Consider the following 56394-nt stretch of genomic DNA (forward strand, 5'->3'; position numbering starts at 1 on the left):
GAGGGTGCGCGGCCGCCGTACGGGCGCCGTGACCAGGGCGCTCGTCCGTCGTACGGAGACGCCGGGGCTCGCCCTGCGTACGGCGATGGTGCCCGGGGTGGCTCTGCGGGACGAGACTCTCGGGACCAGGCCGGTGCGCCGTACGCGCGCCGGGACGACCGTGCTGACGGAGCGGGCTACCGCCCGCGCGAGGAGCGGTCCGAGCGGGCGTCCTACCCGCGTCGGGACGACCGCGGGCACGGCCCGTCGTCGGCTGGTCGGCCCGAGTCCGGTGGTGCCGGCTACCGCCCGCGCGACGACCGGTCCGGACGTCCGTCGTCCGGGCGCCCCGAGCGTGCCGGCGGGTCGACCGCGCCGCGTCGTGAGAGTGGCGGAGAGGCGACCTCCTACCGCCCGCGCGACGACCGTGGGGGCCGTCCGACCCAGCCGCACCGTGAGGATCGCGGCCCGCGGACGGGATGGACGCGCCGGGAGGACGGCGCTGATCTCGGGCGCCGGGACCAGGGCCGCGACGGCTCCGACGGTCGAGCTGCGGGCCGTCGCCCGACCGACCGGCCGCCGTTCGTCCGCCGGGATGCCGACCAGCATCGGCCGCACGCGCGTGGTGGTGCACGCGGTGGTACGGGCGGCGCGTCGGCGACCGGTGCCCCAGGACGGGCGTCGTACGCCGGAGGACGCGCGTCGCGTGACGACGCGCGGGGGCCCCAGGAGGCGCGCGCGACGCGACCGCCCCAGGACCAGCGTGTGGCCGGCCCCGAGATTCCCGAGGACGTCGTGTTCGGCGACCTGGATCGGGCGGTCCGAGGGCGTCTGCGCACACTCAGCAAGGACAACGCCGACGGTGTCGGGCGACACCTGGTGATGGTCGGGCGGCTGCTCGACCGGGATCCGGAGCTCGCGTACGAGCACGCGCAGGCTGCGGTGCGTCGAGCCGGCCGTGTCGACGTGGTGCGCGAGGCGGCGGGTCTCGCGGCTTATCGGACCGGTCGGTACGCCGAGGCGCTGCGGGAGCTGCGGACGGTGCGCCGGCTCAACGGCTCGTCGGAGCACCTGCCGGTCATGGCGGACTGCGAGAGGGGTCTGGGGCGTCCTGAGCGCGCCCTCGCGCTCGCGCAGGAGCCCGAGGCGGCCACGCTCGACGCCGAGGCGCAGATCGAGCTCGCGATGGTCGTCAGCGGGGCTCGTCTCGATCTCGGTCAGGCGGAGGCTGCAGTCGCGGCGCTGTCGACGCCCGCGGTGCGTGCGTCGCGCGGGGTGCTCGCCGTCCGGGTGGCCCAGGCACGGGCTGCGGCGCTCGAGGCGTCCGGCCGTGCGGACGACGCCGCCGCCGAGCTCGCGGGCTACAGCCCGGTCGAGCTCGCGACCGCGGCCGGCGACGTCGAGGAGGAGGACGAGGTCGTCGTCTTCGACCTCGACGAGGCGGACGAGGACGAGTCGGACGAGGACGAGTCGGACGAGGACGAGGAGGGCGACGAGGCGGAGACCGTCGACGCCCAGGACGACGCCGTCACGGACGTCGACTCTGGCGTCGACGGTCCGGGCGCCGGTGCGTCCGAGGAGACCGAGATCGACACCCCCGAGGCGTCGGCCGGGGCGGGGGCCGTGGACGTCGACCCCGAGGACGTCGAGGGGCACGCCGGGCGCCCGCAGGAGGGCGAGGCGTGACGGCCGGGCTGGCGGGGTCGACGACCCCGCTCGCGGACCGCTTCGACCTGGCGCTCGTCGACCTGGACGGTGTCGCGTACCGCGGTCACGAGCCGATCGACGGGGCGGCGGACGGGCTCACGACGGCTCGGGACCGTGGCATGCGTCTGGTGTTCGTGACGAACAACGCGTCGCGCGAGCCGGAGTCGGTCGCCGACCAGCTCACCGAGCTGGGCATCCCGACGAGGCCGAACGAGGTCATGACCGCCGCGCAGGCCGCTGCTCAGCTGCTCCGTACGCGGCTCGCGCGTGGGGCGAAGGTGCTGGTCGTCGGGGGCGCCGGTCTCGTGACTGCCGTGCAGCAGGCCGGGTTCACGGTCGTGGACTCCGCCGACGACGAGCCGGAGGCGGTGGCTCAGGGGTTCGCGCCGGACCTCGGGTGGGTGCAGCTGGCCGAGGCCGCCTACGCCGTCCAGCGCGGCGCGTGGCACGTCGCGTCGAACCTCGACCTGAGCCTGCCGACCGCGCGGGGCTTCGCGCCGGGCAACGGGTCGCTCGTCGGGGCGGTGCGGGCCGCGACGGGCGTCGTCCCGGACAGCGCCGGCAAGCCCACGCCGACGATGTACCACATGGCTGTCGAGCGCGCGGGTGCGCGTGAGGCGCTCGTCATCGGTGACCGTCTGGACACTGACCTGGCGGGGGCCAGGTCGGGCGGCTACCTCGGCCTGCACGTCCTCACGGGCGTCAGCTCGGCGCGCGACGACGTGCTCGCCGTGCCGGGCGAGCGTCCGCACTTCATCGGCGCGGACCTGCGGTCCCTGCTCGTCTCTCACCCCGAGCCGGCGCAGGCGGCCGAGGGATGGTGGTCGGTGCGTGACGCAGCCGCGCGGGTCACCGGCGGCCGTCTCGAGCTGGGTCGTGCGGGCGACGACCTGGAGGACCGCCTCGACCTGGTGCGGGCAGCGTGCGCCGCCGCGTGGGCGTTCGTCGACGAGGGCGGGGTGCTCGACCCGGGCAGCGTGCCGGAGCTGGACGTGCTCGGGGCCGGAGGCTGACGGTCGCGGCCCGGCCGCGTCCGCACCCCGCGCGACTCGCCGGTGGGCTTGTGGACGGCGACCGTCGCACCGTGGGCGACGCCGGGTAGCGTGGGCGCGTCCCGGCGGTCGCGGTGACGATGCTCCTGCGGAACGGTCCGGTCGCCCGGCGCTCCTCGGGAGCGTCGCGCGCGACGGCCCGCACCGGGGACGACGAGAGACGAGGAGCCACCGTGAGCACGACGTCCGGCACGGACACCGACGCGGGTCCAGACGACGTGGCCGCCCGGCCCACGCCGGCCTCGGTCCGTCGTGACGCGTCCACGGACGGCACGGCGGGTGCGCCGTCGGCCGGGCCGACGGGTGACGCGCACGTCGACGAGGCACTCACCCGCCTGGACGGGCTCGACGACGCACCCCTCAGGGAGCACGTCGCCGCCTTCGACGCCGTGCACGGCGCCCTGCAGGACCGGCTCGCCGACGCGGAGGGCGCGGGCGCGTGACCACACGGCTGGACAGCGAGCTGGTGCACCGGGGCCTCGCCCGGTCGCGTCGTCAGGCCGGCGAGCTCATCGCGGCGGGTCGGGTGTCGGTCGACGGCAGTCCCGCACGACGCAGCGCGGTGCAGGTGTCGGCCGAGCACGAGCTCCTCGTGGCGGTCGACGCGAGCGATCCCGGGTTCGCCTCCCGCGCAGGGCACAAGCTCGCGGGGGCGCTCGACGCGCTCGGTGACGCGGGACCGGGCGTGCGGGGGCGCGTCTGCCTCGACGCCGGAGCGAGCACCGGCGGCTTCACGGACGTGCTGCTGCGTCGTGGCGCGGGCCGGGTCGTCGCGGTCGACGTCGGTCACGGTCAGCTGCTGCCCGAGCTCGCGGCCGACGCCCGTGTCGAGTCGCGTGAAGGTGTCAACGTGCGCGACCTGGTCCGAGGAGCCGTGGACCCGGCACCTGGTCTCGTCGTCGCAGACCTGTCGTTCATCTCCCTGACGCTCGTCCTGCCCGCCCTGGTGGACGTGGCCGCGCCCGGCGCGGACCTGCTGGTGATGGTCAAGCCGCAGTTCGAGGTGGGTCGGGAGCGCCTGGGGTCGGGGGGTGTCGTGCGGGATCCTGCCTTGCGCGCGGGTGCGGTCGTCCACGTCGCGCGTGCGGCGCGGGGGCTGGGCATGGACGTCCGGGCGGTGCTGCCGAGCGTGCTGCCCGGACCGAGCGGGAACGTCGAGTACTTCCTGTGGCTGCGGGGCGACGACCGGCGCGAACCCGGTGCGCGTGGCGAGGACGCTCCGGCCGGGTCGGACCGGTCGGGGGACGCGTGGCTCACGGCGGTCGAGGCGGCGGTGACCTCGGTGGTCGTGGACGGCGCGCACGTCGCGGTCCCCGTCGTGGCGGGGGCCACGGGCCACGACGTGGGCGCGTCCGACCCGGAGCGCCAGGGCGGTGACGCGTGACGCGGCGAGCGCTGGTCGTGACGCACCGTGGCCGCGAGGAGGCGGTCGCGGCCACGAAGGAGGCGGTGGAGGAGCTGGAGGCGGCAGGCGTCGAGCCGTTCCTCGCCCCGGAGGACGCGACACGTGAGGACATGCCGGCGTTCGAGCTCGGGATCGTGCTCGGTGGCGACGGGACGATCCTGCGCGCCGCCGAGCTGACCCGCGGCACGTCGGTGCCGCTGCTCGGCGTCAACCTCGGGCACGTGGGCTTCCTCGCCGAGGCCGAGCGGGACGACATCGGCGACGCCGTGCGACGGCTCACCTCCGGGGACTACACGGTCGAGGAGCGCGGCACCCTCGACGTGCGTGTCCTGACGCCCGAGGGCGAGGTGAGCACGGGGTGGGCGCTGAACGAGGCGGCGCTGGAGAAGGTCGACCGGTCGCGCATGCTCGAGGTGATGCTCGAGGTCGACGGCCACCCGCTGTCGTCGTTCGGGTGCGACGGCGTCGTCGCGGCGACGGCCACCGGCTCGACGGCGCACGCGTTCTCGGCGGGCGGGCCCGTGGTGTGGCCCGACGTCGACGGGATGATCCTCGTGCCGCTGTCGGCGCACGCACTGTTCGCGCGCCCGCTCGTGGTCGGGCCTCGCAGCCGGCTGGCGCTCGAGGTTCTCGACCGGTCACCGGCCGCCGGGATCGTCACCTGCGACGGTCGGCGCCGGCTGGAGGTCCCCCGTGGGGCCCGGGTCGAGGTGACGCGCAGCGACGTGCCGGTGCGACTCGCACGGCTCACTCCTGCGCCGTTCACGACCCGCCTGGTGCACAAGTTCGGCCTGCCGGTGGAGGGGTGGCGCGGACGCCCCCGACGGAACGGCGGATCTGCGACGGAGGACGCACGGTGATCGAGGAGATCCGGATCCAGAACCTCGGCGTCATCGGCCGCGCACACGTCCAGCTCGGACCGGGGCTGACCGTGCTGACGGGAGAGACGGGCGCCGGCAAGACGATGGTGCTGACGGCCCTGTCGCTGCTGCTCGGCGGCAAGGCGGACCCGGCGACCGTTCGCACCCAGGCGCAGGCGGCGGCGGTCGAGGGGCGTGTCGTGCTGCCGGCGGACGCCCCTGCGCTGGTCCGGGCGGAGGAGGCGGGGGCCGAGCTCGACGACGACGGCAGCCTCCTGCTGGTCAGGACGGTCGGTGCGGGCGGTGACGGCGGCAGCGGCCGGTCGCGCGCGTTCGTCGGTGGACGCTCGGTGCCGCAGGCGGTGCTCGGTGAGCTCGCGCAGGCGCTCGTGACCGTGCACGGCCAGGCCGACCAGGCGCGGCTGCGTTCGCCTGCGCACCAGAGGGAGGCGCTCGACGCGTTCGTCGGTCCGCAGCACCGGGAGACGCTCGGCCGGTACCGCACCGCCTGGGCGGAGCGCGCGCGGGTCGACACCGAGCTGACCGAGCTCGTCGAGCGCGCACAGGACCGCTCGCGTGAGGCCGAGCTGCTGCGGCTCGGGCTCGGCGAGGTGGAGCGGGTGGACCCGCAGCCGGGGGAGGACGTCGCGCTCGCCGAGGAGGCGGAGCGGCTCGCGCACGCCGAGGACCTGCGCGCCGCGGCGTCGGGTGCGCACGCGGCCCTGACGGGCGACGAGGACGGCGGGACGGACGCGGTGTCCGCGGCCGCCGTCGTGGAGCACGCCCGCCGTCTGCTCGACCAGGCGGGCACGCACGACCCGACGCTCGCGGCCCTCGCGACACGCGTCGCCGAGGCCGGGTACCTGCTCGCCGACGCGTCGACCGAGCTCGGCGCCTACCTCGAGGACCTGCAGGCGGACCCGCGGCGGCTCGAGGTCGTGCACCAGCGACGCGCCGAGCTCGGCACGCTGACGCGCAGCTACGGCGCGGACGTCGCACAGGTCCTCGAGTGGGCCGCCGCGTCGGGTCTGCGCCTGCTGGAGCTCGAGGGCGGCGACCAGCGCATCGAGGAGCTTCGTGCGACGCGGGACGGGCTCGACGCGTCGATCGCCGAGCTGGCGCGCACGCTCACCCTCGGGCGCGCGGAGGCCGCGCAGCGTCTCGCAGACGTCGTCTCGCAGGAGCTCACCGGGCTGGCGATGGCCGGTGCGCAGCTCCAGGTCGTGGTGGAGCCCGCGGACGCGCCCGGCCCGCACGGCGCAGACCGGGTCGAGATGCTGCTCGTGCCGCACGCCGGCGCGCCGGCCCGGCCGCTGGGGAAGGGTGCTTCAGGCGGCGAGCTGTCGCGCGTGATGCTGGCGCTCGAGGTCGCGCTCGCGACGGCGCCGCACGACGACGAGGCTCGCCCGGGCACGTTCGTGTTCGACGAGGTCGACGCCGGCGTCGGTGGCAGGGCGGCGATCGAGATCGGCCGGCGGCTCGCCGAGCTCGCCCGGGGCAGCCAGGTCCTCGTGGTGACGCACCTCGCGCAGGTCGCGGCGTTCGGCGACCGGCATCTCGTCGTGACGAAGTCCACGTCGGACGGCGTCGACGTCGTCACGGAGTCGGACGTCCGTCCGGTCGAGGGCGAGGACCGCGTGCGGGAGCTGGCCCGGATGCTGTCCGGGCAGGACGACTCGCAGGCGGCGCGCACGCACGCCGCGGAACTGCTCGAGCTCTCGTCCGTGGGACGATGAGCGGCGATGAGAGCTTCCCTGCGTAGACGCACGCCCCTGCCCGAATCCGGAGTCGTCGCCGGACCCGCCCGCGTCGACCCCCGGACCAAGGCACTGACGAAGCGGCTCCGCGCCGGTGACGTCGCGGTGATCGACCACCTGGACCTCGACCGCGTGTCGGCGGAGGCGCTGGTCGCCTGCCAGCCCGCGGCGGTGCTCAACGCGGCACGGTCCACGTCCGGTCGCTACCCGAACCTGGGCCCCGAGATCCTCGTCGCGGCGGGCATCCCGCTGGTCGACGACCTCGGGCCGGACGTCATGGCGATCACCGAGGGGCACCGGCTGCGCGTCGTCGGGGCGTCCGTCTACGACGGCGAGACCCTCGTGTCCGAGGGGGTCGAGCAGACTCCCGCGACGGTCGCCGCGACGATGGAGGAGGCCCGGGCGGGCCTGTCCGTGCAGCTCGAGTCGTTCGCCGCGAACACGATGGACTACCTGCGCCGTGAGCGGGAGCTGCTGCTGGACGGCGTCGGGGTGCCCGACATCTCGACGCCGATCGAGGGCCGGCAGGTTCTCATCGTCGTCCGCGGCTACCACTACAAGGAGGACCTCGTCACGCTGCGCCCGTACATCCGCGAGTACCGGCCGGTGCTCATCGGGGTCGACGGCGGCGCGGACGCGATCCTCGACGCGGGCTGGAAGCCCGACATGATCGTCGGCGACATGGACTCGGTGTCCGACCGGTCGCTCATGTGCGGCGCGGAGGTCGTCGTGCACGCCTACCGCGACGGTCGCGCGCCCGGGCTCGCCCGTGTGGAGCAGCTCGGCGTCAAGCACGTCGTGTTCCCCGCGACGGGCACCAGCGAGGACGTCGCGATGCTCCTGGCCGACGACAAGGGCGCGGAGCTCATCGTCGCGGTCGGCACGCACGCGACGCTCGTCGAGTTCCTCGACAAGGGCCGTTCCGGCATGGCGAGCACGTTCCTCACCCGCCTCCGGGTGGGTGGCAAGCTGATCGACGCCAAGGGCGTCTCACGCCTGTACAAGCACCGGATCTCGAACCTGCAGCTCGTCCTGCTGGTGCTCGCCGGGCTCCTCGCGCTCGGTGTCGCGCTCGCGTCGACCGCCGCCGGCCAGACGCTGCTCGGGCTCGTGGGCGCACGCGTCGACGACATGACGTCCTGGGTGCGCGAGCTGTTCGGGGCCGCGCCGTGAGCCCGCACGCCTGCCCCCGACCCACGCCCTCGTTCCTGGCGCCGCCGCGCGGCGCAACCCCCGACGGAGACCTCGCACCGTGATCGACTTCAGGTACCACATCGTCTCGCTCATCTCCGTGTTCCTGGCGCTCGCCGTCGGCATCGCGCTCGGCGCCGGTCCGCTCAAGGAGACGATCGGGGACACCCTCACCGGTCAGGTCGAGCAGCTGCGTGCCGAGAAGGACACGCTGCGGACCCAGCTCGACGAGTCCGCCGGAGACCTCGCCGACACGACCGCGTACGTGGACGCGGCCGCGCCGCAGCTGCTCGCCGGGGCGCTCACGGACCGCCGCGTCGCCGTCATCGCGCTCGGCCCGGTGGACGACGACCGCCGCAAGGCCGTCGACGACCGGCTCGCCCAGGCGGGCGCCAGCGTCACCGCGCACGTGACCCTCACCGAGTCGTGGACGGACCCCGACGTCGCGAGCTACCGCCAGGCGCTCGTCGGCAACATCCTCACGCTGCTCGACCCGGTGCCCGGCGAGGACGAGGGCGCGCAGACGGACCTGACGTACGCCCTCATCGAGGGCCTCACCGGCGCCGACCCGGCGTCGCCGGACACGCTCACGCTGGACGCGTCGAGCGTGCTCGAGGTGCTCAGCGGCGGCGACTCGCCTCTCGTGACGCTGCAGGACCCGGTCGAGACGCCGGCCGACGCCGTCGTGGTGCTCGCTCCCGCCGAGCAGCAGGGCTCGGACGACGCGTCGCCCACGACGGCGGCCGACCAGAAGGACCTCGTGGACGCGCAGCTCGGCGTGCTCACCGCCGCCCAGAAGCTGACCGAGGGGGCGGTGCTCGCGGACGGGGCGCTCGACGAGGGCAGCCTCACCGAGGCGGTCCTCGCCGACGACGAGCTCGCCTCGACGCTGACCACGGTGTCGGAGTCCGAGGAGGTCCCGGGGCAGGTGTCGGTGCCGCTCGCGCTCGCCGCCCGCATCGGCGGGGTGAACGGGCACTACGGCTTCGGCGACGGGCTGACGGTGATGCCCGAGCCCGTGACGCTCACTCCCGTCGACCGCACCCCGCAGAGCGCGCTCGTGCCGCCGACGGGCGAGACCCAGGGATGAGCATGCACCCGTTCCGCAAGGTCGCTGCCGCGGTCGCGGGCAGCGTCACGACCGCGGTCGTGCGCGGCGCGCTCGACGCGCAGGCACCGGGCGGCCCGGCGCGCTGGACGCGGACGAACCACCGTGGCGAGCCCGTGAGCATGCTCGAGGGACCCGCGGTCGCGGCGGGCCTGCTCGTCGGGTCGGTCGTGGGTGCTCCGTCGGGCCGCGCGGCGGCGGCCGTCGGGGTCGCGACCGCCGCGGGTGCGGCGTTCGGGATCGTCGACGACCTCGCGGAGGACACGGAGGCCAAGCGCAAGGGGCTCCGGGGGCACCTCGGTGCGATGGCCCGGGGCGAGGTGACGACCGGCGGCCTCAAGGTGCTCGGCATCGGCGCGGGCGCACTGGTGGCGGCGGCGCTGGCGCTGCCGGGCAGGGACGACGCCGGCCGGCGCACACCGCTCGCGGGCCACCTGCTCGACGTCGTGACCTCCGGCGCGCTCATCGCGGCGAGCGCGAACCTCCTGAACCTGCTCGACCTCCGACCTGGCCGTGCGCTCAAGGCGGCGACGCTCGTCGCGGCACCGCTCGCGCTCGGCAACGGTGCGGGAGCCGGCGGGGCGTCGTCGGTGCTCGGTGCCGCCGGGGCCGCGTTCGACCAGGACCTGCACGAGACGGACATGCTCGGGGACGGCGGCGCGAACGCGCTCGGCGCGACCCTCGGGGCGGCGCTCGTGCTGAGCGCGCCGCGGCGGGTCCGGCTCGTGGCGCTGGGTGTCGTCGCTGGCCTCACGATCGCGAGCGAGAAGGTCAGCTTCACGCGGGTGATCGAGCGCACTCCGGTGCTGCGGGAGCTCGACGCCCTCGGCCGGCGGCCCGCGCACGAGGCGCCCGGCCCGGGCGGCTCGTCCACCGGCGGCTCGTCCACCGGCGGCTCGGCGGCCGGTGGTTCGGCGGCTGGTGGTTCGGCGGCGGGCGCATCGTCGACCGGCGCGGCGTGAGCCCAGCGGTCCGCCGCCTCGTCGGCGGCCTCGGCGGTGCCGCCGCGATGATCGCGGCGATCACGGTGCTGAGCCGGCTCCTCGGGTTCGCGAGGTACCTGGTGCAGGCGCACGCGTTCCACGGCGGGGGCAGCATCGGCGGCGCCTACAACACGGCGAACATGATGCCGAACATCCTGTTCGAGGCGGCGGCCGGCGGTGCGCTCGCGGGTGCGCTCGTGCCGCTGCTCGCGCTCCCGGTCTCCCGGGGGCTGCGCAAGGACGTCGACGGCATCGCCTCGGCGGCGCTCGGGTGGACGCTCCTCGTGCTGGTGCCGCTCGGCGCCGTCCTGGCGGCGGCGAGCGGGTTCATCGCCGACGTCTGGCCGGGCGACCTGGACGCCGCCTACCGGGACCTGCTCCGGTTCTTCATCCTGGTCTTCGCGATCCAGATCCCGCTGTACGGGGTCGCGGTGCTGCTGTACGCCGTCCTGCAGGCGCACAAGCGGTTCTTCTGGCCCGCGTTCGCCCCGGTGCTGTCGTCGGTCGTGGTGATCGCGACGTACGCGGTCTACGGGGCCCTCGCGGCCGGTGAGCGGGACGACCCGGCGGCCGTCGGGTCCGGGCCGCTGTCGCTGCTCGCGTGGGGGACCACGCTCGGGGTGGCCGCGATGTGCCTGCCGATGTTCGTGCCGGTACACCGGCTCGGGGTCCGCCTTCGGCCGACGCTCCGGTTCGCGCCGGGCATCGGCCGACGGCTGCGCGCACTGGCGTTCGCCGGTGTGGGGTCGGTCGTCGCGCAGCAGCTCGCGACGCTCGTCGTGCTCCTCGTGTCGCCGTGGAAGGGTGACGACGGCACGTTCAGCCTGTACCTGTGGTCGCAGCAGGTGTACCTCCTGCCGTACGCCGTGCTCGTCGTGCCGCTCGCGACGTCGACGTTCCCGCGGCTGGCCGCGCGAGCGGCGGCCGGGCGGCACGTCGAGTTCGCCACCATGGCCTCCGTGACGACCCGAGCCGTCGTCGTGTCGGCCGGCGTCGGCGCAGCCGCCGTGGCCGCTGCGGCTCCCGCGATCGCCGACGTGTTCGGCACGTTCGGGGACGACCCCGAGACCGCTGCTGCGATGACGCCGGCGATCACGCTGCTCCTGCCCGGTCTCCTCGGGTTCGCCGTGATGTTCCACGCGTCGCGCGCGTTGTACGCGCTCGAGCGCGGCCGGCTCGCCATCACCGCGAACGTGGCGGGCTGGGGGACGGCGGCGGTCGCGTCCGTCGTGCTCGCCGCGCTGCTGGTGCCCGACGGCCACGACTCGACGGGGACGCTCGTCGCCCTCGCGCTCGCGAGCTCGACGGGGATGCTCGTCGGCGGCATCGGTGCGCTCGCCGGGCTGCACCGTGCGGCCGGGCCTGAGGCACTGCGGGGCCTGGCGCGCACCGTCGTGGTGGTCGTCGCGGGCGGTGCGGCGGGGGCCGCGCTGGGGCGCTGGGTCGTCGACACCATCGGCTCGTTCGTCGGAGGAGACGTCGGGTCGGCGATCGCCGCGGCGGTCGGAGGAGCCCTGGTCTCGGTCGTGGTGGTCGCCGCGGGGATCGGCCTGCTCGACCGTGGCACGGTGACGGGCTTCTTGCGGGTCGAGCGGCAGCCGGCCCCGTCGTCGGAGCCTGCGGCGACGGTCCCCGACCCCACGGACTGAGCCGCGCCGGCACCCGCGGGCGACGCCGACGTGTCGGGACTCACCGTGCCGACCTCTCGGGCGCACGGCCGGAGCAGGGTAGGCTGGAATCCCGTGACAGAGCGCGCGCATCGACTCTCCGGGCGGTCGGACTCCTCGACCCGGCACATCTTCGTCACCGGAGGCGTCGCCTCCTCACTCGGCAAGGGACTGACGGCGAGCAGCCTCGGTCGACTCCTTCGCTCCCGTGGCCTCAAGGTCACGATGCAGAAGCTCGACCCGTACCTCAACGTGGACCCGGGCACGATGAACCCGTTCCAGCACGGTGAGGTGTTCGTCACCGAGGACGGCGCGGAGACCGACCTCGACGTCGGCCACTACGAGCGCTTCCTCGACGTCGACCTGGTCGGCTCGGCCAACGTGACGACCGGGCAGGTGTACTCCCAGGTCATCGCGAAGGAGCGGCGAGGCGAGTACCTCGGCGACACCGTCCAGGTGATCCCGCACATCACGGACGAGATCAAGTCGCGGATGCGGTCGCAGGCGAGCGACGACGTCGACGTCATCATCACGGAGATCGGCGGCACGGTCGGCGACATCGAGTCGCAGCCGTTCCTCGAGGCGGCCCGCCAGGTCCGCCACGACCTCGGCCGGAACAACGTGTTCTTCCTGCACGTCTCGCTCCTGCCGTACATCGGCCCGTCCGGCGAGCTCAAGACGAAGCCCACGCAGCACTCCGTCGCCGCGCTGCGCAGCATCGGCATCCAGCCCGACGCGATCGTGCTCCGCGCGGACCGGGACGTCCCGGAGGGTACCAAGCGGAAGATCGCGCTGTTCTGCGACGTCGACGTCGAGGGCGTCGTCACCGCGAAGGACGCCCCGAGCATCTACGACATCCCGCGCGTGCTGCACTCCGAGGGGCTCGACGCGTACGTCGTGCAGCGCCTCGGCCTGCCGTTCCGGGACGTCGACTGGTCCGGCTGGGACGAGCTCCTGCACCGGGTGCACCAGCCGGCGCACCAGGTCGAGGTGGCGCTCGTCGGCAAGTACATCGACCTGCCGGACGCGTACCTGTCGGTCACGGAGGCGCTCCGTGCGGGCGGCTTCCACCACGACACGAGGGTCGTCATCCGCTGGGTCACGTCCGACGACTGCCAGACGGCCGAGGGGGCTCGCCTCGCGCTCGAGGGCGTGGACGCGGTCCTCGTGCCCGGCGGCTTCGGGGTGCGGGGCATCGAGGGCAAGCTCGGCGCCCTGCGTTGGGCGCGCGAGAACAAGGTGCCGACGCTCGGCATCTGCCTCGGTCTGCAGTGCATGGTCATCGAGTACTCGCGGACGATCCTCGGCCTCGAAGGGGCGTCGTCGTCCGAGTTCGACGACGACCCCGCGCACCCGGTGATCGCGACGATGGCCGAGCAGCTGGCGATCGTGGGCGGTGCGGGCGACCTCGGCGGGACGATGCGGCTCGGCTCCTACGAGGCCAAGCTGACGCCCGGCTCGGTGGTCGCCGAGGCGTACGGCTCGGAGACGGTCACCGAGCGGCACCGCCACCGGTACGAGGTGAACAACTCCTACCGGGACAAGCTCGAGGCGGCCGGCCTGGTCATCTCCGGCGTCTCGCCGGACACGTCGCTCGTGGAGTTCGTCGAGCTGCCGCGCGACGTGCACCCGTACTTCGTCGCGACGCAGGCGCACCCCGAGTTCAAGTCGCGCCCGACGCGTGCGCACCCGCTGTTCTCGGGCCTGATCGGCGCCGCGCTCGCGCAGCGCACCGACGAGGTCTGATGGCCGAGCACGTCGTCGCCGACTCGGCGGCGCCACGTCCGGTCGTGTCGCACGAGGTCCTGCACCACGGGAAGGTGTGGGACCTGGCGACGGACGTCGTCGACCTCGGTGACTCGCAGGTGGTCCGTGAGTACGTCGACCACCCGGGGGCCGTCGCGGTCGTCGCGCTCGACGAGGCCGACCGGGTGCTGCTCGTGTCGCAGTACCGGCACCCCGTCCGCCACGAGCTGTGGGAGCTGCCCGCGGGGCTGCTCGACGTGGAGGGCGAGGAGCTCGTCGTCGCCGCCGCGCGTGAGCTCGCCGAGGAGGCCGACCTGGTCGCCGGCTCGTGGTGGACGCTCGTGGACTTCTTCACGTCGCCCGGCGGTTCCGACGAGCGGATCGTCGTCTTCCTCGCGCGTGACCTCTCGGCCGTCCCCGACGCCGACCGGTACACGCGGGTCGACGAGGAGGCGGACATGGCCCTCGCCTGGCTGCCGCTCGACGAGGCCGTGGACGCGGTCCTGGCGGGGCGGCTGCACAGTCCCACGGCGATCACCGGGGTCCTGGCCGCCGCCGCGGCCCGAGCGCGGCAGTGGTCGACGCTGGAGGAGGTCGTCCCGGCTCCGCCGGGGTGACCGGCCCTGAGCACACCTGACCGCCCGCCTGGCGGCCTCGCGACGCCCGGGCCCGTGCAGGGACCGGGCGTCGCGCTGTCAGCGGCTCGTCGACCTGCGGTACTGCATGTTGGCCAGCGGCACGAAGATGAGCAGGAACACGCCCGTCCAGATGAGCGTGTAGACCTCGGCGTGCTGCAGCGGCCAGGCGTCCGGGGTCGGGACGCCTGCCGGGATGTTGCCGAAGAGCTCGCGTGACGCCTGCGTCACCGCCGACACCGGGTTCCACTCGGCGAACGTCTGCAGCGGCGCGGGCAGCGTCTCGAGCGGCACGAACGTGTTCGCGACGAACGTCAGCGGGAAGATCACGATGAACGTGGCGTTGTTGAACACCTCGACGCTCGGCACGAGCATCCCGAGCCAGGCCATGACCCACGAGATCGCGTACGCGAACACCAGCAGCAGCAGGAACCCGAGCGCGGCCTCGGCGGGGGAGCTGTGGATGCCCCACCCGACGAGCAGGCCGGTGAGCGCCATGACGACGAGGACGATGACGTTGTTCACGACGTCCGAGAGCGTCCGACCGGTGAGGACCGCGGACGGGGCCATGGGCAGGGACCGGAAGCGGTCGATGATGCCCTTCTTGACGTCGTCCGCGAGGCCGGCGCCGGTGATCGTGGCGCCGAAGATGACGGTCTGGGCGAAGATCCCCGCCATGAGGAACTCGCGGTAGGCGTCGGGGTCCGCGCCGCCGGGGACGTTGATCGCGCCGCCGAACACGTACGCGAACAGCAGCACGAACATGATCGGCGACAGCGTGGTGAAGACCAGGAGGTCGGGGACCCTCTTGATCTTGATGATGTTGCGCTTGGCGACGACGTACGCGTCGGTGAACACGGTCGCGGACATCACACACCCGCCTTCTCGCTGACGGGCTCGTCCTCGGACACGTGGCCCGTGAGGGAGAGGAAGACGTCGTCCAGCGTCGGCCGTCGTAGCCCGACGTCGTCGAGCATCAGGCCCGCGCCGTCCAGCACCCGCAGCGCCTCCGTGAGGGTCTGGGCGCCCCCCTGCACGGGGAACAGGAGCGCTCGGCGGTTGGCCTCGACCGTGGCGGGGCCGACGGCCAGCGGCTCCAGGAGGGTCCGCGCCTCGTCGAGCCGGGAGGCGTCGCGCACGGTGAGCTCGAGACGTTCGCCGCCGACCTGCTGCTTGAGCTGGTCGGAGGTGCCGTGCGCGATGATCCGCCCGTGGTCGATGACGACGATGTCGTCGGCGAGCAGGTCGGCCTCCTCGAGGTACTGCGTGGTGAGCAGCAGGGTCGTGCCCCCGGCGACCAGGGTCTGGATGACGTCCCACATCTCCGTGCGCCCGCGTGGGTCGAGGCCCGTCGTGGGCTCGTCGAGGAAGATCACGGGTGGGTCGGCGACGAGGGCGCCGGCGAGGTCGAGCCGGCGTCGCATGCCGCCGGAGTACGTCTTCGACGGCCTGTCGGCGGCGTCCTCGAGCCGGAACGACGCGAGCAGCTCGCGCGCCCGCTCGCTCGACCGTCTGCGACCGAGGTGGTAGAGGCGGCCGATCATCTCGAGGTTCTCGTAGCCCGTCAGGTACTCGTCGACGGCCGCGTACTGACCGGAGAGGCCGATCTTGCGGCGCACGGCGCGGGGGGCGGCGAGCACGTCGATGCCGGCGACCTCCGCGGAGCCGGCGTCGGGCTGGAGCAGGGTGGTGAGGATCCGGACGATGGTCGTCTTGCCCGCACCGTTGGGTCCCAGGAGCCCGAGGACGGTGCCGGTAGGAACCGTGAGGTCCACGCCGTCGAGGGCGGTGACGTCCTTGTACTTCTTGACGAGGCCTTGCGCGACGATCGCAGGAGTCATACCGCGAGCGTAGGTGTGACCTCCGACACATCTCCACGGACGCGGAGGGATCCGGCGAACGACACCACACCTGCGGTCAGGAGCGCCGCCCCCACGAGGTGCAGGTTGACGAGCGCGATCGGCAGACCCGTGAACAGCTGGACGTACCCGACGAGACCCTGGCCGAGCGTCACGCCGAGCAGCACCCAGCCGGTGGTCCGCGCCCGGCCCGGGACGCCGGCCCGCAGGACCCGGACGAGCACGGCGACGAGGACCACGACGAACGCCCAGACCGCCGCGGAGTGCACGCGCGCGACCGTGTACGGGTCGAGGGCGAACCGGTAGCCGATCTCGTCGTCCCCCGAGTGCGGGCCGGCTCCGGTGGTCACGACCCCCAGCCCCAGGACGACGACCGTGAGCGCGGCGAGCACCCACATCAGGCCACGCGTCGTCCCGTCGACGAGCGAGACGGGCGGTGCGTCGCCCTCCCGGGTCCGCACCACCAGCCACATCGACACCGCCACGAGGGCCATCGAGATGAGCAGGTGGCTCGCGACGATCGCCGGGTGCAGGTCGACCAGCACGGTGATGCCGCCGACGACCGCCTGCACGAGCACCCCGACCAGCGGGGCCAGGCCGAGCCAGCGGTACGACCGCACGCGCGAACGGTCGGTGAAGACCAGCAGGGCGACGACGACGCCGACGGCCACGAGGAGGCCGCTGACGGTCCGGTTGCCGAACTCGATGAACGGGTGGATCGACGTCGCGTCGTGGAACCGGGGAGTGAACTCGCCGGGCTCGCACTGCGGCCACGTCGAGCAGCCGAGGCCGGAGCCGGTGAGGCGGACCGCGCCGCCGGTGCCGACGATGACGATCTGCCCGACGAGGTTGGCGAGGACGGCCGGCCACACCCAGCGCGGCCGCCACCGGTCGAGCAGCGACGGTGCGGGGTCGAGCGTGGTCGGCGAGGTCACGGTGACCAGCCTACGGTCGGCCGTCGGACGTCCACGCCGCGTCGACGGCGAGGCTCGTCACACCCGCGTCGCCCGCTCAGTGCCAGCGGAAGAGGCGCCCGGCACCCCAGCCGAGGGCGGCCGTCCAGGCGACCAGGACGACGACCGACCAGGGCGGCAGGACCCCGTGCAGGAGCGTCTCGCGCATCGCCTCGCCGAGCGCGCCGGACGGCAGCAGGAGCGCGACGTGCTCGAGCGGTCCGGGCAGGCGCGACGCCGGGATGATCACGCCGCCCGCCACGGCGAGCACGATGAGCGCGAGGTTCGCGACGGCGAGCACCGCCTCGGCGCGCAGCGTGCCCGCGACGAGGAGCGCGAGCGACGTGAAGGCACCGGTGCCGAGCACGACGGCGACGAGCGCGAGGCCGAGGCCGGCCGGGTCGGGCCGCCAGCCGAGCAGCACCGCGGTCAGCCCGATGACGACGATCTGCACGACCTCGACCCCGAGGACACCGAGGACCTTGCCGGCGAGCAGCCCGCCGCGACCCAACGGTGTGGTGGACAGCAGCCGCAGCACGCCGTTGCGCCGGTCGAACGACGAGGCGATGGCCTGCGACGTGAACGACGAGGTCATGACGGCGAGGGCGAGGATGCCCGGGGTCAGGAAGTCGATGCGGGACTCGCCGGCTGTGTCGAGGTCGACGAACGTGCCCCGGGTCAGGCCGACGAGCACGAGCACCGGCACGATGATCGTGACCAGCAGCTGCTCGCCGTTGCGCAGGATGGCGCGCGTCTCAAACGACGTCTGGGCGAGCACGCGCCGCCAGGTGGGAGCGGCGCCCGGGTGGGTCGTCGTGGCGGTCATCGCAGGTCCCGTCCCGTCAGGTCGAGGAAGACGTCCTCGAGCGTGCGGCGGCCGACCGTGATCCGCGTGGCCAGCTCGTCGTGCTCCGCGAGCCACCCGGTGAGGGCGGCGAGCGTGCGCGGCGTGACCGTGCCGGTGACCGCGTAGGTGCCCGCGACGTGCTCGTCGACGGTCAGCCCGTCGCCCAGCGCCCGGGCCAGCGCGGCGGTGTCGAGACCGGGGGAGGCCTGCAGCTGCAGCGTGCGGTCGTCGGCCGCCGCGAGGAGCGCACCGACCGACCCCTGGGCGACGACGCGGCCGTGGTCGACCACGACGACGTGGTCCGCGAGGTCCTCGGCCTCGTCCATGAGGTGCGTGGTGAGGAGCACGGCGACGCCCTCGTCGCGCAGCTCGCGCACGAGGTCCCAGACGGCCCGGCGCGACTGGGGGTCCATCCCCGCGCTCGGCTCGTCCAGGAACACGATCTCGGGGCGCCCGACGACCGCGGCCGCGAGCGCGAGACGCTGACGCTGGCCCCCGGAGAGCCGCCGGACGGTCGTGCGTCCGAACGACCCGAGGCCGAGCCGCTCGGTGAGCTCGCCGAGGTCGCGCGGGGAGGCGTACATGCGGGCGACGTGGGCGAGCATGTCCAGCGCCCGCACGCCGGTGGGCAGCCCGCCGTCCTGGAGCATCACGCCGACCCGCGGCCGCAGGTCGCGCGCGGAGGTCGCCGGGTCGAGGCCGAGGACGCGGACGCTGCCCTCGTCGGGCGTGCGGAGACCCTCGCAGCACTCGACGGTCGTCGTCTTGCCCGCGCCGTTCGGGCCGAGCACCGCGGTCACCTGGCCGGCACGGGCGACGAGGTCGAGGCCGTCGACGACGGCGCGGTCGCCGTACCGCTTGACGAGCCCGGTGATCTCGAGCGCGGGGGAGTCGGGCACGGAAGGGAAGTCTAGGGCCGCGTCGACGTCGGCCCCGGCCGCGCGGGCACGGTGTGACGGTCGTCATGCACGGCGTGGTGAGGGGGACCTTGCTTGCGGGGATGGATTTCGGCAACAAGGATGTTGCCGATATCGAGGCCCTTCTCAGGGCCGGAGCGCGCCGCTGCCCGACGAGACGTCGTCGGTGGCGCACGGGACGACGAACCGGAGGTGTCATGAGCGCGACGCTGCCCACGACGGCACCGACCCCGGCGTCCGCCCTGCCACCTGCGGTCGACGTCCCCGAGACCGACGCCGGGACCCGTCAGCACGTCCTCCAGCTCGTGGCCAGCAGAGGGCCCGTGTCCGCCGCGGAGCTCGCCGCGCAGCTCGACCTGACCCCGGCGGGGATCCGTCGTCACCTCGCGATCCTCGAGCACACCGACCAGATCGCCGTCCACGAGACCACGGGCACCGCACCGGCACGCCGCGGTCGACCGGCCCGTCGGTACGTCGTCACGGGCCGTGGCCAGGCCGCCCTGTCCCACCGGTACTCCGAGCTCGCGACCCAGGCGCTGCGCTTCCTCGCGGAGACGGCCGGCCGCGACGCCGTCGAGTCCTTCGCCGAGCAGCGCGTCCGGGACCTCGAGACCCGGCTGGCCGCGAGCATGTCGGGCACCGACGGCGTCGACGCGCGGGCCCGGGTGCTCGCCGACGCGCTCACCGACGAGGGGTACGCCGCGAGCGCCCGCCCGGCGCCGAGCGGCCTCGCCGTGCAGCTGTGCCAGGGACACTGCCCCGTGCAGGACGTCGCGCACGAGTTCCCCCAGCTCTGCGAGGCCGAGGCCCGGGCGTTCTCGCGCCTGCTCGGCGTCCACGTGCAGCGCCTCGCCACCCTCGCGGGCGGCGGTCACGTCTGCACCACGAACATCCCGACGACGCTTCCCCCCACGAACCTCCCAGCCCCCGTGCTCGCCATGGAAGGACCGACAGCATGAGCGCACCCACCGAGAACGCGGCCCAGCCGCAGCTCACCCAGGACGAGGCCATCGCCTCGATCGGCAACTACAGCTTCGGCTGGCACGACCCGGACGTCGCCGGGGCGACCGCGAAGCGCGGTCTGTCCGAGGCCGTCGTCCGGGAGATCTCCGCGCTCAAGAACGAGCCCGAGTGGATGCTCAAGACGCGGCTGAAGTCGCTGCGCCTGTTCGACAAGAAGCCGATGCCCTGGTGGGGCGCGGACCTGTCGGGCATCGACTTCGACAACATCAAGTACTTCGTGCGCTCGACGGAGAAGCAGGCGTCCAGCTGGGAGGACCTGCCCGACGACATCAAGAACACGTACGACCGGCTGGGCATCCCGGAGGCGGAGAAGCAGCGCCTCGTCGCGGGCGTCGCCGCGCAGTACGAGTCCGAGGTCGTCTACCACCAGATCCAGGAGTCGCTCGAGGAGCAGGGCGTCATCTTCCTCGACACCGACACGGGCCTGCGCGAGCACCCGGAGATCTTCGAGCAGTACTTCGGCTCCGTGATCCCCCCGGGCGACAACAAGTTCGCGTCGCTGAACACGGCCGTGTGGTCGGGCGGCTCGTTCGTCTACGTCCCGCCGGGCGTGCACGTCGAGATCCCGCTGCAGGCCTACTTCCGGATCAACACCGAGAACATGGGCCAGTTCGAGCGGACGCTGATCATCGCCGACGAGGGCTCGTACGTGCACTACGTCGAGGGCTGCACCGCGCCGGTGTACTCGTCCGACTCCCTGCACTCCGCGGTCGTCGAGATCATCGTCAAGAAGAACGCCCGCGTCCGGTACACGACCATCCAGAACTGGTCGAACAACGTCTACAACCTCGTGACGAAGCGGGCGACCGCCGCCGAGGGCGCGACGATGGAGTGGGTCGACGGCAACATCGGCTCCAAGGTCACCATGAAGTACCCGGCGATCTACCTCATGGGCGAGCACGCGCGCGGCGAGACGCTGTCCATCGCGTTCGCCGGCGAGGGCCAGCACCAGGACGCCGGCTCGAAGATGGTGCACGCCGCGCCGCACACGTCGTCGTCGATCGTGTCGAAGTCCGTCGCGCGCGGCGGTGGCCGCACGTCGTACCGCGGGCTCGTCCAGATCCTCGAGGGCGCCTCGCACTCCGCGAGCAACGTCCTGTGCGACGCGCTGCTCGTCGACCAGATCTCCCGCTCGGATACCTACCCGTACGTCGACGTCCGCGAGGACGACGTGTCGATGGGCCACGAGGCCACGGTGTCCCGCGTGAGCGAGGACCAGCTGTTCTACCTGATGTCCCGAGGCATGCCCGAGACCGAGGCCATGGCCATGATCGTGCGCGGGTTCGTCGAGCCCATCGCCCGTGAGCTGCCCATGGAGTACGCCCTCGAGCTGAACCGCCTCATCGAGCTGCAGATGGAAGGGGCCGTCGGCTGATGACGACCACCACGAACGACGCGGGTCTCTCGACAGATCACTCCCGCGCCACCGCCGACGGCGCCCACACGCACGGCGTCGGCGGCACCCCCGAGTCGTCGCGCGCGTCGCGACCGACGTCCTTCGACGTCGCCGACTTCCCCGTGCCCACCGGGCGCGAGGAGGAGTGGCGGTTCTCGCCGGTCGACCGGATCGCGCCGCTGTTCGCCGCGGACACCGCCGGTGTGCTGGCGGGTCACGGTGTCCTGACGACGGTCGTCGAGGCGCCCGAGGTCAAGGTCGAGATCGTCGAGCGTGACGACGCCCGCCTCGGCCGCGCCGGCAAGCCGGGCGACCGGACCGCCGCGACCGCGTGGGCGTCGTTCCCGCGGGCGACGGTCGTGACGATCCCGCGCGAGGCCGTCGCGTCGAGCGTGACGTCGATCCGCGTCGAGGGCGTCGAGGGGGCGGGCACGCACGACGCTCCGCTCGACCCGTCCGCGTCGCACCTGCTCGTGCACGCCGAGGCCCTGTCGCAGGGTGTCGTGCTCATCGACCACGTCGGGCACGCGTCGCTGACCGAGACCGTCGAGATCGTTGCGGACGCGGGTGCGCACCTCACCGTCGTGTCCGTCCAGGACTGGGCGCAGGGGTCGGTGCACACGTCGTCGCACCGCCTGCGCATCGACCGCGACGCGACCGTCAAGCACATCGTCGTCACGCTCGGCGGCGACGTCGTGCGCGTGACGCCCGACGCCGAGTTCGTCGGCGAGGGCGCCTCGGTGAAGATGCTCGGGCTCTACTTCGCGGACGCCGGCCAGCACCAGGAGCAGCGCCTGTTCGTCGACCACGCGGTGCCGAACTGCATCTCGCGCGTCACGTACAAGGGCGCGCTGCAGGGCGAGGGCGCGCACACCGTGTGGGTCGGCGACGTGCTCATCCGTGCGGCGGCCGAGGGCACCGACACGTACGAGCTCAACCGCAACCTCGTCCTCACGGACGGTGCGCGGGCCGACTCGGTGCCGAACCTCGAGATCGAGACCGGCGTCATCGAGGGCGCGGGTCACGCGAGCGCGACCGGTCGCTTCGACGACGAGCAGCTGTTCTACCTGCGCGCCCGCGGCATCCCGGAGACGGACGCCCGTCGGCTCGTCGTGCGTGGCTTCTTCGCCGAGCTGATCCACGAGATCGGGGTGCCGGACGTCGAGGAGCGCCTGCTCGCCGCGATCGAGAAGGAGCTCGAGGCGTCCATGAGCGCGCTCGACGCCGTCTCTGCCGGTGCCGCAGGCGGTGCCGGTACGGAGCAGGCATGACCGCACAGCTCGCCTGCTACGACGAGGACGTGCCGGTCGCCGGCACGTTCCGCGTCGAGCTCGAGGCGGAGTCCGGCACCGTCGAGGTCGCGATCGTCCGCGACGAGGCCGGTGAGCTGCACGCGATCAGCGACATCTGCTCGCACGGTGCGGTCTCGCTGTCCGACGGCGAGGTCGAGGACTGCACGATCGAGTGCTGGCTGCACGGGTCGCGGTTCGACCTGCGCACCGGCAAGCCGACCGGGCCTCCCGCCGTCCGCCCCGTCCCCGTCTACCCCTTGACCGTCGACGGCCAGCGCGTGCTGGTCGACGTCGACGCCCCTCTCTGAGCTAGGAGCACCCCCGCATGGCCACCCTGGAGATCCGCGACCTGCACGTCAGCGTCGAGACCAAGGAGGGCGCCAAGCCCATCCTGCGCGGTGTCGACCTCACCGTGAGCAGCGGCGAGACGCACGCCATCATGGGCCCGAACGGGTCCGGCAAGTCGACGCTCGCGTACTCGCTCGCGGGCCACCCGAAGTACCAGATCACCTCGGGCACCGTGACGCTCGACGGCGAGGACGTCCTCGCGCTGTCGGTCGACGAGCGTGCCCGCGCCGGCCTGTTCCTCGCCATGCAGTACCCGGTCGAGGTCCCGGGCGTGTCGGTGTCGAACTTCCTGCGCACCGCCAAGACGGCGATCGACGGCCAGGCGCCGCCGCTGCGCACCTGGGTCAAGGACGTCCGCACCGCGATGGACGACCTGCGCATGGACCCGACGTTCGCCGAGCGCTCCGTCAACGAGGGCTTCTCCGGCGGCGAGAAGAAGCGCCACGAGATCCTCCAGATGGAGCTCCTCAAGCCGAAGTTCGCCATCCTCGACGAGACGGACTCCGGCCTCGACGTCGACGCGCTGCGCGTCGTGTCCGAGGGCGTCAACCGCGTCCGGCAGAACCCCGAGGTGGGCGTGCTGCTCATCACGCACTACACGCGCATCCTGCGCTACATCAAGCCCGACTTCGTGCACGTCTTCGTCGACGGCAAGGTCGCCGAGGAGGGCGGGCCCGAGCTGGCCGACCGCCTCGAGAACGAGGGCTACGACCGCTTCCTGTCCAGCGCCGTCTGACGGTCCGCGACAGCACCACTGCCGGTGCCGCCCCCTCCCGGGGCGGTGCCGGCGGCACCACCGGCACCACCAGGAGGGCGGACCCGTGACCAGCACGCTCGACGAGACGCGTGACGCGGCGCGCACTGCAGGGCTGCTCGACGACGTCGAGCTCGCCGCCGTCCGCGCCGACTTCCCGCTGCTGTCCCGCACGCTGCGGGGTGGCCGGCCCCTCGTCTACCTCGACTCGGGCGCGACGTCGCAGAAGCCCGAGGTCGTCCTCGACGCCGAGCAGGACTTCTACGTCCAGCGCAACGCAGCGGTGCACCGCGGCGCGCACCAGCTCGCCGAGGAGGCCACCGAGGCGTTCGAGGACGCCCGCGACAGGGTCGCGTCGTTCGTCGGTGTGTCGCCCGGCGAGCTCGTCTGGACGTCGAACGCGACGGCGGGGATCAACCTCGTCGCGTACGCGATGTCGAACGCGTCGCTGGGACGCGGCGGGTCTGCTGCCGAGCGCTTCGCGCTGCGGGCGGGCGACGAGATCGTCGTGACCGAGGCCGAGCACCACGCGAACCTCGTGCCGTGGCAGGAGCTCGCCGCCCGCACGGGCGCGACGCTGCGCTGGCTCGGGCTGGACGACGACGGCCGCATCCGGGCCGACGAGCTCGACACGGTCGTCACCGACCGCACCAAGGTGCTGGCGTTCACGCACGCGTCGAACGTCACGGGAGCCATCACGCCCGTCGCGCGGTTCGTCGCGCGTGCGCGGGAGGTCGGCGCGCTCACGGTGCTCGACGCCTGCCAGTCGGTCCCGCACCTGCCCGTCGACCTGCACGCGCTCGGCGTCGACTTCGCCGCGTTCTCCGGCCACAAGATGCTCGGTCCGACGGGCGTCGGCGCGCTGTACGGGCGGCGCGAGCTGCTCGAGGCGATGCCGCCCGTGACCACCGGCGGCTCGATGGTCGAGGTCGTCACCATGGAGACGACCACGTACGCCCCGCCGCCGCAGCGGTTCGAGGCCGGCACGCAGATGGTGTCGCAGGCCGTCGGCATGGGGGCCGCCGCGTCGTACCTCGCCGAGCTCGGGATGGACGCCGTCGCTGCGCACGAGGCCCACCTCACGGGCCTGCTGCTCGACGCGGTCGCCTCGGTGCCGGGCGTCCGGGTGATCGGCCCGACCGACACGGCCGACCGGCTCGCGACCGTCGCGTTCGTCGTCGACGGCGTGCACGCGCACGACGTCGGGCAGGTCCTCGACGACGCGGGCGTCGCCGTGCGCGTCGGCCACCACTGCGCACAGCCGCTGCACCGCCGGTTCGGTGTCGCGGCGACGGCCCGGGCGACCGCGGCCGTGTACACGACCGACGAGGAGATCGCCGTGTTCCGGGAAGCACTCGCGGGGGTCCGGGCGTTCTTCGGACTGACGGACGGGAGTGGCGCATGAGCACGGGCTCGATGGAGCAGCTGTACCAGCAGGTCATCCTCGACCACGCGAAGTTCCCGCACGGTCGGGGCCTCGGGGTCGCCGCTGCCGACCTGCGCACGGGGGAGTCGCACCAGGTGAACCCCACCTGCGGCGACGAGGTGACCCTGCAGGTGGACCTCGACGACGCGGGAGTGGTCCGTGACGTGCGCTGGGAGGGCCAGGGGTGCTCGATCTCCCAGGCTTCGGTCTCGGTCCTGCACGACCTCGTGGTCGACCACGACCTGAACGCCGTCGACGACCTCGCCGACACGTTCCGCGCGCTCATGCAGTCGCGCGGCGCCGGCCTCGACGACGACGCCGAGGAGAAGCTCGGCGACGCCGCCGCCTTCACCGGCGTCGGCAAGTACTCGGCGCGCGTCAAGTGCGCCCTGCTCGGCTGGGTCGCCCTGACCGACGCCCTGATCAAGACCGGTGCGACGCGCACCCCGGAGGACTCATGAGCACCGAGACCAGCCCCACGACCGTCGCCGACGTCGAGGAGGCGCTGCGCGACGTCATCGACCCCGAGCTCGGCATCAACGTCGTCGACCTCGGCCTCGTCTACGGGGTCGTCATCGACCAGACCAACACCGCCGTCATCGACATGACGCTCACGTCGGCGGCCTGCCCGCTGACCGACGTCATCGAGGACCAGTCGGCGCAGGCCCTCGACGGGATCGTCGACGGGTTCCGCATCAACTGGGTGTGGATGCCGCCGTGGGGCCCGGAGAAGATCACCACCGACGGCCGCGAGCAGATGCGGGCGCTCGGCTTCAACATCTGAGCAAGGCCAATCCGGAGACCCTGGTCAGCGTGCTGATCGGGGTCTTCGGCTGTCCTGACCTGCATGTTTGATCGTTGCGATTCGTTGGGAAGCCTTCCGGACAGTTCGGACGTAGTTGTTTCTCTCGCGGAGCGAAGATGGCGCGCGGCTCATCTGTGGGAGACGCTGCGCCTATCCCTCGTCGACCAGCGCAGCACGCCAAGCGTCGAGGTCCCTCAGTTCGTCGATCAAGGAAGTCCTGATGATGGTGCCGGTCTTAGTTGGCTGGAGACCCCAATTGGGGGTGCCCGTCAGTGCTCGTCCCTCTGGCGCTGACGGGCTTGGGCCATTGCGGCCACGATCACGGTGAGTGCCTCGTAGAACAGCACAAACCACACCAGAAGCGCGGCTGCACCGTGCACGCCTTCGCCAGACGCGACCCCCCAGCAGGCCACGAGGATTGCGGCCAGGACGAGTGCGGTGATGATCGCAATCGCGACAGGTGCTGGCGGTAGGAAGACCCGCAGCCACGGTCGCTCGTCGAGGCGCAGGCGCATCGAGAGGTGTCGGTTTCCCCGTACCTGACGGCGAATGAACTCTCGATCGATGAACGTAACGACGAGCAGCACGGGGATCACCGTTGCGATCACGCCCGCACCATCTGGGGTGATGTACGTGAGCCCGTCCACGCAGCGACCATATGGCGCCCGCCCGAGCGGCGTGTCGGAGCCGCGCCGTACCGTCCGCGCCATGCACTGCGTGCACTACCTCCGGACCAGCTCCGAGCCCGTCGGCATGACGCCCGTTGTCACCGCTGAGGTTCGCCACCGTGACCGGCGAGACCTACGACGGGACGGCCTTCACGGTGCCCGTAGCCGTGGTGTCGCGAGCACCCGCGCCGCCGTCGGCTGCGCAGTGGTTGTGCGTGCGGCAGACGACGGTCAGACCTAAGCGTTACTTGCTCGCGTGGGAACCAGCGGACAGGGCGCGGGCGACGTGAGCGTGGGCTTACTCCGGCACTTCCCGCAGAGAGGAGTCGATACGGTGCACCGTCTCGCCGGTCTTGGTGTCGACGATCAGAAACCCATCCCCGTCCGGGATGAGCTTCCAGAATCCCAGCCCGACCATGTTGAACACGGGCAGAGGTTTCCCAGCGCGCGTCCGTGTCCCCACCCAGTAGGTACCCGAGTGCGTGATCGATGTATTCAACTGCTCGATCCGCTCCTCGACCTCGTCGCGCGCAACCTCGACAGGGTCAACATCGGGCGCTTTGCTTTCGAGCTTCGCGATGAGGTCCTGCAGGGCGCCGATGGCGCCGATCACGGCGGCAAAGCCGGGGTCGACCTCTGCGTCGCCGAACTTGAGTCGAGGCACAAACCCGAGCACAGTGACGAGGCCGAAGAGCGCCGCGACAACGAGCAGCGTGGTCGCACCCGCGCCGTTCTCGGTTCGGAACACTGCGAGAACGCCGAACGTGCCGAGTGTCAGTGCCGCGAGCCCGGTCGTCGCACGCCACATTCGGTGCATGCCTTGCGGGAGAGCTAGTCGGGCCGCCGTCGAGTCCATCACGGATCGGACGCTAGACCCACGCGCGTGACCAGCGTGGGACTTCGGCTGATCTCGGCCGCTCGCCCCTCCCGAGTGTGGGACGGTGATCCTCCCGTTGCGATACTGGGTGCCGGGGAGAGCGTTCCGCGCAGTCAGGCCGCCCCGACCTGTCCAAGCCGCTGCGGGCCGCACGTGCTCACGGCGGGTGTGATTCGGCTCTGCCGGCAGACACGCGGGGCCCTCGTCGGACGCCCGGATCCGTTCGCCGAACTCGACAAAACGGAGACGGGTCGCCCTTCGCCGTGCTCGTCCACGCGCAGCGTCGAGCGTGGGACGGATCAGTCGGACAGGCGACAAGGTTGAGGTCGCGCGTTCGCCGAACCGATGCGCGCTCGCGCGAAGAGGTAGTCCCTATCGCTGCACCGAGGCTTCGGGCTAGCTGGCCGTGCCCTGGAGATCCGTGGGCGGTCCGTCGAGCTTCGTGAGGATGCCCTTTGTGTCTCGTTCCCACCACGCCCCAGCGTTGTCTCGAAAGGTGATCTGGACGGGGATCGAGCCCTCAGAGTTCACCAGCGTGAACGCGAGCGGTGCTTCGTAGTCGCGGCCCGGGGGCAAGACCCACGTGCGCGACCGCTTGGGATCACCACTTGTGTTCGTGTCAGAGAACGCCCGTTCCCATGGTGCGTACAAGGTCACGTTCCACACAGGTTCTTCGCTCGCGTTCCTCGCAATGGCCGTTGCCCCCAATCGGCCGGGTCGCCCACCGGGGCTGATCGACCCCGCGTCCATCCAGGCGGCGACCCTCTGCGCCTGCGCCCGAGTCGCTCTGAGCTCGGTTGCGGCGTCACGGTCACGCTGTCGACGACGATCTCGGGTGTTCCGTACCTCCGCGAGCGCTCCGAGCACGAGCGCCACCACGACGGCGGCCAGCGTGGCCCATGCGGTCACGTTCTCTTGCAAGGTTGCTCCGGCGTGACTGCTCATGCTCGGCAGCGTGGCACGAGTGCTCCGATCGCGTCCCGGATGTGACGGGGGGCGTCGTCGGGCACCACTTTCCGACATCTGTCGGACGAACCTACCTGCGATTCCGCCCGAAGCGGCCCGATCCAGCGATTCCTTCACCCGCAAACACCCCTCGGCAAGCCGCCCTGTCCGGGTGCGTTTCCGCGGGTCAGGGTCCCCTCTGGAGAGAGATCAGAAAGTCGCGGGTTCCCAAGCCGGACATCCAGAACAACCTGAACCCCTTGACCTGCGGAAACGCGCTGTTCGCAGGTCAGTCATGCGGTTCGTCGAGCAGGGGAGTCGCCTTCGCCGTGCGACCGCACTGGGCCGGAGAGGTCGGTCCGTCGGCGGGTGCACGCGTGGGTGCCCGAAGATGCTGGGCCGGACCGTCTCGTCGTGGTGTCGTGTTGCCGTGACGAGCGAAGGCCCCGTGCCTCGCGTCCCGGTCGCCGATCGTCCGCCGGGGCGATCGCCGAGCGTGGCGGCCCGTCCGTCGGCGACGAGCGGGCGCGTCCTCGGGATCGACCACCTCGACGCCGGTGGGCTGCGACGGATCCAGCGCACCGCGGGGAACGCCGCCGCAACATCACTTCTCGGCGGGGCCGGCCCGACGGTCCAGAGGCTGCAGGTCGACATGACGGCCGGCGGCTCGGTGGGCGACGCCCCGGCGGCCAACCCGCGCGAGGCGGTGCGGCTCGCGCTCGACCGGATGCACGTGCTCTGGGGCATCAACGACGACGACTACCGGACGGTGTACCCCGTCGTGTCCGCCCTCCCCCCTGGGGCGCCGGTCACCGATCCCGCGGTCCGCGCGACCGTGTCGGCCGCGCTCACCCGTACGCAGGCACCCGTGCTCGTCCCGGAGGTCGCGCGGGCGCAGTTCGGGGCGCCGCTCGGCGCCGGGGTCGGCACGGGCCAGCCCAACCAGCCGGCGGACGTCACGATCGTCCAGGACCTGCTCGACAGGGCGGGTCTGCTGGCGGGGTCGGCCTCGGCGACGGAGCGAGCGGTCGTCGCCGGGGGAGGCACGCTCGACGCGGGCGTGCTGCCGCAGACGTTCGCCGGCATCGGCGCGCTGAAGATGCGCATGGTCGCGGGCCACGGCGCTCCACGGTGGGAGCCGCTCATCAGGGCGGACGAGGCGGATGCCACAGGTGGCGACAGGCTCGCCGACCGGACGTTCCAGTTCCAGGACTTCATGGTCTTCGTCCCGTCGGCGGCGGTCGCGACGACGACGAACGACGTCCACGTCTTCTTCTCCGCGGGGGGTGTCGTCGGAGGGACGTCGCACGTCGAGCACCACGGGCTGCGCGGGGCGTCGGAAGCGGGCGACCGCATCCTCATCGCGGTCCAGGGCCAGGAAGGCCAGGCGTTCACGATCAGCGACCAGCAGATCCGGCTCGCGCTCGAGGCTGCGGGGCGTCCCGCGTCGATCGCCTCCCTCACGATCTCGGCGCACAGCCGGGGCAACCAGGGGCTCGCCAGGACGCTGCGCCGGCGCCTGCTCGTCACCTCCCTGATCCAGCACATCACCGTGCTCGACGGCAACGACCAGGCACGACAGCTCCTCGCCGCGTTCGCGGCGGCGCGCATCCCGCTGTCGCGCGTGACCGCCGAGATCGTCACCACCGGCCAGTTCGGGACGTTCGGGCCCGGCGTCCGCACCCACTCGATCGACCCGGGAGGAGCCCGGGCCATCGGGTACGCCCGGCTGATCCAGGATGCCGCCGCGCTCGGTCGGGTGACCCCGATGCCGCCCGCGATCGTCGCTCTCGCCACGGCGGCGGGTCTGCCACCGCGAGGGGCGTTCACCGCCGTCACGCCCGCGCCACCGGGGAAGACGGACATCCGCGCGTTCATCCGGTCGCACGCGGCGCAGCTCGCCGCGCTCCGCGTCGGGGAGCGACGAGTCCCGGACGTCGGCGCGTTGGCCGGCTCGGAGACGACCTCGCCCTATGCGTTCGTCGAGTGGAACGACCTGCTGAACCTGCGCGACGCGACGGCGGCCCGGAGCACGTGGCGCTCCGTCTCGCCCGGGATCTACTCGCACCACCTCTTCGTCGCAGAGATGGCCGGCGAGGTCATGACCTGAGCGGTCGCGGGGCGGGAGAGCCAGGACTCGGCGTGGCGGCCCTCGGTCAGAACCGCGGCAGGTCGTTCAGCGCGGCCACCGGCGGCGAGCTGACGAGGGTGCCCGTCATCCACGGCTCGTGGTCCGGCAGCAGGGCGACCTGGTAGGCGCCGGCCGGGATGTGCTCCGGGGACGGCGACGGGAATCCGAGCGGCTCGGCCGCCGCGAAGCCTCGGCGCCCGTAGAAGTGCGGGGAGCCTTCGAGGACCACGAGCGGCCAGCCGCCCGCGGTCGCCACGGCGAGGGCGTGCGCGACGAGCGCGGTGCCGATGCCCTGGCCCTGGTGCTCGGGGACGACGGACAGCGGCGTCAGCATGAGGGCGTCGACGCGTCGGCGGGACGTCTCGATCCAGCAGCGGGTCAGCAGCACGTGCCCGACGGGCTGGTCGTCGAGACGTGCCACGAACGACAGGCCGGGGATCCAGGCCTCCGCGGTGGCGCGCAGACCGTCGAGCATCTCGACGACCTCGTCGGCGTCCGGCCCGAACGCGCGTGCCACGACGTCGCGGACGGCGTCGACGTCGTCGGCCCGTTCGACGTCGATCGCCACGACCGGGCGGCCGAGGGCAGGGTGCTGCGCGGAAGGGCCAGGGTCTCGGATCGGGGTCATGCGTGGACCGTGCCCATCAGCGGCGCCGGGCGCCAGTGAATTGGCCTCACAGCGTGTCCGTCGAGAACGTGTCGCACGCGTCGAACGTCCCTTGCTCGTAGCCGGTGGTGAACCATCGGGCCCGCTGCTCGCTGGACCCGTGCGTCCACGTGTCGGGGTTGATGCCGCCGCCGGACTGCGCCTGGATGTGGTCGTCGCCCACGGCCTGCGCCGCGGAGAGGGCCTGCTCGAGGGTGTCGGCGGTGATGGGGTCGAGGAACGGGACGCCGGTGTCCGGGTCGACGGTGGTGGCGGCCCGGCCGGCCCACATGCCCGCGTAGCAGTCCGCCTGGAGCTCGACGCGGACGGAGTCGGAGTCGGCGCCCGTGCCACCGCGCTGCGCCTGGTCCATGACGCCCGTGAGCTGCTGGACGTGGTGCCCGTACTCGTGCGCCTCGACGTACTCCTCGGCGAGCGGCCCGCCCTCGGCGCCGAACCGGCTCTGCAGCTCGTCGAAGAAGCCGAGGTCGAGGTAGATCGTCGCGTCGGGCGGGCAGTAGAACGGGCCGGTGCTCGACGAGGCGCTGCCGCACGCGGTGTCGGCAGCGCCCTCGAAGGAGTAGACCTCGGGCTGCGCGAACGTCACGCCGGCGGCGGTCACCGTGGGCCCCCAGTAGGCGTCGAGCGACTGGATGGTGGCGGACAGACGGCAGGACGGGTCGGTGTTCGCCTGCTCGGCGGTGCAGTCGCCGATGGTGCCCTCGGTCGTGTCCGCCCCGGAGCCGCCGCCCGCCACCCCGGACAGGTCCACCTGCCCGTTGCTGAACACGTAGATGAGCGCGACGACCAGCGCGGCGAGGCCGCCACCGCCGGCCGCGATCTTCCCGCCGCGGCCCGTGCGGACCCGCCCGCCCTCGAAGCTGCCACCCTCCTGGAACGTCATCCGGGAAACCTAACCGTGAGGGCGATGATCCGCCCGCCGGGCGCTGGACGTCCGTCCGGAGGGTCAGTCCTCGCCGATGCCCCGCGCGGCCAGCGCGTCCCCGGTGGACCGCGCGTGGCCGACCATCCGGACGGCCGCGGGGACGAGCAGGGCCCGGGGGTCCCGGTCGAGCCCACGGGCGCGGGCGGCGTCCCAGGACTCGTGGGTGGTCTGGGCGAGGACGGGGATGGTGCGCAGGAGCAGGGCCACCGCCAGGGCGAACGTCTCGGGTGGGAGCCCGACGTGCCGCAACGGCCGCACGAGCCGCGCGAGGACGTCGAGCAGCCGGTCGGCCCGGGTCGTCGCGGTGACGACGGCGGCGAGCATGACGAGCGCGAGCAGGTCGGCGACGACCTCGACGGCCGTGGCCCCACCCCGCGCCCACCACTGGTACCCGCCCACGACGAGGGCGGTGAGCAGCACCGGCCGCACGCCGCTGGCCGCCCGGTGCCACGGCACGCGGGAGACGACCTGGAGGACGACGGCGACGCCGAGCGCCACCAGCCCCGACACCGGCCCGTGCACGACGGCGATCACGACGCCCGCGACGGCCAGGCCCGCGAGCTTCACGCCCGCGGGCGCCCGGTGCAGCGGGCTGGTGTCCGGGTGGTAGAGCCCGAGCGGCCCGGCCCACGGCGCCCGCAGCGGCTTGCCGGCCGGTGCGCGGCTCATCGGACGTCCCCGACCCGGTGACCGGGTCCCGTCATGAGGTCGCGGTAGTGCCCGACGCCCGCGGCGGGGTCCCCGTCGAACACGATCCGGCCCGAGTCGACGACCAGCACGCGGTCGGCGCGCAGGGCGGCGTCGAGGTCGTGCGTGACGACGACGACCTGCTGGTCGAGGCCGGCCAGCAGGTCGTCGACGACGCTGCGCCAACGCAGGTCCAGCAGCGTCGTCGGCTCGTCGCACACGAGCACGTCGGGCTCGGTCGCGAGCACCGACGCCAGGGCGAGGAGCTGCCGCTGGCCCCCGGAGAGGGCGTGCACAGGCACCTCGGCCCGGTCGGCCAGCCCGAACCGCGCCAGGGCCGCGCGCGCTGCCGCGTCGCGCTCGGACGCCGAGATCGGCAGCCGGCGCAGCGACAGCGCGACGTCCTCGACCGGCGTCGGCATCACGAGCTGCGCGTCGGGGTCGGTGAACATGAACCCGACCCGCCGCCGCACCGCGGCACCGTCCCGCGCCGTGTCGAGGCCGTCGACCGTGACCCGGCCGGCCGACGGCAGCACGAGCCCGTTGAGCAGCCGCGCGAGCGTGGACTTCCCCGAGCCGTTCGCCCCGACGACGGCGACCCGCCGCTCCTCGACCCGCAGCGTCACCGGCCCGAGGAGCGTGACGACACGGTCGGCACCGCCCCCCGGGTCGGGGCTGTAGGCGGTGACGACGACGTCGTCGAGGGCGAGGACGGGCACGGGCGTCAGCGGCGCGTGCGCAGCAGGTCGGGGTACGCCCGGAAGACGGCCAGGGCCACACCGGCGGCGAGCAGGTTCTTCGCGATGTCCCCGGGCCAGTACTTGAGGTCGAAGACGAAGGCCTCCGAGTACGACAGGCCGAGCGTGAGGTGCAGGCCGACGATGCCGCCGACGTGGATCGTGAGGATGCTCGCGACCAGGCCCGACAGGAACAGGCCGACGTACCGCCAGGCGGTCGGCAGCCGCAGCGCGTACCCGGCGAGGTACCCGGCGAGCGCCGCCGCGAACGGGAACGCGAGCAGGTAGCCGACGGACGGCTTGGACAGGACGGCGACGCCACCGGTGCCCTCGGCGAACACCGGCAGGCCCGCGAGGCCGACCGCGAGGTAGAGGAGCACGGCCAGGGCGCCGCGCTTCCAGCCGAGCACCAGACCGGCGAGGACCACGCCGAACGTCTGCAGCGTGATGGGCACGGGCGTGCCCGTGGGGATGGCGGGCACGATCGCGCAGACGGCGATGAACGCGGCGAAGGTCGCGATCAGCGCGACGTCGGTGGCGACCGAGCGCCGCGCGACCGGGGCCGGTGCGGTGGCGATCGCGGCGTCGGGCGCGTCGTCGGGCGTCGTCAGGGCGATGATCTCGTGCTCAGGTGCGCTGGACATGGGTCCCCCTCGGGATCGTGTCGGGCTGCGGGTGGTCCCGCTGGTGGAGGGTGCGACGGCGGACCCTGCGACCGTTGACGACGCTAGCGGGTCGTAGAATTGCGGTCGTTTGCGCCCGCGGCCAAGACCCGGACGCCTTTCTCGGAGGAAACCCACCACGTGATCACCGCCCAGGCCGTCGAGCTGCGCATCGGCGCCCGCGTGCTGCTGGAACCGTCGACCTTCCGTATCGCCGCCGGGGACCGCATCGGTCTCGTCGGCCGCAACGGTGCCGGCAAGACCACGCTGACCAAGACTCTCGCGGGCCAGACGCAGCCGACGGGCGGCCAGATCGCGCGGTCGAGCGAGGTCGGGTACCTGCCGCAGGACCCGAGCAGCGGCGACCTCGAGCAGCTCGCGCTGGACCGTGTGCTGTCGGCTCGCGGCCTCGACGAGGTCGTCCGCGCGATGCGGGAGACCGAGGGGGCGATGGCGAGCGCGGACGACGAGACGCGCGAGGCCGCCATGGAGCGCTACAGCCGCCTCGACGCCCGGTTCAACGCGGCCGGGGGCTACGCCGCCGAGAGCGAGGCGCACCGCATCACGTCGAACCTCGGGCTCGACGACCGCGTGCTGAGCCAGACGATCGGCACGCTCTCGGGCGGTCAGCGCCGCCGCGTCGAGCTCGCGCGCATCCTGTTCTCGGGGGTCGACACCCTGCTGCTCGACGAGCCGACGAACCACCTGGACGCCGACTCGATCGCGTGGCTGCGCGACTACCTCAAGGCGTACTCGGGCGGCTTCATCGTCATCTCGCACGACGCCGACCTGCTGCGCGCGACGGTGAACAAGGTGTTCCACCTCGACGCGAACCGTTCGCAGCTCGACCAGTACTCGCTCGGCTGGGACGCCTACCTGCTGCAGCGTGAGACGGACGAGAAGCGCCGGCGCCGCGAGCGGGCCAACGCCGAGAAGAAGGCGTCCGTGCTCATCGCGCAGGCCGACAAGATGCGCGCGAAGGCCACGAAGGCGGTCGCCGCGCAGAACATGGCCCGCCGCGCCGAGCGGCTGCTGTCGGGCCTCGAGGAGGTCCGCGCGTCGGACAAGGTCGCCCGCCTGAGGTTTCCGGACCCGGCGCCGTGCGGACGCACCCCGCTCACCGCCGAGGGCCTGTCGAAGTCGTACGGCTCGCAGGAGGTCTTCACCGACGTCGACCTCGCGATCGACCGGGGGAGCAAGGTCGTCGTCCTGGGCCTCAACGGCGCCGGGAAGACGACGCTGCTGCGGATCCTCGGCGGCATCGAGAAGTCGGACACGGGCGAGGTGAAGCCCGGTCACGGCCTCAAGCTCGGCTACTACGCGCAGGAGCACGAGACGCTCGACCTGGACCGGACGGTCGTCGAGAACCTCCGCTCGTCGGCGCCCGACCTCACCGACACGCAGGTCCGCTCGGTGCTCGGGTCGTTCCTGTTCTCGGGCGACGACGCCGACAAGCCCGCCCGGGTCCTGTCCGGTGGGGAGAAGACCCGGCTGGCGCTCGCGGCCCTCGTCGTGTCGAGCGCCAACGTGCTGCTGCTCGACGAGCCGACGAACAACCTGGACCCGGCCTCGCGCGAGGAGATCCTCGCCGCGCTGCGCGGGTACCAGGGGGCCGTCGTGCTCGTCTCGCACGACGAGGGCGCCGTGTCCGCGCTCGACCCCGAGCGGGTGCTGCTGCTGCCCGACGGCGACGAGGACCTGTGGGGTCCGGCGTACCTGGACCTCATCGCCCTGGCGTGACCTGAGGCGTGCGACGGATCCGGACGAACGTCCACGATCCGGGCACGGTGGTGCAATTTTCACCCACTCCGTCACGATGTCCGCACGACGCATCGGTTCGCCGAGACCTCGTCGGCCGCTCGCCAGCTGCCCCTCCCGGGGTGCGCCGTCGTCCGGTCTCGCCACCACCTGCCCCGGTGCGGCGACGACCGACAGGTGACGACGAGGGGGCACGACGATGGAGTCGGAGAACATGCAGGCGGCGACGCGCCGCTGGAAGGGGCTCGACCTGCCCGTGGCAGGGGAGTACGAGCTCGACACCGCGCACAAGCGCATCGGCTTCGTGGCCTCGCACATGATGGTGAGCCAGGTCCGCGGGGAGTTCGAGGCCGCGGCGGCGACGATCGTCGTCGGCGAGGACCCGCTCGAGTCCGGCGTGACGGCGCTCATCGGGGCGGAGTCGCTCACCACCCACAACGAGGAGCGGGACACGCACCTCAAGAGCCCGGACTTCCTCGACGTCGAGCGGTACCCGGCGATCGAGTTCCGCAGTCGCCGCGTCGAGCGGCTCGTCGTCGACGACGCGATCGCGCACTGGGCGCGGCTGCGCAACCACCTGCCCGAGCGGTCGCACGTGTCCGCGGGGCTCGTCGAGCGGACCGTCGGCGTCGGCGGCCGGTTCACGATCATCGGCGACCTGACCGTCCGTGACGTCACCCACGAGGTCGCGCTCGAGATGCACTTCGGCGGGGCGCGCCGCGACCCCTACGGACGGGAGATCTTCGGGTTCTCGGCGACGACCGAGGTGAACCGCGAGGACTTCGGCCTGGTCTGGAACGTCAACCTCGACAACGGCGGGTGGCTCGTCGGCAAGCGGGTGCGCGTCGAGATCGCGGGCGAGGCGATCCGTCAGGGGTGACGGTCGGTCAGCGGGGGTGCTCGGCCGAGAGCTGGGCGTCGATGAGCGCGTCCTCGTCGTCCTCGTCGCGCCCGCCGCGGCGATGCGGCCGGTCGACGCGCGGACCGGGGCGGGCGGGTGCCGGCGGCGCGCCGGCAGCACCTGGCGTCGATGCGGCCGGGACGGCCGGTGCATCGTCGGCGCGCAGCTCGCGCCGGGCGGCGACGGAGAACGCGACCAGCCCGCCCAGTGCGAACGTCCACCACTGGAACGCGTACGACAGGTGCGATCCGGGGTCGGTGTCGGGCCGCTCCAGGGCCCCCAGCGCGACGGTCGCCGCCGGGTCCTCGTCGACCATCTGCCCGTAGGTCGCGTACGTCGGCGAGCCGCCGAGGCCGCCCGCGGCCAGCACCTGCTCGGCCGAGATCGCGTGCACCTGCCCGGTGGGCGCCGTGCGGGTGGACGGCCTCTCGTCGTGCCGCAGCCGAGCCGTGAGCGTGACGGTGCCGGACGGGGGAGGCGGCGCCGCGACGTCGTCGCTCCCGTTCGCCCCCAGCGGCACCCACCCGCGGTCGACGACGAGCACGGTGCCCGCCTGCGTCGGCGCGTCGGCGGTGCCGGCCGACGCGTCCTCGACGACGAACGGGACGAGCACGTGGTAGGCGGCGTTGCCGTCGACGGGCCGGTTGCGCAGCAGCACCGTGGCGGCGTCGTCGTAGTGCCCGGTCGCCGTGACCTGGTGCCACTCCTCGTCGTCCGCGACGGCCGCGCCCGCTCCGGTCAGCACGGTGTCGAGCGGGACCGGGGTGGCCGAGTAGTTCGCCTCGACGATCGCGATCTGCCCGTCGCGCCACACGTGCCGGTTCCACTGCCAACGTCCGAGCAGCGAGCACACGACGGCGAGCACGACGGCGACGAGCAGCAGACCGGCCGCCCGGCGGACGGCGGGACTCATGGCGCGGCGACCCTCTCCAGGTCGGACACGGGCACGACGTCGCGCAGGAAGCCCCGCACGTCGAGGAACTGGCTCAGGTGCTCGCGGTGGTCGTCGCACGCGAGCCACACCTTGCGCCGGTCGGGCGTGTGCAGCTTCGGGTTGTTCCACAGCAGGCCCCATGCGGCCTCCCGGGAGCAGCCGCGCGCGGAGCAGACGAGCTCGTCGACGGGATCGGGCACCGGTCCGAGCAGGCTCACGGGCGGCCTCCGAGCTGGCCGGGCGTCCCGCCGCCGGGGCCGATCTCGCGCTGCGTCTCGAACGTCACGTCCGTGTCGCGACGCTCACGGCCCGCGTTGGCGAAGATGACCGCGACGTACGGCAGGACGACCGCGCCGACGATGAAGACGAGCGAGAACGCGATCGGCAGGTGCCCCCACGTCAGGACGGCAGCCGCGAAGCAGACGATGCGGATGCCCATCTGGATGAGGTAGCGCTTCTGACGACGTGCGACGTCCACGGCCAGCGGCTCGGGGGCCGAGGTGATCCGGGGTACCCCGTCGGGGGTGCCCGGGCGCTCGCTCTTGCTCACCACCTGATCCTAGTCCGGCGCCGTGCACCCCTCGCCCCGGGCATGCGTTGTCCGGAACCGACAAGGCTCACGGACGAACCTGTGCCGAGCACGTGCGCCGGTGAGCGGGCGGAGTCGGATAGCGTCGTGTCCCGTGCCTGAGACTTCCGACAACGTGAACGCTCCCGCATCGACCCCCCGCAGCGTGCTCGTCACGGGGGCGAACCGCGGCATCGGCCGCGCGATCGCCGAGCGGTTCGTGGCGGCGGGCGACAAGGTCGCCACCATCTACCGATCGGGCGACCTGCCCGACGGCGTGCTCGGCGTGAAGGGCGACGTGCGCGACACCGCGTCCGTGGACGCCGCGTTCACCGAGATCGAGGCCGCGCACGGCCCGGTCGAGGTCGTCGTCGCGAACGCCGGCATCACGCGTGACCAGCTGCTCATGCGGATGACCGACGAGGACTTCGCCGAGGTGCTCGACGTCAACCTCACCGGGTCCTTCCGGGTCGTCCGGCGGGCGAGCAAGGGCATGATCCGGCTGCGTCGCGGCCGGATCGTCTTCATCAGCTCGGTCGTCGGGCTGTACGGGTCGCCCGGCCAGGTGAACTACGCCGCGTCGAAGGCGGCCCTCGTCGGGATGGCCCGCTCGATCACCCGTGAGCTCGGCGGCCGTGGCATCACCGCGAACGTCGTCGCCCCCGGCTTCATCGACACCGACATGACCCGCGCGCTGCCCGAGGCGCAGCGCCAGGCGTACGTCGACGCGATCCCGCTCGGCCGCTTCGCCGAGCCCGACGAGGTCGCGGCCGCCGTCGAGTTCCTCGCCTCCGACGCCGCGCGCTACGTCTCCGGGGCTGTCGTCCCGGTCGACGGCGGACTCGGCATGGGCCACTGACCTTCTCCTCGCACCACGAGACGCACCACGAGAAACGGAATCGCACCATGGGTCTGCTCGACGGCAAGAAGCTCCTCGTCACCGGCGTCCTCACCGACGGCTCGATCGCGTTCCACGTCGCGCGCCTCGCCCAGCAGGAGGGCGCCCAGGTCGTGCTGACCTCGTTCGGCCGCCAGTTCCGCCTCACGCAGGCCATCGCCCGCCGGCTGCCCGCGCCCGCCGAGGTCGTCCAGCTCGACGTCACCGACGCCGACGACCTCGCCGCGCTGGCCGACCGGGTCCGCGAGGCGGGCCTCGACTCCCTCGACGGCGTCGTGCACTCGATCGGCTTCGCTCCGCAGTCCGTCATGGGCGGCAACTTCCTCGCCGGCGAGTGGGAGGACGTCGCGACCGCGCTGCACGTCTCGGCGTACTCGCTCAAGTCGCTCGCCGTGGCTGCGCAGCCGCTGCTGAACCGGGGCGCCTCGATCGTCGGCCTGACGTTCGACGCGTCGTTCGCGTGGCCGGTCTACGACTGGATGGGCGTCGCGAAGGCGGCGTTCGAGTCGACCGCGCGCTACCTGGCCCGCGACCTCGGCCCGTCGGGCGTGCGCGTGAACCTCGTCTCGGCCGGTCCAATCCGCACCACCGCCGCCAAGTCGATCCCCGGCTTCGAGACGATGGAGGGCGGCTGGCCCGAGCGCGCACCGCTCGGCTGGGACGTCACCGACCCCGAGCCGACGGCCCGTGCGGTGGCGGCCCTGCTGTCCGACTGGTTCCCGGCCACCACCGCCGAGATCGTGCACGTCGACGGCGGCGTGCACGCCATGGGTCTGTGATGGGACGCTGAGCCGGTGACCACCGACTCGCCGCAGGACCCGCGTCGGCTCCTGCTGCTCCGCCACGCCAAGTCGGAGCACCCGGAGCGCATCAGCGACCACCAGCGGCCGCTCTCGCTCGTGGGCCGGCGGCAGTCTCCGCGCGTGGGTGCGGCGATGACCGCTGCCGGCCTCGTGCCGGACCTCGTGCTGTGCTCGTCGGCCCTGCGCACCCGGCAGACGTGGGAGCTGGCGCGGACGACGCTGGACGCCGACCCGCAGGTCGAGCTCCTCGACGAGGTCTACGACGCGGGCGTCCGGTCGCTCCTGGAGCTCGTCCAGGCGGTTCCCGCGGACGTGCGGACCCTGCTCGTCGTCGGGCACGAGCCGACGATGTCGCAGACCGCTGCGACGCTCGCGAGCCCGGAGTCGGACGCCACGACGCTCGCGCGCGTCCGGGTCGGCGTGCCGACCGCGTCGTGGAGCTGGCTGGAGACCGACGGCGCGTGGTCCGAGCTGGGGCCTGGGTCCGCGGCGCTGCTGCGCCTCACGCTGGCGGAGTGACCATCCGCTGAGCCGCTCGTGGCGAGCGCTCGTGCGCTCGCCGGCAGCGGCTCAGTCGCGTGCGAACACCGGCAGGTCGAGCACCGCGTCGAGGCGGTCGCGGACCACGGCGTCCGCCGCGTCGCACACGAGCGGCTTGGCGTTGAACGCGACGCCGACGGCGGCGAGGGCGAGCATGTCGAGGTCGTTCGCCCCGTCGCCGATCGCGACGGTCCGTTCGAGCGGGATCCCGGTCGCGGCGGCGTAGTCGCGCAGCGCGACCGCCTTGGCCGCCCGGTCGACGACGGCGCCCTGCACCCGGCCCGTGAGCAGGCCGTCGACGACCTCGAGCCGGTTGGCCCGGACCAGACGGATGCCGACGCGGGCTGCGAGCGGCTCGACGATCTCGATGAACCCGCCCGACACCAGGCCGACCGGCCACCCGCGCCGGTCCAGCTCCGCGACGAGCTCGACGGCACCGGGGGTCAGCACGACCTCGTCGAGCACGTCGGCGAGCACCTGCTCGGGCAGGCCGGCGAGGGTCGCGACGCGCTGGTGCAGCGACTCCGCGAAGTCGATCTCGCCGCGCATGGCCTGCTCGGTGATCTCGGTGACGAGCTCCTCCGAACCGGCCCGTGCGGCCAGCATCTCGACCACCTCGCCCGTGATGAACGTCGAGTCGACGTCCATGACGACGAGGTGGCGGGACTGCGGGTCGGTGGTCACGGCTCGCAGGGTAGTGCGGGCGTCGCCGGGCGCGCTGCGTGGCCCACCACGCGAACCGCCCGGCGCCGTGGTGCACGCCGGGCGGTCTCGGGGTGGGGCTCAGTCGGTGATGATCGTGCCCTTGGGGACGACGGTGATGCCGGACTCGGTCACCGTGAACCCGCGTGCGAGGTCGTGCTCGCGGTCCAGGCCGATCCGGGCGCGCTCCGGGACGATCACGTTCTTGTCGAGGATGGCCCGGTGGATCTGCGCGTACCGGTTGATCTCGACGTCGTCCATGATCACGGAGTCCGTGATCTGCGCCCACGAGTGCGCCTTGATGTGCGGCGAGAGCACCGAGCCGGACACGGTGGCCCCGGACACGAGGACGCCTGGGGACACGATCGAGTCGGCGGCGTGCCCGAGCCGGCCGGCACCGGCGTGCACGAACTTGGCCGGCGGCAGGCCGACGTACCCGGTGTAGAGCGGCCACTCGTGGTTGTAGAGGTTGAACACCGGCTCGATCGAGATGAGGTCGATGTTCGCCTCGTAGTACGCGTCGATGGTGCCGACGTCCCGCCAGTAGTCGCGGTCGCGGGGCGTCGAGCCGGCCACGTCGTTGCGCAGGAAGTCGTACACGCCCGCCGTGCCGCGCTCGACGAAGTAGGGGGCGATGTCTCCACCCATGTCGTGGCGGGAGTCGGGGTTCTCCGCGTCGGCCGTGACGGCCTTGACCAGCGCGTCCGCGTCGGCCACGTAGTTGCCCATCGAGGCGAGGATCTCGCCGGGGGAGTCGGCCAGGCCCACGGGGTCGGTCGGCTTCTCGCGGAACGCCGTGATCCGGGTGGCGTCCGTCGGGTCGGTCTCGATGACGCCGAACTGGTCGGCCTCCTCGATCGGCTGCCGGATGGCCGCGACCGTGAACTCGGCGCCGGACGCGATGTGCGCGTCGACCATCTGGGAGAAGTCCATACGGTAGACGTGGTCCGCGCCGACCACGACGACGATGTCGGGGCGCTCGTCCTCGATGATGTTGAGACACTGGTAGATGGCGTCGGCGCTGCCGAGGTACCAGTGCTTGCCGACGCGCTGCTGCGCGGGCACGGCTGCGACGTAGTTGCCGAGCAGCGGCGACATCCGCCACGTCTTCGAGACGTGCCGGTCGAGGCTGTGCGACTTGTACTGCGTGAGCACGATGACGTGCAGGTACCGGGAGTTGATGACGTTCGAGAGCGCGAAGTCGATCAGGCGGTAGATGCCCCCGAACGGCACCGCCGGCTTGGCCCGATGCGCCGTGAGCGGCATGAGTCGTTTGCCCTCGCCACCTGCGAGGACGATTGCGAGGACACGGGGCGCTGCCATGGTGACGACCCTAGGCCCCCTCGACGGTCACGGCGAGGCGTGACCCGTCTCACGCGCTAGCGTGTCGGAAGGTGCTGCGTCCGTCCGGACCGGCCACGACCGGGAGGTGCGCGTGCGCGTCGACCTGCTCACCCGCGAGTACCCGCCGCACGTCTACGGAGGCGCGGGCGTGCACGTGGCGGGGTTGTCCCAGGTGCTTCGTCGCACCATCGACGTGCGGGTGCACTGCTTCGAGGGTCCCCGTGACGAACCGGGCGTGCAGGGGTACTCGGTGCCCGGCGAGCTCGCGGCGGCGAACCCCGCCCTGCAGACGCTCGGCGTGGACCTCGAGATGGTCGACGCGGTCGGCCGGACCGGGGACGACGGTGTCGCGTCCGACCTCGTCCACTCGCACACCTGGTACGCGAACCTCGCCGGTCATCTCGCAGGCCTGCTGCACGGGCTCCCGCACGTGGTCACGGCCCACAGCCTGGAGCCGCTGCGGCCCTGGAAGGCCGAGCAGCTGGGCGGCGGGTACGCGCTGTCGAGCTGGGCCGAGAAGACCTCGTACGAGGCCGCGGCCGGTGTCATCGCGGTCAGCGGCGGGATGCGGGACGACATCCTGCGGTCCTACCCCGCGATCGACCCCGCCAAGGTCCACGTGGTGCACAACGGCATCGACCTCGACGGCTGGAAGCGCCCGACCGACGATGCCGCGCGCGCCGCCGCCGACGCGACGGTGCGACGGCTCGGCATCGACCCCGACCGTCCGTCCGTGGTGTTCGTCGGCCGGATCACCCGGCAGAAGGGCCTGCCGTACTTCCTGCGGGCCGCCGAGCGGCTGCCTGCCGACGTCCAGGTCGTGCTGTGCGCGGGCGCGCCCGACACGCCGCAGATCGCCGCGGAGGTGTCGGGGCTCGTCGAGCAGCTGCAGCAGCGGCGCTCGGGCGTCGTGTGGATCGAGCAGATGCTCCCGCGCGACCAGCTCGTCGCGGTGCTCGACGCCGGCACCCTGTTCGCCTGCCCGTCCATCTACGAGCCGCTCGGCATCGTCAACCTCGAGGCGATGGCCGTCGGGCTCCCGGTGGTCGGGACCGCGACGGGTGGCATCCCGGAGGTGATCGATGACGGCGTCACGGGGACCCTCGTCCCCATCGACCAGCTGCGGGACGGCACGGGCACCCCGGTCGACCCGGAGCGGTTCGTCGCCGACCTCGCCGCCGCGCTCACGGAGCTCGTGACCGACCCCGAGCGGGCGGCCCTGTGGGGGCAGGCCGCGCGTCGTCGGGTGGAGGACCACTTCTCGTGGGAGGCCATCGCCGAACGCACCGTGGAGGTCTACCGCCACGTGCTCGCCTGACGGCTGGGCGCGGGCGCGACGCTCAGGGGGCGATCGACGTCGCGGCGGCCCCCATCGCCCGGCGGGCCACGCGGTCCACCTCGCGCAGGGCGGTCGAGCGCTGGTCCGCCTGCCACAGGTTGACCGCGCCGCCGTCGTCGCGCGCGGCGAGCGCCACGATGTCGCGCAGCCGCGCCGCGCTCGCGAGCACCCGCACGCGCCGGCCGTCGAGGCCCTCGGGCAGCCGCCAGCCGGGCACCTGCGCGTCCCGCAGGCCCGCGATCTGCTCGGCCGCCTCGAGTCGCCAGCGGGCGACGTCGAGCCGCACGAGCGCCTCGGTGGCGTCGATGAGGCCCTGCCGCAGCTCGCGCTCGGCGTCCGCGAGCGAGCCCGTCGTGCCGAGGACGCCTGTCCGCCAGTCGTCGACCTCGTGGAGCCGCCACGTGACGAGGTGCCCGGGCTCGTACGACGACCCGAACCGTTCGACCGCAGGGATCGCCGCGAGGCACACGGCGGGCGTCCGCACGAGGACGCACTCGCCGGCGTCCAGGGCGGCCCGGCTCACCGCCGCCGGGACGGCCGCGGGGTCCCCCGTGGCGGGGACCGCCGCGGCGACGTCCCGGGGGAGGTCGCCGCAGGCGTCGAGCAGCCTCGTCAGGGGGCCCGGTTCGTCGTCCTCACCGCCGTCGACCGTGTGCGGCTCGTCGTCGGCCTGGACGGCGCGCAGCAGGGCCGCGCGGTCGGTGTCCGGCACGGACAGCCACAGCGCCAGCAGCACGGATCGGGGCAGCTCGAGGGTGCGGTCCACCGGACCACCGTAGGCGGCGCACCGCGGGTGAGGACCGACGTGACCCAGACCACGCGTCGTCGCTCGTCGAGGGACCGTCGGCGCGCCGGGCGGCGGTTAGGGTCATGCCCATGACCGACGTGCTCGACCTGCAGGCCGTGACGATCCGGCGGGGGACGACGACGATCCTCGACCGCGTGACCTGGACGGTGCGGGAGGGCGAACGTTGGGTCGTGCTCGGCCGCAACGGCGCCGGCAAGACGACGATGCTGCAGGTCGCGTCGGGGCGCATGCACCCCACCAGCGGGACGGCCGAGCTCCTGGGCGAGCGGCTCGGCCGGGTCGACGTGTTCGAGCTGCGGCCCCGGATCGGCCTGTCGAGCGCGGCGCTCGCGGACCGGATCCCGGCGGGGGAGACCGTGCGCGACGTGGTGCTGACGGCCGCGTACGGCGTCACCGGACGGTGGCGCGAGTCGTACGAGCAGCTCGACGAGGCCCGGGCCGCCGACCTGCTGCGCGCGTTCGGCGTGCAGCACCTGTCCGACCGGTACTTCGGCACGCTCAGCGAGGGGGAGCGCAAGCGCGTGCAGATCGCGCGGTCGCTCATGACGGACCCCGAGCTGCTGCTACTCGACGAGCCCGCCGCCGGGCTGGACCTCGGCGGTCGCGAGGAGCTCGTGGCCGCGCTGTCCGAGCTGGCCGCGGACAAGCGCTCGCCCGTCCTGGTCCTCGTGACCCACCACGTCGAGGAGATCCCGCCCGGCTTCACGCACGTGCTGCTCCTGCGTGACGGCACCGTGTTCGCCGCGGGTCCGACGCACGAGGTGCTCACGGCCGAGAACCTCTCGGGCGCGTTCGGCGTCGACCTCGTCGTCGACCACCGCGAGGGCCGTTGGTCGGCCCGCGCCGCCGCGGCGCGCTGACGCCGATCCCGGTCCGCGGAACCTCAGACGTAGGCAAAGTCGACGTCTAGGATCGGTGTGTACAGCGAGGTCCTCGGCGGGCCTCGCCGGGCCAGGAGGTCGCACTGATGGAGTGGCTGTGGTGGGTCGGGGCGGCGTTGCTGTTCGGCATCATGGAGATGCTGACGCTCGGCCTCGTGTTCGTCATGTTCGCGGGCGGTGCGCTCGCGGGTGCGCTGGCGTACGCCCTCGGTGCCTCGGTCCCGGTGCAGATCCTCGTCGCTGCGGCGACGTCGGCCCTGCTGCTCGGTGCGCTGCGTCCGTGGCTGCTGCGGCACCTGCGCCAGCGCAGCCCGCTCGTCGAGACCAACTCGGCCGCGCTCGTCGGTCGTGACGCGGTCGTCGTGTCGACCGTGACGGTCGACAGCGGCCGCGTGAAGCTCAACGGGGAGGTGTGGAGCGCGCGCGCGGACGCCGGCTCCGCGATCCCGCCCGGCACCCCGGTCAAGGTCGCCCGGATCGACGGTGCGACCGCCGTCGTGACGCAGACGGTCACCGGGCCCGGCGCCGTCCCCGGCGTGGGCGGCACCGCCCCGCGTGCCTGACCCGGCCCTGCCGGTCCCGTTCCGCCGTGCCGGCGAGCTCGCCGGTGCGTGACCCCCAGGAGGATCCATGGACGACACGACCAACGCGGGCCAGATCGCGCTGTACCTCGTGCTCGGGCTCGTTCTGCTGTTCGTCGTCGTCGCCCTGGTGCGGTCGGTGCGCATCGTGCCGCAGGCCGCCGCGATCATCGTCGAGCGGCTCGGCCGGTACTCGCGCACGCTGGACGCCGGCCTGCACCTGCTCATCCCGTTCGTCGACCGGGTCCGCGCGGGCGTGGACCTGCGCGAGCAGGTGGTGTCGTTCCCGCCGCAGCCGGTGATCACGTCCGACAACCTCGTGGTGAGCATCGACACGGTCATCTACTTCCAGGTGACCGAGCCGCGGTACGCGGTGTACGAGATCGCCAACTACATCCAGGGCATCGAGCAGCTCACGGTGACGACGCTGCGCAACGTCGTCGGGTCGATGGACCTCGAGCAGACGCTGACGAGCCGTGACCAGATCAACGGCCAGCTGCGCGGCGTGCTCGACGAGGCGACGGGCCGGTGGGGCGTGCGCGTCAACCGGGTCGAGCTCAAGTCGATCGACCCGCCGGACAGCATCAAGGGCTCGATGGAGCAGCAGATGCGTGCCGAGCGCGACCGTCGCGCCGCGATCCTCACGGCCGAGGGTGTGAAGCAGTCGCAGATCCTCACGGCCGAGGGCGAGAAGCAGGCGGCGATCCTGCGGGCCGAGGGTTCGGCGCAGGCGACGATCCTCACGGCCGAGGGCGAGGCGCGCGCCATCCTGCAGGTCTTCGACGCCGTGCACCGCGGGGACGCCGACCCGAAGCTGCTCGCGTACCAGTACCTGCAGACGCTGCCGAAGATCGCGGCGAGCCCGTCGAACAAGATGTGGTTCCTGCCGTCGGAGCTGTCGGGTGCGCTCGGTCAGCTCGCGAAGGGGTTCGGTGGCGGGTTCGTCCCGGAGGGCGGGGAGCCGGCGCGGGCGCCGGGTTCGTCGCCGCTCGGTGACGAGCTGCCGCCGGTCGCGCTGACCGACCCGGCCGAGGCGCTCGCGGAGGCCCGCCGGGAGTCGGCTGCGGCGACCGCGGACGCGACGAGCGCGGGCACGCTGAGCGGCGTGCCGTTCGACCCGTCGGTCGAGCTGGGTCAGCGGCCCGGGTCGCCGGCGGTCCCGTCGCGACCCGTCCCACCGCCGGTGCCGCCCGCGCAGTACCCGCCGTCGACCGCGACCCCGCCGGCGCCCCCGGCCCCGCCGCAGGCTCCGCCTCCGGAGGACCGCCCGCAGCCCTGAGTCGCCACGACACCCCCGTTCACCCAGAGCGAACGGGGGTGTCGTGTTTTCGGCTCGCGGAGTGAGTGCTCACTCAGTTAAGTTCGCCGCATGAACCCCGCCGTGCACGACCCGCCGCGGCCGGGACGAGCCGCACCGCTGCCGCCCGACGAGCGCCGCCGGGCGATCCTGCGAGCCGTCGCCCCCGTGATCCTCGAGCGCGGCATCTCCGCGACCACCCGCGAGCTCGCCGAGGCCGCCGGGGTCGCCGAGGGGACGCTGTTCCGCGTCTTCGACGACAAGGCCACCCTCATGCGTGCGGCCGTGTTCGCCGCGCTCGACCCCGCGGCGGCGGTGCCCGACATCGAGGCGATCGACGGCTCGCTCCCGCTGCGGGAGCGCCTCGTCCGGCTCGCCACGATCGGCTTCTCGCGCGTCGACGAGATGATGCGCTGGATGGGCCTGCTGCACGAGGTCAGCCGCGCGCTGCCCGAGCGGGCCGAGGCCGAGGCCGAGCGCGGCCGGCGCGAGTGGGCCTACAACCAGGAGGCAGGGACCGCCGCCGTCACGGCCGCGGTCGTCGACCTCCTGGCCCCCGACGCCGCGTCGTTCCGGTTGCCGCTCCTGCGTGTGGCCGACATGTTCGACGTGGTCCTCGTGGGCTCCGCGATGCAGCGCAGCGCACCCGCCGTCCGGGGGCGCCCCCGGCCCCACCGTGATCCCGAGGAGCTCGTCGACCTCCTCCTGCACGGCGTCCTCGCCGACACCACCAGCCCCGACCCTCGTCACCTCGCCCCCGAGAGGACCTCCTGATGCTCCTGCGACTGCTCCGAGAGCACCTGCGGCCGTACCGCGGCGCGGTCACCGCCGTCGTCGTGCTGCAGGTCGTCCAGGTGACCGCGACCCTGTTCCTGCCCAGCCTCAACGCCCGGATCATCGACGACGGCGTCGCGAAGGGCGACACCGAGACGATCCTGCGCATCGGCGGCGTGATGCTCGGGGTCAGCCTCGTGCAGGTCGTCGCCGCGATCATCGCCGTCTACTACGGTGCCCGCGCCTCGATGGCGTTCGGCCGGGACGTGCGGGGTCGCCTGTTCGGCACCGTGCAGACGTTCTCGGCGCAGGAGGTCGGCCGGTTCGGCGCGCCGACGCTCATCACGCGCACGACGAACGACGTCCAGCAGGTGCAGATGGTCACGATGCTGACGTTCACGCTCATGATCCAGGCGCCGATCCTGCTCGTCGGCGGCGTCGTCATGGCCCTGCGGGAGGACGTCGTGCTGTCGTCCGTCCTGCTCGTGTCCGTGCCCGTGCTCGGCCTCGTCATCGGGTTCGTCGTCTCGCGGATGGTGCCGTACTTCCGGTCCATGCAGAAGCGCATCGACGCGATCAACCGGGTGCTGCGCGAGCAGATCGCCGGCGTCCGGGTCGTGCGGGCGTTCGTCCGGGAGCAGCGCGAGTCCCGGCGGTTCGCCGACGCCAACGGGCAGCTGTTCGAGGCGTCGCTGCGGACCGGTCAGCTCATGGCGCTGATGTTCCCGGCCGTCATGCTCGTCCTCAACCTCACGAGCACCGCCGTGCTGTGGTTCGGCGGGCACCGGGTCGACGCGGGCGACATGCAGATCGGCGCGCTCACGGCGTTCCTCAGCTACATCGCCTACATCCTCATGGGCGTGATGATGAGCACGATGATGTTCGTCATGGTCCCGCGGGCCGTCGTGTCCGCGGACCGCATCGGCGAGGTCGTCACCACCACCACGACCGTCCTGCCGCCGCTGCAGCCGTCGCCGCTGCGCGGTGAGCTGCCCGGCCACTTGGAACTGCGCGGCGTCGAGTTCGGGTACCCGGGGGCGGAGGAGGCGGTGCTGCACGGCATCGACCTCGTCGCGGAGCCGGGCAGGACGACCGCGATCATCGGCTCCACCGGGTCCGGCAAGTCCACCCTGCTCAACCTCGTGCCGCGGCTCTACGACGTCACCGGCGGCCAGGTGCTGCTCGACGGCGTGGACGTCCGCGACCTCGACCCCGAGGTGCTGTGGTCGCAGATCGGTCTCGTGCCGCAGAAGCCCTACCTGTTCGCCGGCACCATCCGGTCGAACCTCGAGTACGGGCGGCCGGGCGCGAGCGACGACGAGCTGTGGCACGCGCTCGAGGTCGCGCAGGCGCGGACGTTCGTCGAGGAGCTCGCCGAGGGCCTCGACGCGCCGATCACGCAGGGCGGCACCAACGTGTCGGGCGGTCAGCGGCAACGGCTCGCGATCGCGCGGGCGCTCATCAGACGGCCGCACGTGTACCTGTTCGACGACTCGTTCTCCGCGCTCGACTACGCCACCGACGCCGCGCTGCGGCGGGCGCTCGTGCCGGAGACCCGGGACGCGACGGTGCTCGTCGTCGCGCAACGGGTCGCGACGATCCGCCACGCGGACCGCATCGTCGTGCTCGACGAGGGCCGCGTCGTCGGCGTCGGGACGCACCACGAGCTGCTCGAGGAGTCGGAGACCTACCGCGAGATCGTCTACTCGCAGGTGAGCGTGGAGGAGGCGGCATGAGCGCGCAGCGACCCGCGGCCCCGGCGGGCGGACCCGCCGCTGCACCCGGCGGAGCAGCACCCGGCGGCGCGGGAGTCCCGCGGCCCGGCGCCCCCGGCGGCCGACCCCGCGGGCCCGGCGCCTGGATGGCCGGAGCGGGCATGCCCGGTGAGAAGTCGATGGACTTCCGCGGCTCGGGTGCCCGGTTCCTGCGGCACCTGCGGCCCGAGCGCTGGGCCCTCGTCGCGGTCCTCGTGTTCGGCGTCGCGTCGGTCGTGCTCGCCGTCATCGGACCCAAGCTGCTCGGCAACGCGACGAACGTCATCTTCGACGGCATCGTCGGCAAGCAGCTGCCGGCAGGGATCACGAAGGACCAGGCGATCGCCGGGCTGCGCGCCGACGGTCAGGACCAGTTCGCCGACATGCTCGCGGGGATGAACGTCGTCCCCGGCCAGGGCATCGACTTCGACCAGCTGCGCCGCATCCTGCTCGTCGTCGTGGTCATCTACCTCGGCTCGTTCGTGTTCGGGTGGCTACAGGGCCGGATCACCGCCGGCGTCGTGCAGCGGACCGTCTACCGGCTGCGCGAGCAGGTCGAGTCGAAGCTGTCGCGGCTGCCGCTGAAGTACGTCGACGGCCAGCCCCGCGGCGAGCTGCTCAGCCGCGTGACCAACGACATCGACAACGTGTCGCAGTCGCTGCAGCAGACGCTGTCGCAGCTCATCACGTCCGTGCTGACCGTGGTCGGCGTGCTCGGGATGATGTTCTGGATCTCGCCGCTGCTCGCCGTGATCGCCCTCGTGACGGTGCCGCTGTCGGTCTGGATCGCGGCGGTCATCGCGAAGCGGTCCCGCCCGCAGTTCATCCAGCAGTGGGCGGTGACCGGCCAGCTCAACGCGCACATCGAGGAGATGTACACGGGGCACTCGCTGGTCACCGTGTTCGGCCGGCAGCAGGAGGCCGCGCAGACCTTCACCGACCGCAACGAGAAGCTGTACGACGCGAGCTTCAAGGCGCAGTTCATCTCCGGCACGATCCAGCCGGCGCTCGGGTTCGTCTCGAACGTCAACTACCTGATCGTCGCCGTCGTCGGCGGCCTGCGGGTCGCGTCCGGGACGATGTCGCTGGGCGACGTGCAGGCGTTCATCCAGTACTCGCGCCAGTTCAGCCAGCCGATCAACCAGATCGCGTCCATGGCCAACCTGCTGCAGTCGGGCATCGCGTCGGCGGAGCGCGTGTTCGAGCTCCTCGACGCCCCAGAGCAGGACCCCGACCCTGTCGACGCGGCACACCCCGACGAGGTGCGCGGACGTGTCGCGTTCGAGCACGTGGCGTTCAGCTACTCGCCCGACGTGCCGCTCATCGAGGACCTCTCGCTCGACGCCGAGCCCGGTCAGACGATCGCCATCGTCGGGCCGACCGGCGCCGGCAAGACGACGCTCGTGAACCTGCTCATGCGGTTCTACGAGGTCGACGCGGGGCGGATCACGCTCGACGGCACCGACACCCGGGAGATGACCCGCGACGCGCTGCGCTCCCAGATGGGCATGGTGCTGCAGGACACGTGGCTGTTCGGCGGCACGATCGCGGAGAACATCGCGTACGGCGTCGACTCCGCCACGCAGGAGGAGATCGTCGCGGCCGCCGAGGCGACCCACGTCGACCGGTTCGTGCGGACCCTGCCCGACGGGTACGACACGGTCATCGACGACGAGGGCGCGAACGTCTCGGCGGGGGAGAAGCAGCTGCTCACCATCGCGCGGGCGTTCCTCGCGGACCCGGCGATCCTCATCCTCGACGAGGCGACGTCGTCCGTGGACACCCGCACCGAGGTGCTCGTCCAGCAGGCCATGAACGCGCTGCGGGCGGGCCGGACGTCGTTCGTCATCGCGCACCGCCTGTCGACCATCCGGGACGCCGACGTGATCCTCGTGATGGAGCACGGCGCGATCGTCGAGCAGGGCTCCCACGAGGTGCTGCTGGCGGCCGACGGCGCGTACGCGCGGCTGTACGCGAGCCAGTTCGCGGCGGCGGTCTCGCCGGTGGACTGAGGCGCCGGACCGGCCGGCGCCGCCCCGACTCACCCGGGACCTCGGGCTGCCGGGGCGGCGCCGGCCGGCACGTAGTCTGCGCGCATGGCTCCACCCACCCCGCGCCTGCGCCGTGACCGGCTGACGGTCACCCTGTACGGCAGCTTCATCGTGTGGGGCTGGCTGCTCTACAGCTTCAACCCGAGCGTGCCGCTGCTCGCCGACGACCTCGGGATCAGCAGCGCCCAGGCGGGGCTGCACGGGACGGCGATGGCGCTCGGCGGGATCGTCGCCGCGTTCGTCGCGCCGTGGCTCGTGCGCAGCCGCGGGCGACGGGCAGCCCTCGTGTCGTCGTGCCTGCTCATCGCGGTGAGCGTCGTCGCGATGCTCGGGGCCGCGGGCCTCGCGTGGAGCCTGACCGCGATGCTGTTCCTGTCCCTCGGCGGGAACGTCGCCATCGCGGCGGCCCAGCCCGGCCTCGTCGCGCACCACGGACCTGCCGCGTCGGCAGCCGTGACGGAGGCGAACGGTGTGGGCGCGAGCGTCGGGCTCGTCGGCCCGCTCGCGGTGGGCGCTGCCGTCGCGCTGGGTTGGGGGTGGCGGCCCGCGGTCGCCGTGACCGCGGTGCTCGCGGTGGCGAGCGCGCTGCTGTACGCGCGGCTGCCCGTCGGCGGTGCCATGACGCCGCCGCGTGCGCGGGGCCCGGAGGCCGACGAGGTCGTCGCCCTCGTCGTGGACCTCCCGGTCGCCGCGCCCGTGCCGCCGCCGCGTCGCCGGGCACGTGTCCCGGCGTGGTGCTTCCTCGCGGCCCTCGTCGCGGGTGTCGCCCTCGAGTTCGCCACGACGTACTGGTCCACCGACCTCGTCCGCGAGCAGACGGGGGCCGGCGCGGGGATCGCGGCGGCCACGACGGCCGGGCTCGTGCTCGGCATGGCGGTGATCCGGTTCGTCGTCGGACCGGTGTCGCTGCGCGTGTCGCCCGCCCTGCTGCTCGCCGGCTCGTTCCTGGTCTCGATCCTCGGCTGGGCGGTGCTGTGGACCGCGACCTCGCCCGGTGTCGCGATCGCGGGGCTCGTCGTCGCGGGCCTCGGGTACGGCGCGCAGTACCCGCTGTCGATCTCGCTCCTGCTCGCCACCGCCCCGGGCTCCGGCGACCGGGCGCAAGGACGGGCGACGTTCGCCGGGAGCGTCGCGGTCGGTGTCGCGCCGTTCGCGCTGGGGGCGCTCGCCGACGCGGTCGGTGCGCACCAGGCGTTCCTCGTCGTCCCGGTGATCGCCGTGCTCGGGGCGCTCGCCGCCGCTGCGGGTGGCCGGCTCCAACGTGCGGACCGGGCGGCCGAGGCCGACGTCACACCGGTGCCGGACCGCGTTCGATAACGATATCGACGTCTGGCAGGGTGTGCGTCGACGACGACGCATCGACAAGGAGACGGCATGCACCACCACCTGGACCACGCCCCGAGCGGCGCGGCCGACCCGACCCTGCGGCACCGCGTCGCGGACGTCACCCTCACCGTGCTCGGACCGGACGGGCGGCCGCTCGCGGACACGCCCGTCGTCGTCGAGCAGCGTCGTCACGCGTTCCTGTTCGGGTGCACCGGGTTCGAGCTGATCGACCTCGCGAACGGCTCGTCGGACCCGGCCACCGAGTCGCTCGCCGACCTCTGGCTCGGCCTGTTCGACGCCGCGACGCTGCCGTTCTACTGGGGGCGGTTCGAGCCCGTCCGCGGCCGGCCCGACACGGCACGCATCAAGGCGACCGCGCAGTGGTTCGCCGACCGGGGCGTGCGGGTCAAGGGCCACCCCCTCGTGTGGCACACCGTCCAGCCGCAGTGGCTCCTCGAGCTCTCCCTGGACGAGATCGAGAAGGTGCAGCGCGACCGGATCCACCGTGACGTCCGGGACTTCGCCGGCCTCATCGACACGTGGGACGCCATCAACGAGGTCGTGATCATGCCCGTCTTCGACAAGGAGGACAACGGGCTGACGCGGCTCGCCTGGGACCGGGGACGCGTCGAGGTGATCCGGCTCGCGTTCGAGTCGGCCCGCGAGACGAACCCCGGCGCCACCCTGCTGCTCAACGACTTCGACATGTCGACCGCGTACGAGTGCCTCGTCGAGGCCGTGCTCGAGGCCGGCATCCAGGTCGACGTGCTCGGCCTGCAGAGCCACATGCACCAGGGCTACTGGGGCGAGGAGAAGACCCTGCGGATCCTCGAGCGGTTCTCCCGGTTCGGCCTGCCGATCCACTTCACGGAGTCGACGCTGCTCTCGGGCGAGCTCATGCCGCCGGAGATCGAGGACCTCAACGACCACCAGGTCGACTCCTGGCCGTCGACGCCCGAGGGGGAGGAGCGGCAGGCCGACGAGATCGTGCGGCACTACCGCACCCTCATGTCGCACCCGTCCGTGCACGGGTCCACCTACTGGGGGCTGCCCGACACCGGTGCGTGGCTCAACGCCCCGGCGGGCCTCGTCCGGCCCGACGGGACGCCCAAGCCCGCCTACCACGCGCTGCGCCGGCTCGTGCGCGAGGAGTGGTGGCTCGCCCCGACCACGCTCGTGACGGACGCCGACGGCCACGTGCCGGTGTCCGGGTTCCTCGGGGACTACGCGGTGACCGCCGACGGCCGGTCGGCGACGTTCGCGTTGACGACCCCCGGTGCCGGGACGGTGGCCGCCCGGCTAGCCTGACGGGTCGTGGTCATCGCCGCGATCCCGAGCCCGTCGCAGGGCGTCTGGCACCTCGGACCCCTGCCGGTCCGCGGGTACGCCCTCTCGATCCTCCTCGGCATCGTCGTCGCCGTCTGGATCGCCCGGCGGCGCTGGGCGAGCCGCGGCGGCGACCCGGACACCGTGCTCGACATCGTGTTCTGGGCGGTGCCGTTCGGCATCGTCGGAGCCCGGCTGTACCACCTGGTCACGTCGCCCGACGAGTACTTCGGCCCCGGCGGGCACCCGTGGCGGGCGCTCGCCGTCTGGGAGGGCGGGCTCGGGGTCTGGGGCGCGATCTCGCTCGGCGCGGTCGGCGCCTGGATCGGTGCGCGCAGGGCCGGCGTGCGGCTCCCGCCGTTCGCCGACGCCGCCGCCCCGGCCTGGCTCGTCGCGCAGGCGATCGGACGCCTCGGCAACTGGTTCAACCAGGAGGTCTACGGCGCACCCACCACCCTGCCGTGGGGGCTGCGGATCGACGACGCGCACCTACCCGCCGGGGTCGCGTCCGGGACGCTGTTCCACCCCACGTTCCTCTACGAGATGGTGTGGACGCTCGGGGGTGCCGCCCTCGTGGTCTGGGCCGACGGGCGGTTCCGGCTCGGTCACGGCCGGGCGTTCTGGCTCGCCGTCATGGTCTACACCAGCGGCCGCCTCTGGATCGAGCTGCTCCGCATCGACCCGGCGCACCACGTGCTCGGGCTGCGCCTCAACGTCTGGACCTCGATCGTGGTGCTGACCGGCGCCCTCGTGGCGTTCGTCGTGACCGGACGCTTGCACCCCGGACGCGAGTCGACGCTCCTGCGCGACCCACCGGCGGCCGGCGTGGTGTCGCCGGCCGCGCACGAGGGGTGAGCCCGGCTGGGAGGATGGGCGCGTGCCACGCCCCGACCTGCAGCCCGTCACCGACCCGTCCGACGAGCGGCTCGCCGACTACGTCTCGCTGACCGACGTCGCCCTGCGGTCCAAGCACGAACCCGCGAAGGGCCTGTACATCGCGGAGAGCTCGACCGTGCTCGGTCGGGCGCTCGCCGCCGGGCACCGGCCCCGGTCGGTGCTGCTCGCGCCACGGTGGGTGCCCGACCTCGAACGGATGCTGGCGTCCCTGCCGCCCGACGACCTCACCGTGCCCGTGTACGTCGCCGACGAACCCGTCCTCGAGGCGATCACCGGGTTCCACGTGCACCGGGGCGCGCTCGCGGCGATGCACCGGCCGGCGCTGGCCCCGGTCGAGACCGTCCTGCAGGCAGCCCGTGGGGGAGCCGGTGCGCGTCGGGTGGCCGTGCTCGAGGACGTGGTCGACCACACCAACGTCGGGGCCGCCTTCCGCTCGGCGGCCGCGCTCGGCGTCGACGCGGTCCTCGTCACACCCCGCTGCGCCGACCCGCTGTACCGACGGTCCGTCCGCGTGTCGATGGGCACCGTGTTCCAGGTGCCGTGGACCCGCATCGACCCGTGGCCCGACGGCATCGCGCTCCTGCGCGACGCCGGGTTCGTCACGGCCGCCCTCGCGCTGTCGGACGACTCGATCACGCTCGACGCCCTCGTCGCCGACCCGCCCGAACGGCTCGCGATGGTGCTCGGGGCCGAGGGGCACGGGCTCAAGCCGCACACCGTCGCCGAGTCCGACCTCGTGGTGCGCATCCCCATGGCCGGTGGGGTCGACTCGCTCAACGTCGCGGCCGCCGCGGCGGTGGCGTTCTGGGCGACGCGGGTGCCCGCCTGACCGCAGCACCGGTCGCCGCGACCCACCTAGCGCGCCGGCGGTCTGCGGACCATCCGCACCTCACGCACACCCTC

Annotated in this window: 56 protein-coding genes (1 of these 56 only partly in view); 37 read left to right on the forward strand and 19 right to left on the reverse strand. The window is 73.0% G+C overall.

Features of this window, described 5'->3' with window-relative positions; translation table 11 throughout:
- The first annotated feature begins 744 nt into the window (after window positions 1-744).
- From Cch01nite_RS08290 to Cch01nite_RS08345, 12 genes are all read left to right on the forward strand, one after another.
- On the forward strand, window positions 745-1665 hold the full coding sequence (locus tag Cch01nite_RS08290; RefSeq protein ID WP_239070120.1) for a hypothetical protein: 921 nt from the start codon (window positions 745-747) through the stop codon (window positions 1663-1665).
- On the forward strand, window positions 1662-2699 hold the full coding sequence (locus Cch01nite_RS08295) for an HAD-IIA family hydrolase (RefSeq protein WP_203751216.1): 1038 nt from the start codon (window positions 1662-1664) through the stop codon (window positions 2697-2699). The genes Cch01nite_RS08290 and Cch01nite_RS08295 overlap by 4 nt, the downstream gene beginning before the upstream one ends.
- A gap of 212 nt (window positions 2700-2911) precedes the next feature.
- On the forward strand, window positions 2912-3181 hold the full coding sequence (locus tag Cch01nite_RS08300) for a hypothetical protein (RefSeq protein WP_239070123.1): 270 nt from the start codon (window positions 2912-2914) through the stop codon (window positions 3179-3181).
- Window positions 3178-4122, forward strand: coding sequence for a TlyA family RNA methyltransferase (locus Cch01nite_RS08305; protein WP_203751218.1), 945 nt, complete (start codon window positions 3178-3180; stop codon window positions 4120-4122). Before Cch01nite_RS08300 ends, Cch01nite_RS08305 begins: the two co-directional genes overlap by 4 nt.
- A complete protein-coding gene (locus Cch01nite_RS08310; RefSeq protein ID WP_203751229.1) occupies window positions 4119-5003 on the forward strand; it encodes an NAD kinase in 885 nt (294 codons plus the stop codon). The genes Cch01nite_RS08305 and Cch01nite_RS08310 overlap by 4 nt, the downstream gene beginning before the upstream one ends.
- On the forward strand, window positions 5000-6739 hold the full coding sequence (gene recN, locus Cch01nite_RS08315) for a DNA repair protein RecN (protein ID WP_203751232.1): 1740 nt from the start codon (window positions 5000-5002) through the stop codon (window positions 6737-6739). The genes Cch01nite_RS08310 and recN overlap by 4 nt, the downstream gene beginning before the upstream one ends.
- A gap of 6 nt (window positions 6740-6745) precedes the next feature.
- Window positions 6746-7933 (forward strand): putative cytokinetic ring protein SteA, encoded by a 1188-nt coding sequence (steA, locus tag Cch01nite_RS08320; protein WP_203751234.1) that lies wholly within the window; start codon window positions 6746-6748, stop codon window positions 7931-7933.
- Between the two features lie 79 nt (window positions 7934-8012).
- On the forward strand, window positions 8013-9041 hold the full coding sequence (locus tag Cch01nite_RS08325) for a copper transporter (protein ID WP_203751237.1): 1029 nt from the start codon (window positions 8013-8015) through the stop codon (window positions 9039-9041).
- Complete coding sequence (locus Cch01nite_RS08330; protein WP_239070125.1) at window positions 9038-10021, forward strand: hypothetical protein; 984 nt, start codon at window positions 9038-9040, stop codon at window positions 10019-10021. The genes Cch01nite_RS08325 and Cch01nite_RS08330 overlap by 4 nt, the downstream gene beginning before the upstream one ends.
- Entirely contained in the window at window positions 10018-11691 is a 1674-nt protein-coding gene (murJ, locus tag Cch01nite_RS08335) for a murein biosynthesis integral membrane protein MurJ (protein WP_203751240.1), read from the forward strand. The genes Cch01nite_RS08330 and murJ overlap by 4 nt, the downstream gene beginning before the upstream one ends.
- 93 nt (window positions 11692-11784) lie before the next feature.
- On the forward strand, window positions 11785-13455 hold the full coding sequence (gene pyrG / locus Cch01nite_RS08340; RefSeq protein WP_203751243.1) for a CTP synthase: 1671 nt from the start codon (window positions 11785-11787) through the stop codon (window positions 13453-13455).
- Complete coding sequence (locus tag Cch01nite_RS08345) at window positions 13455-14072, forward strand: NUDIX domain-containing protein (RefSeq protein ID WP_203751245.1); 618 nt, start codon at window positions 13455-13457, stop codon at window positions 14070-14072. Before pyrG ends, Cch01nite_RS08345 begins: the two co-directional genes overlap by 1 nt.
- Window positions 14073-14150: 78 nt before the next feature.
- Here Cch01nite_RS08345 and Cch01nite_RS08350 read toward each other — a convergent pair whose 3' ends face one another.
- The 5 genes from Cch01nite_RS08350 to Cch01nite_RS08370 all read right to left on the reverse strand — a co-directional run bounded on the left by Cch01nite_RS08350 (window position 14151) and on the right by Cch01nite_RS08370 (window position 18648).
- A complete protein-coding gene (locus Cch01nite_RS08350) occupies window positions 14151-14960 on the reverse strand; it encodes an ABC transporter permease (RefSeq protein WP_203751247.1) in 810 nt (269 codons plus the stop codon).
- Window positions 14960-15931, reverse strand: a complete 972-nt coding sequence (locus tag Cch01nite_RS08355) for an ATP-binding cassette domain-containing protein (RefSeq protein ID WP_203751258.1) — start codon at window positions 15929-15931, stop codon at window positions 14960-14962. The genes Cch01nite_RS08350 and Cch01nite_RS08355 overlap by 1 nt, the downstream gene beginning before the upstream one ends.
- Window positions 15928-16884 carry a COX15/CtaA family protein gene (locus Cch01nite_RS08360; RefSeq protein WP_203751260.1) on the reverse strand — a complete coding sequence of 319 codons (957 nt, stop codon included), beginning with the start codon at window positions 16882-16884 and terminating at the stop codon, window positions 15928-15930. The genes Cch01nite_RS08355 and Cch01nite_RS08360 overlap by 4 nt, the downstream gene beginning before the upstream one ends.
- A gap of 76 nt (window positions 16885-16960) precedes the next feature.
- Window positions 16961-17728, reverse strand: coding sequence for an ABC transporter permease (locus Cch01nite_RS08365; RefSeq protein ID WP_203751263.1), 768 nt, complete (start codon window positions 17726-17728; stop codon window positions 16961-16963).
- Window positions 17725-18648 carry an ABC transporter ATP-binding protein gene (locus tag Cch01nite_RS08370; RefSeq protein ID WP_203751266.1) on the reverse strand — a complete coding sequence of 308 codons (924 nt, stop codon included), beginning with the start codon at window positions 18646-18648 and terminating at the stop codon, window positions 17725-17727. Before Cch01nite_RS08370 ends, Cch01nite_RS08365 begins: the two co-directional genes overlap by 4 nt.
- 215 nt (window positions 18649-18863) lie before the next feature.
- On the opposite strand from Cch01nite_RS08370, the gene Cch01nite_RS08375 reads away from it, so the two are divergent.
- From Cch01nite_RS08375 to Cch01nite_RS08410, 8 genes are all read left to right on the forward strand, one after another.
- A complete protein-coding gene (locus tag Cch01nite_RS08375; RefSeq protein ID WP_203751269.1) occupies window positions 18864-19625 on the forward strand; it encodes a helix-turn-helix transcriptional regulator in 762 nt (253 codons plus the stop codon).
- Window positions 19622-21064 (forward strand): Fe-S cluster assembly protein SufB, encoded by a 1443-nt coding sequence (gene sufB, locus Cch01nite_RS08380; RefSeq protein WP_203751271.1) that lies wholly within the window; start codon window positions 19622-19624, stop codon window positions 21062-21064. Before Cch01nite_RS08375 ends, sufB begins: the two co-directional genes overlap by 4 nt.
- Window positions 21064-22356, forward strand: coding sequence for a Fe-S cluster assembly protein SufD (sufD, locus tag Cch01nite_RS08385; protein WP_203751273.1), 1293 nt, complete (start codon window positions 21064-21066; stop codon window positions 22354-22356). Before sufB ends, sufD begins: the two co-directional genes overlap by 1 nt.
- Entirely contained in the window at window positions 22353-22685 is a 333-nt protein-coding gene (locus Cch01nite_RS08390) for a non-heme iron oxygenase ferredoxin subunit (protein ID WP_203751275.1), read from the forward strand. Before sufD ends, Cch01nite_RS08390 begins: the two co-directional genes overlap by 4 nt.
- A 17-nt stretch (window positions 22686-22702) precedes the next feature.
- Window positions 22703-23461: a Fe-S cluster assembly ATPase SufC gene (sufC, locus tag Cch01nite_RS08395; protein WP_203751278.1), complete on the forward strand. Its 759-nt coding sequence runs from the start codon at window positions 22703-22705 to the stop codon at window positions 23459-23461.
- 85 nt (window positions 23462-23546) lie between these two features.
- Entirely contained in the window at window positions 23547-24884 is a 1338-nt protein-coding gene (locus Cch01nite_RS08400; protein ID WP_373309896.1) for a SufS family cysteine desulfurase, read from the forward strand.
- Window positions 24881-25366, forward strand: a complete 486-nt coding sequence (gene sufU, locus Cch01nite_RS08405) for a Fe-S cluster assembly sulfur transfer protein SufU (RefSeq protein WP_203751281.1) — start codon at window positions 24881-24883, stop codon at window positions 25364-25366. Before Cch01nite_RS08400 ends, sufU begins: the two co-directional genes overlap by 4 nt.
- Complete coding sequence (locus Cch01nite_RS08410; RefSeq protein ID WP_203751284.1) at window positions 25363-25689, forward strand: metal-sulfur cluster assembly factor; 327 nt, start codon at window positions 25363-25365, stop codon at window positions 25687-25689. The genes sufU and Cch01nite_RS08410 overlap by 4 nt, the downstream gene beginning before the upstream one ends.
- Before the next feature lie 290 nt (window positions 25690-25979).
- Here Cch01nite_RS08410 and Cch01nite_RS08415 read toward each other — a convergent pair whose 3' ends face one another.
- Window positions 25980-26357 carry a hypothetical protein gene (locus Cch01nite_RS08415; RefSeq protein ID WP_203751287.1) on the reverse strand — a complete coding sequence of 126 codons (378 nt, stop codon included), beginning with the start codon at window positions 26355-26357 and terminating at the stop codon, window positions 25980-25982.
- 319 nt (window positions 26358-26676) lie between these two features.
- Window positions 26677-27237 carry a hypothetical protein gene (locus Cch01nite_RS08420; protein ID WP_203751290.1) on the reverse strand — a complete coding sequence of 187 codons (561 nt, stop codon included), beginning with the start codon at window positions 27235-27237 and terminating at the stop codon, window positions 26677-26679.
- Between the two features lie 1459 nt (window positions 27238-28696).
- Between Cch01nite_RS08420 and Cch01nite_RS08425 the strand changes: the two genes are divergently transcribed.
- Window positions 28697-30310, forward strand: a complete 1614-nt coding sequence (locus tag Cch01nite_RS08425; protein ID WP_203751293.1) for a hypothetical protein — start codon at window positions 28697-28699, stop codon at window positions 30308-30310.
- 46 nt (window positions 30311-30356) lie between these two features.
- Here Cch01nite_RS08425 and Cch01nite_RS08430 read toward each other — a convergent pair whose 3' ends face one another.
- The 5 genes from Cch01nite_RS08430 to Cch01nite_RS08450 form a co-directional block, all read right to left on the reverse strand.
- Window positions 30357-30959: a GNAT family N-acetyltransferase gene (locus tag Cch01nite_RS08430; RefSeq protein WP_203751296.1), complete on the reverse strand. Its 603-nt coding sequence runs from the start codon at window positions 30957-30959 to the stop codon at window positions 30357-30359.
- A gap of 46 nt (window positions 30960-31005) precedes the next feature.
- Window positions 31006-31881 carry a KPN_02809 family neutral zinc metallopeptidase gene (gene ypfJ, locus Cch01nite_RS08435; protein WP_203751299.1) on the reverse strand — a complete coding sequence of 292 codons (876 nt, stop codon included), beginning with the start codon at window positions 31879-31881 and terminating at the stop codon, window positions 31006-31008.
- Window positions 31882-31944: 63 nt separating this feature from the next.
- Entirely contained in the window at window positions 31945-32592 is a 648-nt protein-coding gene (locus tag Cch01nite_RS08440) for an energy-coupling factor transporter transmembrane component T family protein (protein ID WP_203751302.1), read from the reverse strand.
- Window positions 32589-33329 (reverse strand): energy-coupling factor ABC transporter ATP-binding protein, encoded by a 741-nt coding sequence (locus Cch01nite_RS08445; protein ID WP_203751305.1) that lies wholly within the window; start codon window positions 33327-33329, stop codon window positions 32589-32591. The genes Cch01nite_RS08440 and Cch01nite_RS08445 overlap by 4 nt, the downstream gene beginning before the upstream one ends.
- 5 nt (window positions 33330-33334) lie before the next feature.
- The gene (locus tag Cch01nite_RS08450) at window positions 33335-33991 is read right to left on the reverse strand and encodes a biotin transporter BioY (protein ID WP_203751308.1); all 657 of its coding nucleotides are present in this window, start codon (window positions 33989-33991) and stop codon (window positions 33335-33337) included.
- Window positions 33992-34150: 159 nt separating this feature from the next.
- On the opposite strand from Cch01nite_RS08450, the gene Cch01nite_RS08455 reads away from it, so the two are divergent.
- Together Cch01nite_RS08455 and Cch01nite_RS08460 are read left to right on the forward strand one after the other, a co-directional pair.
- A complete protein-coding gene (locus Cch01nite_RS08455) occupies window positions 34151-35749 on the forward strand; it encodes an ABC-F family ATP-binding cassette domain-containing protein (RefSeq protein ID WP_203751311.1) in 1599 nt (532 codons plus the stop codon).
- 217 nt (window positions 35750-35966) lie between these two features.
- A complete protein-coding gene (locus Cch01nite_RS08460) occupies window positions 35967-36647 on the forward strand; it encodes a YceI family protein (protein WP_239070127.1) in 681 nt (226 codons plus the stop codon).
- Between the two features lie 7 nt (window positions 36648-36654).
- Here Cch01nite_RS08460 and Cch01nite_RS08465 read toward each other — a convergent pair whose 3' ends face one another.
- The 3 genes from Cch01nite_RS08465 to Cch01nite_RS08475 are packed head-to-tail and all read right to left on the reverse strand — an operon-like array spanning window position 36655 to window position 38152.
- Entirely contained in the window at window positions 36655-37581 is a 927-nt protein-coding gene (locus tag Cch01nite_RS08465; RefSeq protein ID WP_203751313.1) for an SURF1 family cytochrome oxidase biogenesis protein, read from the reverse strand.
- Entirely contained in the window at window positions 37578-37820 is a 243-nt protein-coding gene (locus Cch01nite_RS08470) for a hypothetical protein (protein WP_203751315.1), read from the reverse strand. Before Cch01nite_RS08470 ends, Cch01nite_RS08465 begins: the two co-directional genes overlap by 4 nt.
- The gene (locus tag Cch01nite_RS08475; RefSeq protein ID WP_203751317.1) at window positions 37817-38152 is read right to left on the reverse strand and encodes a DUF3099 domain-containing protein; all 336 of its coding nucleotides are present in this window, start codon (window positions 38150-38152) and stop codon (window positions 37817-37819) included. The genes Cch01nite_RS08470 and Cch01nite_RS08475 overlap by 4 nt, the downstream gene beginning before the upstream one ends.
- A gap of 133 nt (window positions 38153-38285) precedes the next feature.
- Between Cch01nite_RS08475 and Cch01nite_RS08480 the strand changes: the two genes are divergently transcribed.
- Genes Cch01nite_RS08480 through Cch01nite_RS08490 form a run of 3 tightly spaced genes read left to right on the forward strand, consistent with a single transcriptional unit; the run spans window position 38286 to window position 40390 of the window.
- On the forward strand, window positions 38286-39029 hold the full coding sequence (locus tag Cch01nite_RS08480; RefSeq protein ID WP_203751319.1) for a beta-ketoacyl-ACP reductase: 744 nt from the start codon (window positions 38286-38288) through the stop codon (window positions 39027-39029).
- Window positions 39030-39076: 47 nt separating this feature from the next.
- Entirely contained in the window at window positions 39077-39847 is a 771-nt protein-coding gene (gene fabI / locus Cch01nite_RS08485) for an enoyl-ACP reductase FabI (RefSeq protein ID WP_203751321.1), read from the forward strand.
- Window positions 39848-39862: 15 nt separating this feature from the next.
- Entirely contained in the window at window positions 39863-40390 is a 528-nt protein-coding gene (locus Cch01nite_RS08490; RefSeq protein ID WP_203751323.1) for a SixA phosphatase family protein, read from the forward strand.
- Window positions 40391-40441: 51 nt separating this feature from the next.
- Here Cch01nite_RS08490 and serB read toward each other — a convergent pair whose 3' ends face one another.
- The gene (gene serB, locus Cch01nite_RS08495; RefSeq protein ID WP_275407179.1) at window positions 40442-41095 is read right to left on the reverse strand and encodes a phosphoserine phosphatase SerB; all 654 of its coding nucleotides are present in this window, start codon (window positions 41093-41095) and stop codon (window positions 40442-40444) included.
- A gap of 99 nt (window positions 41096-41194) precedes the next feature.
- Window positions 41195-42436, reverse strand: a complete 1242-nt coding sequence (gene glgC, locus Cch01nite_RS08500) for a glucose-1-phosphate adenylyltransferase (protein WP_203751326.1) — start codon at window positions 42434-42436, stop codon at window positions 41195-41197.
- A 112-nt stretch (window positions 42437-42548) separates the two neighbouring features.
- On the opposite strand from glgC, the gene glgA reads away from it, so the two are divergent.
- A complete protein-coding gene (gene glgA, locus Cch01nite_RS08505) occupies window positions 42549-43775 on the forward strand; it encodes a glycogen synthase (protein ID WP_203751329.1) in 1227 nt (408 codons plus the stop codon).
- 22 nt (window positions 43776-43797) lie between these two features.
- On the opposite strand, the gene Cch01nite_RS08510 is transcribed toward glgA, so the two are convergent.
- Window positions 43798-44562 carry an Rv1486c family protein gene (locus Cch01nite_RS08510; RefSeq protein ID WP_203751332.1) on the reverse strand — a complete coding sequence of 255 codons (765 nt, stop codon included), beginning with the start codon at window positions 44560-44562 and terminating at the stop codon, window positions 43798-43800.
- Between the two features lie 110 nt (window positions 44563-44672).
- Here Cch01nite_RS08510 and Cch01nite_RS08515 point away from each other — a divergent pair, with 110 nt between their 5' ends.
- From Cch01nite_RS08515 to Cch01nite_RS08560, 10 genes are all read left to right on the forward strand, one after another.
- The gene (locus Cch01nite_RS08515) at window positions 44673-45464 is read left to right on the forward strand and encodes an ABC transporter ATP-binding protein (RefSeq protein WP_203751335.1); all 792 of its coding nucleotides are present in this window, start codon (window positions 44673-44675) and stop codon (window positions 45462-45464) included.
- Window positions 45465-45571: 107 nt separating this feature from the next.
- On the forward strand, window positions 45572-46048 hold the full coding sequence (locus Cch01nite_RS08520) for an NfeD family protein (RefSeq protein WP_203751338.1): 477 nt from the start codon (window positions 45572-45574) through the stop codon (window positions 46046-46048).
- A gap of 67 nt (window positions 46049-46115) precedes the next feature.
- Window positions 46116-47345 (forward strand): SPFH domain-containing protein, encoded by a 1230-nt coding sequence (locus Cch01nite_RS08525; protein ID WP_203751341.1) that lies wholly within the window; start codon window positions 46116-46118, stop codon window positions 47343-47345.
- Window positions 47346-47435: 90 nt separating this feature from the next.
- Window positions 47436-48137: a TetR/AcrR family transcriptional regulator gene (locus Cch01nite_RS08530; RefSeq protein WP_203751343.1), complete on the forward strand. Its 702-nt coding sequence runs from the start codon at window positions 47436-47438 to the stop codon at window positions 48135-48137.
- On the forward strand, window positions 48137-49873 hold the full coding sequence (locus Cch01nite_RS08535) for an ABC transporter ATP-binding protein (protein WP_203751346.1): 1737 nt from the start codon (window positions 48137-48139) through the stop codon (window positions 49871-49873). The genes Cch01nite_RS08530 and Cch01nite_RS08535 overlap by 1 nt, the downstream gene beginning before the upstream one ends.
- On the forward strand, window positions 49870-51903 hold the full coding sequence (locus tag Cch01nite_RS08540) for an ABC transporter ATP-binding protein (RefSeq protein WP_203751349.1): 2034 nt from the start codon (window positions 49870-49872) through the stop codon (window positions 51901-51903). The genes Cch01nite_RS08535 and Cch01nite_RS08540 overlap by 4 nt, the downstream gene beginning before the upstream one ends.
- A gap of 84 nt (window positions 51904-51987) precedes the next feature.
- On the forward strand, window positions 51988-53259 hold the full coding sequence (locus Cch01nite_RS08545; RefSeq protein WP_203751352.1) for an MFS transporter: 1272 nt from the start codon (window positions 51988-51990) through the stop codon (window positions 53257-53259).
- A gap of 57 nt (window positions 53260-53316) precedes the next feature.
- Entirely contained in the window at window positions 53317-54576 is a 1260-nt protein-coding gene (locus tag Cch01nite_RS08550; RefSeq protein ID WP_203751355.1) for an endo-1,4-beta-xylanase, read from the forward strand.
- Window positions 54577-54582: 6 nt separating this feature from the next.
- A complete protein-coding gene (gene lgt / locus Cch01nite_RS08555; protein ID WP_203751358.1) occupies window positions 54583-55449 on the forward strand; it encodes a prolipoprotein diacylglyceryl transferase in 867 nt (288 codons plus the stop codon).
- 22 nt (window positions 55450-55471) lie between these two features.
- Entirely contained in the window at window positions 55472-56320 is an 849-nt protein-coding gene (locus Cch01nite_RS08560; protein ID WP_203751362.1) for a TrmH family RNA methyltransferase, read from the forward strand.
- 26 nt (window positions 56321-56346) lie between these two features.
- Here Cch01nite_RS08560 and Cch01nite_RS08565 read toward each other — a convergent pair whose 3' ends face one another.
- Window positions 56347-56394 carry the 3' portion of a GNAT family N-acetyltransferase gene (locus Cch01nite_RS08565; RefSeq protein WP_239070130.1) on the reverse strand. It continues 459 nt past the right edge of the window, so 48 of the gene's 507 nt are visible here — the last part of the coding sequence; its start codon lies off the right edge, out of view; its stop codon occupies window positions 56347-56349.

Source organism: Cellulomonas chitinilytica (assembly GCF_016862675.1).
GTDB lineage: Bacteria > Actinomycetota > Actinomycetes > Actinomycetales > Cellulomonadaceae > Cellulomonas > Cellulomonas chitinilytica.

What these genes read in the sequence shown, in the direction of transcription:
- steA (WP_203751234.1), top strand. Translation starts at nt 6,746, where the DNA reads ATGAGAGCTTCCCTGCGTAGACGCACGCCCCTGCCCGAATCCGGAGTC.
- Cch01nite_RS08330 (WP_239070125.1), top strand. Translation starts at nt 9,038, where the DNA reads ATGAGCATGCACCCGTTCCGCAAGGTCGCTGCCGCGGTCGCGGGCAGC.
- Cch01nite_RS08345 (WP_203751245.1), top strand. Translation starts at nt 13,455, where the DNA reads ATGGCCGAGCACGTCGTCGCCGACTCGGCGGCGCCACGTCCGGTCGTG.
- Cch01nite_RS08350 (WP_203751247.1), bottom strand. Translation starts at nt 14,960, where the DNA reads ATGTCCGCGACCGTGTTCACCGACGCGTACGTCGTCGCCAAGCGCAAC.
- Cch01nite_RS08355 (WP_203751258.1), bottom strand. Translation starts at nt 15,931, where the DNA reads ATGACTCCTGCGATCGTCGCGCAAGGCCTCGTCAAGAAGTACAAGGAC.
- Cch01nite_RS08365 (WP_203751263.1), bottom strand. Translation starts at nt 17,728, where the DNA reads ATGACCGCCACGACGACCCACCCGGGCGCCGCTCCCACCTGGCGGCGC.
- Cch01nite_RS08375 (WP_203751269.1), top strand. Translation starts at nt 18,864, where the DNA reads ATGAGCGCGACGCTGCCCACGACGGCACCGACCCCGGCGTCCGCCCTG.
- sufB (WP_203751271.1), top strand. Translation starts at nt 19,622, where the DNA reads ATGAGCGCACCCACCGAGAACGCGGCCCAGCCGCAGCTCACCCAGGAC.
- sufD (WP_203751273.1), top strand. Translation starts at nt 21,064, where the DNA reads ATGACGACCACCACGAACGACGCGGGTCTCTCGACAGATCACTCCCGC.
- Cch01nite_RS08390 (WP_203751275.1), top strand. Translation starts at nt 22,353, where the DNA reads ATGACCGCACAGCTCGCCTGCTACGACGAGGACGTGCCGGTCGCCGGC.
- sufC (WP_203751278.1), top strand. Translation starts at nt 22,703, where the DNA reads ATGGCCACCCTGGAGATCCGCGACCTGCACGTCAGCGTCGAGACCAAG.
- sufU (WP_203751281.1), top strand. Translation starts at nt 24,881, where the DNA reads ATGAGCACGGGCTCGATGGAGCAGCTGTACCAGCAGGTCATCCTCGAC.
- Cch01nite_RS08410 (WP_203751284.1), top strand. Translation starts at nt 25,363, where the DNA reads ATGAGCACCGAGACCAGCCCCACGACCGTCGCCGACGTCGAGGAGGCG.
- Cch01nite_RS08430 (WP_203751296.1), bottom strand. Translation starts at nt 30,959, where the DNA reads ATGACCCCGATCCGAGACCCTGGCCCTTCCGCGCAGCACCCTGCCCTC.
- ypfJ (WP_203751299.1), bottom strand. Translation starts at nt 31,881, where the DNA reads ATGACGTTCCAGGAGGGTGGCAGCTTCGAGGGCGGGCGGGTCCGCACG.
- Cch01nite_RS08440 (WP_203751302.1), bottom strand. Translation starts at nt 32,592, where the DNA reads ATGAGCCGCGCACCGGCCGGCAAGCCGCTGCGGGCGCCGTGGGCCGGG.
- Cch01nite_RS08450 (WP_203751308.1), bottom strand. Translation starts at nt 33,991, where the DNA reads ATGTCCAGCGCACCTGAGCACGAGATCATCGCCCTGACGACGCCCGAC.
- Cch01nite_RS08460 (WP_239070127.1), top strand. Translation starts at nt 35,967, where the DNA reads ATGGAGTCGGAGAACATGCAGGCGGCGACGCGCCGCTGGAAGGGGCTC.
- Cch01nite_RS08465 (WP_203751313.1), bottom strand. Translation starts at nt 37,581, where the DNA reads ATGAGTCCCGCCGTCCGCCGGGCGGCCGGTCTGCTGCTCGTCGCCGTC.
- fabI (WP_203751321.1), top strand. Translation starts at nt 39,077, where the DNA reads ATGGGTCTGCTCGACGGCAAGAAGCTCCTCGTCACCGGCGTCCTCACC.
- glgC (WP_203751326.1), bottom strand. Translation starts at nt 42,436, where the DNA reads ATGGCAGCGCCCCGTGTCCTCGCAATCGTCCTCGCAGGTGGCGAGGGC.
- Cch01nite_RS08515 (WP_203751335.1), top strand. Translation starts at nt 44,673, where the DNA reads ATGACCGACGTGCTCGACCTGCAGGCCGTGACGATCCGGCGGGGGACG.
- Cch01nite_RS08520 (WP_203751338.1), top strand. Translation starts at nt 45,572, where the DNA reads ATGGAGTGGCTGTGGTGGGTCGGGGCGGCGTTGCTGTTCGGCATCATG.
- Cch01nite_RS08525 (WP_203751341.1), top strand. Translation starts at nt 46,116, where the DNA reads ATGGACGACACGACCAACGCGGGCCAGATCGCGCTGTACCTCGTGCTC.
- Cch01nite_RS08530 (WP_203751343.1), top strand. Translation starts at nt 47,436, where the DNA reads ATGAACCCCGCCGTGCACGACCCGCCGCGGCCGGGACGAGCCGCACCG.
- Cch01nite_RS08535 (WP_203751346.1), top strand. Translation starts at nt 48,137, where the DNA reads ATGCTCCTGCGACTGCTCCGAGAGCACCTGCGGCCGTACCGCGGCGCG.
- Cch01nite_RS08540 (WP_203751349.1), top strand. Translation starts at nt 49,870, where the DNA reads ATGAGCGCGCAGCGACCCGCGGCCCCGGCGGGCGGACCCGCCGCTGCA.
- Cch01nite_RS08545 (WP_203751352.1), top strand. Translation starts at nt 51,988, where the DNA reads ATGGCTCCACCCACCCCGCGCCTGCGCCGTGACCGGCTGACGGTCACC.
- Cch01nite_RS08550 (WP_203751355.1), top strand. Translation starts at nt 53,317, where the DNA reads ATGCACCACCACCTGGACCACGCCCCGAGCGGCGCGGCCGACCCGACC.